The sequence below is a fragment of the Shewanella sp. 5_MG-2023 genome (genome assembly GCF_030547465.1).
GTDB lineage: Bacteria > Pseudomonadota > Gammaproteobacteria > Enterobacterales > Shewanellaceae > Shewanella.
In genome coordinates, this window is sequence record NZ_JAUORC010000006.1 from 115,343 (window position 1) to 170,508 (window position 55,166).

At 40.0% G+C, this 55,166-nt stretch carries 44 protein-coding genes, 1 tRNA gene and 1 other RNA gene (1 of these 46 cut by a window edge); 20 read left to right on the plus strand and 26 right to left on the minus strand.

Annotated elements, in window-relative coordinates:
- The 6 genes in view from dinG to Q4557_RS05045 are tightly spaced (at most 55 nt apart) and all read left to right on the plus strand, a layout consistent with a single transcriptional unit that may run on beyond the window.
- Window positions 1-810, plus strand: the 3' portion of a protein-coding gene (gene dinG / locus Q4557_RS05020) for an ATP-dependent DNA helicase DinG (RefSeq protein WP_102436084.1). 1,266 nt of this gene lie to the left of the window's left edge; only the last 810 of its 2,076 coding nucleotides appear in the window; its start codon lies beyond the left edge, outside the window; its stop codon occupies window positions 808-810.
- Window positions 811-818: 8 nt separating this feature from the next.
- The gene (locus Q4557_RS05025; RefSeq protein WP_102436086.1) at window positions 819-1,592 is read left to right on the plus strand and encodes a TSUP family transporter; all 774 of its coding nucleotides are present in this window, start codon (window positions 819-821) and stop codon (window positions 1,590-1,592) included.
- Window positions 1,589-2,254 carry a primosomal replication protein gene (locus Q4557_RS05030; protein ID WP_102436088.1) on the plus strand — a complete coding sequence of 222 codons (666 nt, stop codon included), beginning with the start codon at window positions 1,589-1,591 and terminating at the stop codon, window positions 2,252-2,254. Before Q4557_RS05025 ends, Q4557_RS05030 begins: the two co-directional genes overlap by 4 nt.
- Before the next feature lie 9 nt (window positions 2,255-2,263).
- Window positions 2,264-2,992, plus strand: a complete 729-nt coding sequence (locus tag Q4557_RS05035; protein WP_102476368.1) for a DUF2057 domain-containing protein — start codon at window positions 2,264-2,266, stop codon at window positions 2,990-2,992.
- Window positions 2,992-3,897 carry a histone deacetylase gene (locus Q4557_RS05040; RefSeq protein ID WP_102436092.1) on the plus strand — a complete coding sequence of 302 codons (906 nt, stop codon included), beginning with the start codon at window positions 2,992-2,994 and terminating at the stop codon, window positions 3,895-3,897. The genes Q4557_RS05035 and Q4557_RS05040 overlap by 1 nt, the downstream gene beginning before the upstream one ends.
- A 55-nt stretch (window positions 3,898-3,952) precedes the next feature.
- The gene (locus tag Q4557_RS05045; RefSeq protein WP_102436094.1) at window positions 3,953-4,276 is read left to right on the plus strand and encodes a late competence development ComFB family protein; all 324 of its coding nucleotides are present in this window, start codon (window positions 3,953-3,955) and stop codon (window positions 4,274-4,276) included.
- Between the two features lie 134 nt (window positions 4,277-4,410).
- On the opposite strand, the gene ffs is transcribed toward Q4557_RS05045, so the two are convergent.
- Window positions 4,411-4,507, minus strand: an RNA gene (gene ffs, locus Q4557_RS05050) — signal recognition particle sRNA small type.
- Between the two features lie 811 nt (window positions 4,508-5,318).
- Between ffs and Q4557_RS05055 the strand changes: the two genes are divergently transcribed.
- From Q4557_RS05055 to Q4557_RS05090, 8 genes are all read left to right on the plus strand, one after another.
- Window positions 5,319-7,622 (plus strand): hypothetical protein, encoded by a 2,304-nt coding sequence (locus tag Q4557_RS05055; RefSeq protein WP_303411074.1) that lies wholly within the window; start codon window positions 5,319-5,321, stop codon window positions 7,620-7,622.
- 369 nt (window positions 7,623-7,991) lie between these two features.
- The gene (locus Q4557_RS05060) at window positions 7,992-9,995 is read left to right on the plus strand and encodes an OmcA/MtrC family decaheme c-type cytochrome (RefSeq protein ID WP_303411076.1); all 2,004 of its coding nucleotides are present in this window, start codon (window positions 7,992-7,994) and stop codon (window positions 9,993-9,995) included.
- A gap of 82 nt (window positions 9,996-10,077) precedes the next feature.
- On the plus strand, window positions 10,078-11,067 hold the full coding sequence (locus Q4557_RS05065; RefSeq protein ID WP_102476372.1) for a DmsE family decaheme c-type cytochrome: 990 nt from the start codon (window positions 10,078-10,080) through the stop codon (window positions 11,065-11,067).
- Between the two features lie 12 nt (window positions 11,068-11,079).
- Window positions 11,080-13,167, plus strand: coding sequence for an MtrB/PioB family decaheme-associated outer membrane protein (locus tag Q4557_RS05070; RefSeq protein ID WP_303411077.1), 2,088 nt, complete (start codon window positions 11,080-11,082; stop codon window positions 13,165-13,167).
- A 205-nt stretch (window positions 13,168-13,372) separates the two neighbouring features.
- Entirely contained in the window at window positions 13,373-13,948 is a 576-nt protein-coding gene (locus Q4557_RS05075; RefSeq protein ID WP_303411078.1) for a hypothetical protein, read from the plus strand.
- Between the two features lie 273 nt (window positions 13,949-14,221).
- A complete protein-coding gene (locus Q4557_RS05080; protein ID WP_303411079.1) occupies window positions 14,222-15,382 on the plus strand; it encodes a glycerate kinase in 1,161 nt (386 codons plus the stop codon).
- 132 nt (window positions 15,383-15,514) lie between these two features.
- On the plus strand, window positions 15,515-17,164 hold the full coding sequence (panP, locus tag Q4557_RS05085) for a pyridoxal-dependent aspartate 1-decarboxylase PanP (RefSeq protein ID WP_303411080.1): 1,650 nt from the start codon (window positions 15,515-15,517) through the stop codon (window positions 17,162-17,164).
- Window positions 17,165-17,919: 755 nt separating this feature from the next.
- On the plus strand, window positions 17,920-18,561 hold the full coding sequence (locus tag Q4557_RS05090) for a LuxR C-terminal-related transcriptional regulator (RefSeq protein ID WP_303411081.1): 642 nt from the start codon (window positions 17,920-17,922) through the stop codon (window positions 18,559-18,561).
- A 175-nt stretch (window positions 18,562-18,736) separates the two neighbouring features.
- Here the strand turns inward: Q4557_RS05090 and Q4557_RS05095 are convergent, their stop codons facing one another.
- From Q4557_RS05095 to Q4557_RS05120, 6 genes are all read right to left on the minus strand, one after another.
- Window positions 18,737-19,681 (minus strand): hypothetical protein, encoded by a 945-nt coding sequence (locus Q4557_RS05095; protein ID WP_102531425.1) that lies wholly within the window; start codon window positions 19,679-19,681, stop codon window positions 18,737-18,739.
- 38 nt (window positions 19,682-19,719) lie between these two features.
- Entirely contained in the window at window positions 19,720-22,194 is a 2,475-nt protein-coding gene (locus tag Q4557_RS05100) for a fimbria/pilus outer membrane usher protein (protein WP_303411082.1), read from the minus strand.
- A gap of 5 nt (window positions 22,195-22,199) precedes the next feature.
- A complete protein-coding gene (locus Q4557_RS05105) occupies window positions 22,200-23,009 on the minus strand; it encodes a hypothetical protein (RefSeq protein WP_303411083.1) in 810 nt (269 codons plus the stop codon).
- Window positions 23,010-23,094: 85 nt separating this feature from the next.
- Window positions 23,095-23,823 (minus strand): molecular chaperone, encoded by a 729-nt coding sequence (locus Q4557_RS05110; protein WP_303411084.1) that lies wholly within the window; start codon window positions 23,821-23,823, stop codon window positions 23,095-23,097.
- Window positions 23,824-23,894: 71 nt separating this feature from the next.
- On the minus strand, window positions 23,895-24,389 hold the full coding sequence (locus tag Q4557_RS05115; protein WP_303411085.1) for a hypothetical protein: 495 nt from the start codon (window positions 24,387-24,389) through the stop codon (window positions 23,895-23,897).
- A 96-nt stretch (window positions 24,390-24,485) separates the two neighbouring features.
- A complete protein-coding gene (locus tag Q4557_RS05120) occupies window positions 24,486-25,010 on the minus strand; it encodes a hypothetical protein (protein WP_102531430.1) in 525 nt (174 codons plus the stop codon).
- Window positions 25,011-26,877: 1,867 nt separating this feature from the next.
- Between Q4557_RS05120 and lepB the strand changes: the two genes are divergently transcribed.
- The gene (lepB, locus tag Q4557_RS05125; RefSeq protein WP_303411088.1) at window positions 26,878-27,597 is read left to right on the plus strand and encodes a signal peptidase I; all 720 of its coding nucleotides are present in this window, start codon (window positions 26,878-26,880) and stop codon (window positions 27,595-27,597) included.
- A gap of 953 nt (window positions 27,598-28,550) precedes the next feature.
- On the opposite strand, the gene Q4557_RS05130 is transcribed toward lepB, so the two are convergent.
- The 8 genes from Q4557_RS05130 to Q4557_RS05165 all read right to left on the minus strand — a co-directional run bounded on the left by Q4557_RS05130 (window position 28,551) and on the right by Q4557_RS05165 (window position 39,617).
- Window positions 28,551-29,882 (minus strand): hypothetical protein, encoded by a 1,332-nt coding sequence (locus Q4557_RS05130; protein ID WP_303411090.1) that lies wholly within the window; start codon window positions 29,880-29,882, stop codon window positions 28,551-28,553.
- Window positions 29,883-29,902: 20 nt separating this feature from the next.
- Entirely contained in the window at window positions 29,903-31,030 is a 1,128-nt protein-coding gene (locus tag Q4557_RS05135; RefSeq protein ID WP_303411092.1) for a hypothetical protein, read from the minus strand.
- A gap of 96 nt (window positions 31,031-31,126) precedes the next feature.
- Window positions 31,127-34,966, minus strand: coding sequence for an AAA family ATPase (locus tag Q4557_RS05140; protein ID WP_303411093.1), 3,840 nt, complete (start codon window positions 34,964-34,966; stop codon window positions 31,127-31,129).
- A gap of 1,132 nt (window positions 34,967-36,098) precedes the next feature.
- The gene (locus Q4557_RS05145; protein ID WP_303411095.1) at window positions 36,099-37,232 is read right to left on the minus strand and encodes a serine/threonine-protein kinase; all 1,134 of its coding nucleotides are present in this window, start codon (window positions 37,230-37,232) and stop codon (window positions 36,099-36,101) included.
- On the minus strand, window positions 37,229-37,816 hold the full coding sequence (locus tag Q4557_RS05150; protein ID WP_303411098.1) for an ECF-type sigma factor: 588 nt from the start codon (window positions 37,814-37,816) through the stop codon (window positions 37,229-37,231). Before Q4557_RS05150 ends, Q4557_RS05145 begins: the two co-directional genes overlap by 4 nt.
- A 91-nt stretch (window positions 37,817-37,907) precedes the next feature.
- Window positions 37,908-38,582 carry a metallophosphoesterase gene (locus Q4557_RS05155; RefSeq protein ID WP_102530782.1) on the minus strand — a complete coding sequence of 225 codons (675 nt, stop codon included), beginning with the start codon at window positions 38,580-38,582 and terminating at the stop codon, window positions 37,908-37,910.
- Window positions 38,583-38,640: 58 nt separating this feature from the next.
- Window positions 38,641-39,234: a hypothetical protein gene (locus Q4557_RS05160; RefSeq protein ID WP_303411101.1), complete on the minus strand. Its 594-nt coding sequence runs from the start codon at window positions 39,232-39,234 to the stop codon at window positions 38,641-38,643.
- Between the two features lie 56 nt (window positions 39,235-39,290).
- Window positions 39,291-39,617, minus strand: a complete 327-nt coding sequence (locus Q4557_RS05165) for a hypothetical protein (protein WP_102530780.1) — start codon at window positions 39,615-39,617, stop codon at window positions 39,291-39,293.
- A gap of 1,667 nt (window positions 39,618-41,284) precedes the next feature.
- Here Q4557_RS05165 and Q4557_RS05170 point away from each other — a divergent pair.
- Window positions 41,285-41,416 carry a hypothetical protein gene (locus Q4557_RS05170; RefSeq protein WP_303411103.1) on the plus strand — a complete coding sequence of 44 codons (132 nt, stop codon included), beginning with the start codon at window positions 41,285-41,287 and terminating at the stop codon, window positions 41,414-41,416.
- Between the two features lie 427 nt (window positions 41,417-41,843).
- Here Q4557_RS05170 and Q4557_RS05175 read toward each other — a convergent pair whose 3' ends face one another.
- From Q4557_RS05175 to Q4557_RS05190, 4 genes are all read right to left on the minus strand, one after another.
- Window positions 41,844-42,956, minus strand: a complete 1,113-nt coding sequence (locus Q4557_RS05175) for a hypothetical protein (protein ID WP_303411105.1) — start codon at window positions 42,954-42,956, stop codon at window positions 41,844-41,846.
- Between the two features lie 52 nt (window positions 42,957-43,008).
- Window positions 43,009-43,521, minus strand: coding sequence for a hypothetical protein (locus Q4557_RS05180; protein WP_303411106.1), 513 nt, complete (start codon window positions 43,519-43,521; stop codon window positions 43,009-43,011).
- Window positions 43,522-43,589: 68 nt separating this feature from the next.
- Window positions 43,590-44,717, minus strand: a complete 1,128-nt coding sequence (locus Q4557_RS05185; protein WP_303411107.1) for a tyrosine-type recombinase/integrase — start codon at window positions 44,715-44,717, stop codon at window positions 43,590-43,592.
- A gap of 230 nt (window positions 44,718-44,947) precedes the next feature.
- Window positions 44,948-45,187, minus strand: a complete 240-nt coding sequence (locus Q4557_RS05190; RefSeq protein ID WP_303411108.1) for a helix-turn-helix domain-containing protein — start codon at window positions 45,185-45,187, stop codon at window positions 44,948-44,950.
- Window positions 45,188-45,344: 157 nt separating this feature from the next.
- Here Q4557_RS05190 and Q4557_RS05195 point away from each other — a divergent pair, with 157 nt between their 5' ends.
- Entirely contained in the window at window positions 45,345-45,857 is a 513-nt protein-coding gene (locus Q4557_RS05195) for a hypothetical protein (RefSeq protein ID WP_102519582.1), read from the plus strand.
- A gap of 593 nt (window positions 45,858-46,450) precedes the next feature.
- Here Q4557_RS05195 and Q4557_RS05200 read toward each other — a convergent pair.
- From Q4557_RS05200 to Q4557_RS05215, 4 genes are all read right to left on the minus strand, one after another.
- On the minus strand, window positions 46,451-47,392 hold the full coding sequence (locus Q4557_RS05200) for a zinc-binding dehydrogenase (RefSeq protein ID WP_303411111.1): 942 nt from the start codon (window positions 47,390-47,392) through the stop codon (window positions 46,451-46,453).
- A gap of 68 nt (window positions 47,393-47,460) precedes the next feature.
- On the minus strand, window positions 47,461-48,549 hold the full coding sequence (locus Q4557_RS05205; RefSeq protein WP_303411112.1) for an alkene reductase: 1,089 nt from the start codon (window positions 48,547-48,549) through the stop codon (window positions 47,461-47,463).
- Window positions 48,550-48,559: 10 nt separating this feature from the next.
- A complete protein-coding gene (locus Q4557_RS05210) occupies window positions 48,560-49,657 on the minus strand; it encodes an alkene reductase (protein WP_303411114.1) in 1,098 nt (365 codons plus the stop codon).
- Between the two features lie 115 nt (window positions 49,658-49,772).
- Window positions 49,773-50,654 carry a LysR substrate-binding domain-containing protein gene (locus tag Q4557_RS05215; protein WP_017062691.1) on the minus strand — a complete coding sequence of 294 codons (882 nt, stop codon included), beginning with the start codon at window positions 50,652-50,654 and terminating at the stop codon, window positions 49,773-49,775.
- 191 nt (window positions 50,655-50,845) lie between these two features.
- Here Q4557_RS05215 and Q4557_RS05220 point away from each other — a divergent pair, with 191 nt between their 5' ends.
- The 3 genes from Q4557_RS05220 (at window position 50,846) to Q4557_RS05230 (ending at window position 52,982) form a co-directional block, all read left to right on the plus strand.
- Entirely contained in the window at window positions 50,846-52,042 is a 1,197-nt protein-coding gene (locus Q4557_RS05220) for an MFS transporter (protein WP_303411117.1), read from the plus strand.
- An 83-nt stretch (window positions 52,043-52,125) separates the two neighbouring features.
- On the plus strand, window positions 52,126-52,818 hold the full coding sequence (locus Q4557_RS05225; protein WP_303411119.1) for an SDR family oxidoreductase: 693 nt from the start codon (window positions 52,126-52,128) through the stop codon (window positions 52,816-52,818).
- A gap of 41 nt (window positions 52,819-52,859) precedes the next feature.
- On the plus strand, window positions 52,860-52,982 hold the full coding sequence (locus Q4557_RS05230) for a hypothetical protein (RefSeq protein WP_303411121.1): 123 nt from the start codon (window positions 52,860-52,862) through the stop codon (window positions 52,980-52,982).
- Window positions 52,983-53,285: 303 nt separating this feature from the next.
- Here Q4557_RS05230 and Q4557_RS05235 read toward each other — a convergent pair whose 3' ends face one another.
- The 3 genes from Q4557_RS05235 to Q4557_RS05245 all read right to left on the minus strand — a co-directional run.
- Complete coding sequence (locus tag Q4557_RS05235; RefSeq protein WP_303411150.1) at window positions 53,286-54,605, minus strand: tyrosine-type recombinase/integrase; 1,320 nt, start codon at window positions 54,603-54,605, stop codon at window positions 53,286-53,288.
- Between the two features lie 87 nt (window positions 54,606-54,692).
- Window positions 54,693-54,783 (minus strand) — tRNA-Ser (locus Q4557_RS05240).
- Between the two features lie 132 nt (window positions 54,784-54,915).
- On the minus strand, window positions 54,916-55,166 hold a 251-nt coding region (locus Q4557_RS05245; protein WP_303411152.1), incomplete at its 5' end, for a hypothetical protein.

Here is a 55,166-nt window from a genome sequence, read left to right on the forward strand (position 1 = left end):
ATCACAGGTAAACAACAGGATTATTTATTTTGTGCTTCTCCTATTGAAGTGGGTTTCATGCTCGAATCTATGCTGTGGCAAAAAGCCGCAGGTGTTGTATTGTGCAGCGCAACACTGCGGGCGCTGAATAATTTTAATCATTTTGCCCATCAAGTCGGGTTATCATTAAATGATGGCAGCCGCTTTTTGGCGTTACTATCGCCATTTGATTATCAAAATAATGCCACATTATTTATTCCTCAAATGAAGAATGAGCCTACAGATGAAGCCTTTACCGATGAGCTTGCAGAGCAGATATTGGCATTAGTTGAAGATGAAATGGCAACATTGGTGCTGTTTGCCTCTTATTGGCAAATGGAAAAGGTGACAGATCAAATTATTGGTAAAATGCCTAAAGAGCAGTTATTTGTTCAAGGAACTATGCCAAGACAACAGGTGCTAACTCAACATAAAGCCCGTTGTGATGCCGGAAAAGCCAGTATTATCTTTGGCACAGGCAGTTTTTCAGAAGGATTAGATTTACCTGGGGATTACCTTACCAACCTGATTGTCACCAAACTGCCCTTTGCAGTGCCGACATCACCAGTTGAACAAGCACATGCGGAATATATAAAAAGCAAAGGTGGCAACCCTTTCCTACAATTAACCATTCCAGATGCGTCACGTAAATTAATCCAAAGTTGTGGTAGATTACTGCGCAAAGAAGACGATTATGGCCGAGTGACTATTTTAGACCGCCGCCTAATTACCAAGCGTTACGGTAAATCGTTACTCGATGCCCTACCGCCATTTCGTAAAGTTATTGAATAGGTATTTTTTTGGAATTTTTGTTAGACCCTAGTCATTGGGTCATTCTGGCGATAATTGGTGTTGTTGCAGGTTTTATAGATGCCGTTGTTGGCGGTGGCGGTTTGCTTTCTATCCCTGCACTGCTAACGATGGGCGTTCCACCCCATTTAGCATTGGGTACCAATAAGCTCGCAGCCTGTTTCGGCTCTATTACTGCAGGTTATACCTACTACAAACAACAACTCATTAAACCTTCCTTCTGGCGGGCTGCATTTTTGACGACCTTTATAGGTGCCATCATCGGCAGTTTTTTAGTTTATTTTATTGATGCTGCTTGGCTCGAAAAAATCTTACCGCTGATCATTATCGGGATTGCAATCTACACCCTTATAAGTCCCAAAGCGATGGGCGAAACTATCATCAATCAACCCACCGGGTTGCCATCTCAAAACAAACAAATAGTGCAAGGAATGACCTTAGGTGCTTATGATGGTTTTGCAGGCCCCGGTATTGGCGCATTTTGGACAGTATCCAGCATCAGGCTGCATAAGCTGCCATTATTAAACAGCTGCGCCTTAGCAAGGCTAATGACCTCAGTGAGTAATGTTACCGCATTAGTCATTTTTGCCTTATTAGGCGAAGTGGATTGGATATTAGGTTTGTGGATCGGTGTTTGTATGATGGCGGGATCATTTATTGGGGCTAAATCTGCTATAAGATTTGGTATTCCCTTTATCAAACCGCTATTTATCATTACTGTATTATCCATTGCAGCACATTTAGCTTGGACGGCTTGGCTATGAGAAACACCAACCAACTCATTTACCAATTAAAACAGCAGCTCAGTTCATTAGAACAAGATGCCTTACATCACGATCAGCAATTACCTGCGCAACAAAAGAAAATGCTGCAAGATATTGAACGATTTAATTCACAATTATTTATTCAACAAGGTGCCCAATTAAGCCCTTGTATTGCCCAATTAAAAAAAGACATTCAGCAATTAGAAAAGCAACTTTCTTTCAAACTTGATGTCAGAATCATTGAGCTTAGCTGCCAGCGCATTCAAGATCGCTTTACCGCATTAAGACGAGCCTTAGTGACCACCAACCTGAATGTGAATACTGAAAAGCAAAAACGTGACAATAGCCGTGCACGCTATGCAAAAAAACAACAGCAACAACATTCAGACAGTGGCTTTGGCTGGATTGCCAGTAACGTAATGAAAAACAGCCATCAAATTTATCAAGAGCTGAACAAACATTTGAATTGGGCTACAACCTTTGAACAAAAAATAGCAGAAATGGAATCTGCACTTGCAAACTGTCATAGTACTGACAAAATCAGATTACAAAATGAAATTCTCTCTCTACATCGACGCTTAGGAAAATGTCGTCAAGCAATTAGTTATATAGAGGAAAGAATCCAGATGTTTGAACGACCTAATAGAAATTTAAATCGTTAAGGAGCAACAATGAATTTTACCCGAACGCTAAGTGCCACTTTACTTGCTTTAGCTACATCAACATCAGCTTTAGCGGCAAATTTAACCATTCCAATGTCGTTTGAGTATTTAGCATTGGATGGCAAAGAAATTGATACCAATAAGTTTACCCATAAATCAGATCTAGACCTTAGTAATGGCTCCCATAAAATAGCCATCCGTTACCACGATATGATTGAAGATGACTTCAGCGATAGCCAAAGCTTTATAAAATCAGCGCCTTTTATTGTCACTATTATAGTCGATGGCGATCATGAGTATTTTCTTAAGCCCGCAGACGGAGAATTTGTAAAACGCCCTAAAAGCTTTGCTAAAGATCCCCAAGTGATTATCTCACGCCAAGATAATGGCAAAGTCGATTACACAATTACCCAAACCGATTTTGAAGAAGGTTCATTTTTAGGCGGGTTATTTGGCAGTAATAAAGGTGATGATATTGACGCATTAGCAGCTTCTGCAACCAGTAGCAATGTCGCTCCAGCCGCAGTAAACACTGCAACTGCCACAACAGCGGCCGTGACCTCGACCGCAGTAGTTGCTAGCACACCTGTGACTCAAACTGCGACAGCTTCCGCAACGACATCGGCTGTAACAGATAAAGCGGCAACTCATCCTGAGCAAATGCTGCAATATTGGTGGTTACAAGCTGATGAGCAAACACGCAAAGAGTTCATGAGTTGGGCTATTAAACAGCTTTAATGACTATTCCACTCGTTTATCACGCCAGCTACTCCAAGCTGGCGTTACCTAAAAAGCATCGGTTTCCTACCAGTAAATATCAACGTTTACAGCAATATTTACTTGAACAAGGTCTCGCTATCCCGCAAGATTTTCATCAGCCAAGCCCCATCGATATTAAAGTGTTAAAACAAACCCATCAAAGTGACTATGTTGATGGCTTTATCAATAACACCCTTACTAATAAAGTGCTGCGCCGTATCGGTTTTCCTTGGAGCGAATCACTGGTTAACCGCACCCTTCACGCGGTCAATGGCACAGTGCTAAGCGCTAATTTGGCAATTGACCATGGTATTGCCCTACATTTAAGTGGTGGCTATCATCATGCTCATTATGACTTTGGCAGTGGTTTCTGTGTCTTTAACGATTTAATGATTGCAGCCAAGCAAATGCTTATTAAGCAAAAAGCCACGAAAGTGCTTATTATCGATTGTGACGTACATCAAGGCGATGGCACTGCGGCATTGTCTCAAACCCAAGACAACATAATAACTTGCTCGCTTCATTGCCAAAAAAACTTCCCATTTAGAAAGCAACGCTCCCATCACGATATAGAATTTGATAAACACACTCTCGACGATGAATACTTATCGGTTATCAAACAAGTGATCCCATACCTTATAAGCATCCATCAGCCAGATCTTATCCTTTACGATGCCGGCGTTGATATTCACCAAGATGATGATTTAGGCTATTTAGACATATCAACCAAAGGCATATTGGCCCGAGATACATTTATTTTACAGCAAGCTAAGCAGGCAGAAATCCCGATTGCAGCGGTGATCGGAGGCGGTTACAGCCGCAACGAGCAAGCACTAACTCAAAGACATAGCCAACTTTTTATTGCAGCCAAGGCAATCTGGTAGCACACTAATGATAATCAGATAAACAAGTTAAATTTCATTCTATAGGGAGTCAAGGATGCAAGTTGATATTCGTAATTACTATGAAGTGCTTTTAATGGAAATATTAAGAGACGAAGGCTTACTCGAAGAGCTACCAGAGGAATATTTAGCTGATTTATGCTGCGTTACCTTAAATCAACTTCCAGTTCGCTACATAAGACACCTCGTTGATACTTATTTTTTTGAAGATTATGCAGAACTGCAACAGATGAAAAACGAGATCCATAGCGCACTTGAAAAGTCACGACAGTTTTTAAAAGCCAACCTTCATAAAAAGTTAGTGGAAGATGCAGAAAGCGCAGCTAAAGAGCCTGCTATCAAGAAAATGCCAAACATCTAATGCGCAAAAATTTTAAATGGCTAGGTTGGTTTACTAAAGAAACACTCAACATAAACGCTGATAAAAAACGTTATTTTAAGTAAAGTAAGGTGTTTAGAGAGTTTTTGAAAGAAATACTAGGAGTATTGGAGGTTCCCCTAGAGCCACACCCCGGCACACGAGTCACTTGCTGCGGTTGCTCCCTTCCAGGCCTGGCCGAGTTCACAAGTTATCATTGCGGGGGGACCCTAAGGTCACCATTGATTTCTAATTAAGTAAATATCTTTAAATATCTAATTATCTTAAACATCTAAAATTAGCCCTGCTTAACGAGAACAACAGGATTATCCACTAAGCACTGACCATGTTCAAGTTAAATTCGCTCACTTTTATCAACAAAGCGCTCGACTGCACAAGCTTTACTCGATCCCGGTTAAATTAGCTCATTATTTAACTGATTTAAGTATACAGCACCTGCAAAGTGCCAATTCAATTCGAGCTTACCAATACACAACACAATATACAGCAACTTGTCAGCTAAAATTAACTGCCAAAACCTCGCACTCAGCAAAATTATTTGACCAAGTGATAATGCACATCAACCACAATAAGATCACGATCACACTTTTAACCAAAATCAGTCTTTAATCATCAAAAAACACACAATTTGCTCAGGTTTTAACCCATCTTTCACATAAATCACTTATTATTAGTCATGGCAATTTTAGCAATCTATTTAGTAGTGAATAATACATTACCAAAATCATTGCAGACATTAGGGCTTACTGAAATTGGATACCAAACTGGGTTTTTGGCGTCAATCAACAAAAAACACCCACAGAGAGCAACTACTGATTATCGGCAGTTTAACAACTTAAAAACAACGAGTTGTAAATTGCAGAATTTAGAAGTACTCCTTTCGGAATAGTAAGATCTTAATCACGGTGGCGACGTAGACAAGTGGTTAAAATAGTAGAACTTATTTCGAATAAGTTTGGATAGTATCCATACGCTTGATTTTATGATGAAGGATCAAGTGAAAATAAATCTCTTGCAGGGAAAAATGATGAATAAATTTAATTTAAATACGACTGCTAAAGCGGTATTCAGTGCGGGGCTATTAGCTTTTGCATTGACTGGCTGTGGCAGTGACGGAAGTGATGGTAAAGACGGTGAAGATGGCGAAGTTGCAATCAACATCAATTCTGCATCAGCAATACAGACTGAAGTTGAACTTGCTAAATACGATGCCGAAGCAGCGTCTTTAACTGTTGAGTTCTTGCTCACTAACCCTAATGGCGTAGCCATTACTGGTTTAGATACTTTAGAAAGTCAGCCAATTAGCCTTAATTTCGGCCGAATGGGTACACGCGAAGAGGCTTTCCTTCCTTACGATACCGATTCTGGTACTGTAACAAGTCGTGGAGATGGCGACAGAGAAATCTGGCTTTCTTACATGAATAAAGAAAAAGGTGAGTATATTGCCGGCTCTAGCTCTTGGAGCCTTTCAAGCTGCCCAGAAGACACTGAGTGTCTAACGTATCTAGGCCAAGGTAAATACAGTTTAACTGTACCTGCCCCTATTAATACATTGACGCTTGATTACGGTTACGATGACACTAAAACACAAGGCATATTCTTGCGTGTGTCTAAAGCAGGTACAAACCAGCTTAATACTAATAGTAAATACTATTGGGAACCGGCCACTGAAGAAAGTGTTAGCGCTCCAAAATTAGTTACCAGCATGGAAACATGTACCAACTGTCATGTTGGCCAAGACAACATAAGACATTCAGATAGAGGTAATACCGCAGCCGAATGTGTTTTCTGCCACACTGATTACAACATCTATACTGGCACCGATACTGATGGCAATGAATTCACCTATGACGGTTCTATCAAAGGCCTAGTTCACGGAATTCATACTGGTGCGACTGAAACTGACCGCCGCTTACTGAATAAGTTTGCTGAATTAGCACCTAACACAACAACTGGTGTTATTGCCAATAAAGACCCATCAAAGAACCCTGCATTCTCATTCAAACATGATGGTGCGATTCTTGATTCTGAAGGTAACCCTAAAGGTCCGATCAACTTCCCAACATCAATGTCTAATTGTGATACCTGTCATGTTGATTACACCACTACAGAAGAAACACTTCCAGAAGGTGTAACTATCCATGCATTAGATTGGTTTGCCGATATGGATGCTGATAGCTGTCAAAACTGTCATGGTGACTACCATAACGGTGGTAGAACAGAAGAAACTGAAAGTGGCTTAAGTTATGTAGGTTGTGTAACTTGTCATAACTCTGACGATGCTCAAGGTTCACGTTCTGCAGGTGGTGCTTTCCGTCATATTGCAGGCCATGATGAACTAGGTAATCAAGCAGCAGCAGAAGCAGGCAAACTGGTAGAAGCAACATATTCTAACCTTGTTTGGACAGAGGGCACTTCTACCCTAACCTTCACCATGAACTTGATGAAAGGCGAAGAAGCTGTAACCAGTGAATTTGTTCCTAGTGTGACTGTTTATGTGAATGCGATTAATGCTGAAAGCCCTGATGCATATTTAGCTTCACGCACTGGCGGCGCTGTAACAGAAAATACTGATGGCTCTTACTTAGTAACTGTTGATGCGACTGCAGCAGATTATGTATTACCATCTTTAGCAGAGGCTATTACTTCAGGTGCTGATTTAGCAATCACCTCAAGCTTTAGCACTTGTTTTGCAAACAAGAGCTCTACACTTGCTCCATTAACTGACGATGGAACAGGCTCAATGAGCTGTGGTGCAGTTTCAAGTCCAAATGCAGCTAAAACAGCATTCTTGAAACTAGATGGCAGCGCAGGTGCGGAGCGCGCAAGTGCTGCTGCCTATGATAACTGTGCAAGCTGTCATAACAACGATATGGTTGCTCGCTCAAGTGGTTCTCATTACCGTAATGCTGACTTACATACTTGTGCACAGTGTCATGAAGCTGGTGATTACAACAGTATGGTAGTTCGTGTACATGGTACTTTCGGTAAGGCCCATGGTCGTGAAGATGTGCAAGACTTAGTAAGTAGTAATAATTGTACTGCTTGCCACAGTGACACTAACTATAGTCTAGAGAATGCTCGTTCTACTCCTATGCGTTGGAACAGAAGAGATGAAACCTTCTCTAGCTCTCAAGCTGGTGTATGTGCTTCATGTCACGTTTCTGACAGCTACGAAATTGGCGGTGGTTCTGCATCAGCAGAGGCTCACATCACTAATAATGGTGGTGTAGTTGCTGGTACTTATGAAGATGCACAAATGGCTCAAGAAAGCTGTGCAACCTGTCACAGTGCTAGTCAGATTGCTGAAGTACATGGCGTTAAATAAAAGTGATGTTAAGTAGATTTTTTATTGATTAACGATATCCCTCTGCTAATTTTTTTGGTAGGGGGATTTTTAGTTTTAAGTCAGTAAAATCAATATTAAAATTTTATTTGCAATGATTTAAATTGAGTAGGGATTTGTATATTGCCGTGAAATTAGCTTTCTCAGGGCACAAATAGCTACCTCTTTATAAATAGACTGATCTGCTTCACAGTCTCAGTCGACATATAAAGATTTTTCTCTTGTTGTGGATTAATCTTATATTGATGAATTTAAAATCCAAAAAAAGCTAAATTGACTCAATAGACTAAGTATCTAGGCAACACAAAAAAGCCAAGTCAAATTTAACAATGTCTTACTATGCAGGGACAAATGATGAACAAGAAAAATTCCAAATTAGCACTAATGCTCGTAGCAAGTGCAGTAAGCGTAGCCTTAACAGGCTGTGGTAGTGACGGAGATGATGGTAAAGATGGTATCCCAGGCCTTCCAGGCGGCGAACCAGCTGAAGCTATCCAACAACTTAAGCTTGAAGTCCTTTCAGTAACGTATGAAGGTGATAACCCAACGCTTAAGGTTTTTGCGACTAATGAAGATGATGAAGCAGTCGTCGGATTATCCGCTTTTGAAGTTAAAAAAGCCGTACAACTTGTTCCAGCTGGGGCAACTGGTGCGGGTAACAGTGCTGAGTGGCAGTTGATTGGCTCTCAAAACGAATTTACCGATAATAAAAACGGCACTTACAGCTTCACAATCGAAACTGAAGGTTTTAACCCTGAGCTGACTCAGCGTTATAACTTAATCGTAAGTGCGGGTACTTTATTAGATGGTACTACAACCGTTCCTCGTACTGAATTCACTCAAGATTTCGATGGTGAAGGCTACGATGCAAAATATACTAAAAATGTAGTGAGCACCGAAGCTTGTCAAGCATGTCATGCTGAAGGCGAAAGCATTTACCATAGTTACACTTCTCTTGATACCTGTACCTCTTGTCATACTGATGAGCTTGCTAGAACAAATGGTGTGCAAACAGGTTTCAACCACCTCATTCATAATGTCCATAACAACAACAAGATGTATGGTCGCAATATGGACAAGAGTGCAGAGACTGCAAACAACATAGTTCAAGATAATTGCCAAAACTGTCACGTTGAGTCTGAAGAGTTACCTGAATGGGGTAACTGGACACGTATTCCAACCATGGAAACTTGTTCGAGTTGTCACACTGGCATCGACTTCGAAGCTGGTCAAGGTCACCCACAACAGTCTGATAATTCAAACTGTATCGCATGTCACAATGCCAGCTGGACTGAAGAAATTCACACTAGCGGTTTGGCTGAGAAAAAAGCCTTCATCGACATGTACGGTATGAATTCAACCCTTACCGTTAATGAAGACAACTCAGCGACGCTTTCTGTATCTATTACTGATGCTTCTGGTGAAGCTATCGATGTAACAAGTTTAGTTAGTCAAATCCAACAGCTTGAAACTATCACCAATGTCGGTCCTAACTTCCCTGTAATGGGTTACAACCCAAACCCAGGTACTGGTTTAGAACACGTTGTTGAGGATTTAGTGAGCATTGGTGAGTTAGAAGATGGCGTAACAATTGTTGATGGCAACTTAGAATACACTATCCCCTCTTTACCATTTGGTGTTGATTCACCAGCGGGTATTCAAGACACTTATACAGCATTCAGCTTCATTGGTTTGAACATGTGTAACGATGGCACTTCTACAGTTGCTTGTGATAGCGAAGATGTTATGACTACAGTTATGAAAGCTGACATGACTTTTGGTACTTTCCCAGGTGAAGTTGAAAGCATGCGTCATATCAACTCAGTTTCATTTTCAACTTGTGAAAACTGTCACGGTGAAACTTTTGAAATTCACAATGGTAACGGTCACCCTGGTTTTATCATGACTGAACAATTAGGTCGCGAAATAGATGGTGAGATTGTAGTTGGCATCGATGGCTGTGTTACATGTCATACCCCTGATGGCACCTATTTATCTGGTGGAAACCAAGGCGCACTTGAAATGAAACTTCACAGTGTTCATGGCAAGCAAGGCATTATCAAAGATTGTACTCAGTGTCATAATGACTTCAATCTAGATGCTTTCAAGCTTAAAGGTGCATTGGCAACTGAAGTTGTTGATCCGTACACTCCAAGTCAAGTGAGCTTATACACCACCCCAATCACAGCTACTTGTGCTTCTTGTCATGGCTTTGAAGAAATCAAGCTTCATGCTGAAGGTCAAGGCGGCGTAGTGAATGGCTCTTATGAAGATGCCAATGCGTCTGCACAACTTGAGTTCTGTATGGGTTGTCACGCACCAACCATTTTCGATCACACTGCGATGAAGATGTAATTTACCCTTAAGGGAGAAGCTTGCTTCTCCCTTAGATTACATAAATCACATCAACATCATGGATAGATTGGGAAGCCTCACTATGAAAATCAAAATGAAATTAAACACTTTAATCCCGACATTGATGGCAGTTGTTTTGCTATCGCTTGGGATGTCTCACTCGGCTTATGCGTCGAAGTGGGATGCAAAAATGACACCTGACGAAGTTGAAGCCGTACTTGATAAAAAGTTCGAAGAAGGTAGTTATTCACCTAAAGGCGCTGACTCATGCTTAATGTGTCATAAGCGTTCAGAAAAAGTAATGGATATCTTTAAAGGTGTTCATGGCGCAATTGACTCATCAAAAAGCCCAATGGCTGGCCTTCAATGTGAAGCGTGTCATGGCCCAATGGGTAAGCATAACCGTGGTGGTAATGAGCCAATGATTGCTTTTGGCCCTAACTCAACCTTAGCACCTGAAAAGCAAAACAGTGTTTGTATGGGCTGTCACTTAGACGACAAGCGTATGTCTTGGAACACTAGCCATCATGATAATGCTGATGTTGCTTGTGCATCTTGTCATAATGTTCATACTGCAAATGACCCTATTTTGTCTAAAAAGACTGAAATGGAAGTCTGTACTAGTTGTCATGTTAAAGTTAAAACCGACATGAACAAACGCTCAAGTCATCCAATGAAGTTTGACCAAATGACCTGTAGTGATTGTCACAACCCACATGGCAGCATGGCTGATTCAGATCTTGTTAAACCAAGTGTCAATGAAACATGTTACTCATGTCATGCTGAAAAACGTGGTCCAAAACTTTGGGAACACGCACCAGTGACAGAAAACTGTGTAAGTTGTCATAACCCACATGGTTCAGTTAACGAAGGAATGCTAAAAACTCGTGCTCCTCAGCTATGTCAGCAATGTCATGCCAGCGATGGTCATGCTAGCAATGCTTACTTAGGCAACACAGGAATGGGTTCTAATGTTGGTGATAATGCCTTTACTGGTGGCCGCAGTTGTTTAAATTGTCATAGCCAAGTACATGGTTCAAACCACCCTTCTGGCAAATTACTTCAGCGTTAAGGATGTACGACTATGAAATTTAAACTGAACTTAATCACCTTAGCGCTAGTAGCCAATGCAGGCTTTGCAATGGCCGCTGATGGTTACGGTGTCGGTAATGCCAACACAGACAAAGTCAAATATGACAAGTGGGTTTGTAAAGGTTGTGCTGTAGAAACTGGCGTAACCGGTAATGTGGGTGTAGGCGTTGCGTATAACAGCGAAGATGATATTCACTCTGCCAATGCATTTGGCAGCAGCAACGAGTTTGCTCCCAAAGTTGATGCTGATATTAACTATATTGGTAAATCGGGCTACCGCGCTAAAGTTGAAGCCACCGATTTAGGGTTAGACAATGGCCGTTTAGATGTGAATGTTGGCAAATTAGGCCAATATAACTTCAACCTTAATTATCGCTCAATTGCTACTTATAGCTCTAATACCGTGATGTCTCCATACAGTGGTATTGGTGGTAACGATTTAACCTTGCCTGACGGCTGGGTGACAGCAGGTACGACTGACGGTATGACTGAGCTTGGTAACAGCTTAAACCCGTTTGAATTATCACTTAAACGTGAACGTGCAGGTTTAGGGTTTGAATATCAAACTGAGTCACTATTCACTACTTATGTGAATTATCAACGTGAAGAAAAAACCGGCACCAAAACGGCATCGGGTAGCTTTTTCAATCAATCTATGATGATTGCAGAGCCTGTTGATTACACCACTGATACCATCAATGCGGGTATTAAATTTAGAGGCGCTAACTGGTTCACTAGCCTTAACTATGACGGTTCTATCTTTAAAAATGATAATGCCCAGTTAAGCTATGACAATGCCTTTAACCCAACGTTTGGTGCTCAAACCCGTGGTTATATGTCATTAGACCCTGACAACGAATCACATATTGTGTCGTTATTAGGTCAATACAATGAAAATGGCGCAGCGCTTAGTGGCCGTTTGATGTTTGGTCAAATGACTCAAGATCAAGATTTAGTCACCTCAGGCTATGGTTACAGCGTACCAACGGAATCAATTGATGCCAAAGTTGATATCACCGGCTTAACGTTAAAAGCAGCTAAGCGTATCAACCGTGAAGTTCGTGTTACTGGTAGCTACGACTACTCAGATCGCGACAACAACACCAACATCGAAGAGTGGACTCAAATCAGCATCAATGATGTCAACGGTCAAGTGGCTTATAACACGCCATACGATCAAACGACTCATCGCGCTAAGATTGCTGCAGATTACCGCATTACTCGCGGAATGAAGCTTGATGCCGGTGTTGATTATAACCGTGATGAGCGTAGTTATTCAGAGCGTGAAGTCACTGAAGAAAGCACAGTTTGGGCCCGTTACCGTTTAAACAGTTTTGATAAATGGGACATGTGGATTAAAGGTAGCTTTGGCAGCCGTGATGGTTCTGATTACCAAGCGTCTGAGTGGACCTCTTCAGAAAATAACGACTTATTACGTAAGTACTACATTGCTGATCGTGACCGTAGTATGGTTGAAGCGCGAGTGAGCTATAGCCCTCTCGAAGCATTAGCCATCGATTTTGGCGCGCGTTACGCACTTGATGATTATACAGACACTGAAATTGGCCTAACTGAGTCGAAAGACACTAGTTACGATATCAATTTCAACTACATGTTTAATAAAGATGTGATCCTAAATGCATTTTATAATTATCAAATCATTGAGTCACAACAAGCGGGTAGTAGCACATTCTCAGGTCCAACTTGGGAAGCGGATATCGAAGATACTATCGATGTTGTCGGTGCAAATTTAAGTTACAACAACTTAATGGATAGCCGTTTACGTTTAGGTTTAGATTACACCTATTCAGAATCTGACAGTACGACTCAAGTTCGCCAAAATGTTACTGGCAACTACGGTGACTACTTTGCTAAAGTGCACAATGTCAATTTATATGGTCAATACCAAGCCACTGACAAAATGGCTGTCCGTTTAGACTACAAAATTGAAAAGTACTTAGATAATGATGCAGCCAATGATATCCAACCAGATACCATTTGGAATGTAATGAGTTTTGGCAGTAATAGCCATGACTACACAGCACATATGATTATGTTAAGTGTAAATTACAAATTATAAAACTAAGTAAAAAATACCAGCCTGCTATCGCAATATAGCAGGCTTTTTTTTGCCAGAAATTTAACGTTTTGTGCAGTAGCTATCAATAAACTACAAATAACCTGCAATTACTAAATTAACAAAAGCTATTACACTAATAGTCGATTAAAATTTACTGCTAGTGCCACTATCTTTGATTTTACACAGTAGAAATAGCCAAATTATTATGCAAAAAACATCAATTGTTCTGCTTAGCTCAATGGTTGCATTTCCGGCATTTGCCGCCAGTTCAACCGTTATGACCAATAACAGCATTCTTATCTTCATTGCTTTAATGGCCTTTACTTGCGTTAATGCTATCGCGCAAGCTAGCTGCTATTTTGCAGGCTTATACGTGCAAAAAAGTGTTAGCCAAAAGCATGTCACACTGAGCTTAGTGTTTCCGCTTATTGCGTTAATTGGCTTTATTGCCGAGTATCAATCCTTGGCACAATTTATTCTATATTTGGGCGCTGTGTTATTGGGCTTTGGTGCGGCGTTAGTGCCACTGTTGTTAACCAATAAAAAAGTACCATGCATGCAATCAGCGTTAATACTACTAACAGGGGCGATTATTATTTTGCCTTTGAGTATTATTATTGCGCCAATTAGCTTATTTTCTATTGTGTTGTGTCATTTAGCCCTAAAACAAACAGCCGTAGCACCTATTGCGAAGCTATCTATCATTTTGACGCTATTAACCAGTTACGGTTTATTCGCCTATTGGTTATTTCAAATATTTAACAAAATCACCCTAGCCTAACCTTCACCTACGCTTTGGTGGTTTTCAGCTGAATTACCTATTTATGGGCATTCATTATTCGATGAATGCCCATTTTCATTTTTACTCCTCCCCCAAATTCAGCCCCTATCAAACCCAGCTTTATGGCTGATAACCACTTATTCAAAAGCAATAATAAAATTTTTCAATATCGGCTTCGTTTTAAGCATTTATCAAACATGCATTTACTGCTAATTTATTCATAAGCTCACACAAACACTTCAATCAGTAAGTTACTACAGGGAAAGGATACTTATGAAAATTGTTATTGCGCCAGACTCCTTCAAAGAAAGCCTCAGCGCCTTAGGTGTTGCCAATGCAATTGAAGTCGGTTTTAAGCGAGTATTTCCTGATGCTCAGTATTGTAAAGTGCCCATGGCAGATGGTGGCGAAGGTACGGTGCAGGCTATGGTTGATGCTAGCCAAGGGGAAATTATCAGCTTGCAAGTCACAGGACCACAAGGCACTCCTGTAAACGCTCATTACGGCATCATTAATCAAGATGACCAAACTGCAACGGCTGTGATTGAGATGGCCGCAGCATCTGGCCTAGATTACGTGGAACGTGCTAACCGTAACCCTATGCTTATGACCAGTTACGGCACAGGGGAGCTAATAAAAGATGCCTTAGATCGCGGTATAAAACATATTATTTTAGGTTTAGGCGGCAGTGCGACTAACGATGCGGGTGCAGGTATGGCGCAGGCATTAGGTTTTAAATTGCTTACAGCACAAAATAACCCTATCAGTTATGGCGCCTTGGGGTTAACCGAACTTGCATCAATTGATAATGCATCGGCCCACCCGTTACTGGCGCGATGTAAAATTGAGGTGGCCTGTGATGTAGATAATCCGCTATGCGGCCCTAATGGCGCATCCGCTGTTTTTGGTCCTCAAAAAGGCGCTGATGAGCAGATGGTTACAGAACTTGATGCTGCATTAGCTCACTTTGCCAAGGTGGTTTGTGCAACTCATTCACTTACAACAACAACTGAGCTCGCTGAGTTTCCTGGCGCAGGCGCGGCCGGCGGTATGGGCTATGGGGTGATGACACTACTCAATGCCAAGCTAAAGCCGGGGGTCGATATCGTCATTGACACGGTGAAGCTTGCAGATGCTATCGCTGACGCCGATCTCGTCATCACAGGTGAAGGACGCATGGACAGCCAGACATTAGGCGGTAAAACCCCAATGGGTGTGCTGCAACAAGGTATACATCAAGACGTACCTGTCATTGGCATTGCTGGCTGCTTTGGTGATGGCGCCGAGCTAATTTTAGCTCAAGGCATGACAGCGATATTTCCTATTATTCCGTCATTAGCACCACTGGATGATATTCTGGCTAACGCCCATGACAACCTGGCGAATACTGCGCAGAATATCGCCGCAATTTATCAGTTGTCGCTGAGTAAATAGTCAGTTTGAGTTAAAAACTTGCTGCGAAATAATCCTTGCAGTAAAGTTAGCCCTCATAATGGCCATGAAAGCGCTTATATCAATATATTTAGCACATTATTGGCCCAAGAATAAAAATGATGGCACCAGTTAATGACCAAACACGACCGCATAGCACAAGCATCAGAGGCAAGTCTTCTGCGTATTTTTACCGTACCTGAAGATGCTGACTCAACCTTAAGCATTATCGAGCAGAAACTTTCTGAAGACTTAGCGGGCTTTTTAGGTAAGAGTATTGCTGCATTAGAAAAGCCATTATCACTTATTGAAACTGACTTTAAAGCGTTTCAAATTCCTGATTCGCCTCGTTTTGTATCTGATTATACTGACGAAATAATGCAAAATCTGGTAGCACACTCGGTGCATACCTCGGCGCCGAGCTTCATCGGTCATATGACATCAGCGCTGCCCTACTTTGTTTTACCCTTATCTAAAATGATGGTGGGCTTGAATCAGAACTTAGTCAAAATCGAAACATCTAAAGCATTCACTCCATTAGAGCGCCAAGTGCTGGGGATGATGCACCACTTAATTTACAGCCAAGACACTGACTTTTATGAGCAATGGATGCACAGCGCTAACTACTCCCTTGGCGCATTTTGCTCTGGTGGCACGGTGGCCAATATCACCGCATTATGGATAGCACGAAACCAGTTACTAAAAGCTGATGGTAATTTTAAAGGCATTAACCGTGAAGGATTACCTAAAGCACTGAAACACTATGGATATGACGATTTAGCCATCTTAGTGTCTGAGCGCGGCCATTACTCAATTGGTAAAACCGCTGACTTACTGGGTATTGGTCGAGACAACATCATCAGTATCCCCACTACTGCGGACAATAAAGTCGATGTAGCGGCCATGCGTCAAACCGCATTAAAGCTCGCCGATGACAATATTAAGGTAATGGCCATTGTCGGTGTTGCTGGCACCACCGAAACCGGTAATATCGACCCACTAGTTGAACTGTCAAAACTCGCCACTGAACTCCAATGCCACTTTCATGTTGATGCAGCTTGGGGCGGGGCCAGTTTACTGTCGAACAAATACCGCTATTTACTCGATGGCATTGAATTAGCCGACTCGGTCACTATTGATGCCCATAAACAAATGTACGTGCCTATGGGTGCGGGCATGGTGTTATTTAAAGACCCAGAGCTTGCACATGCCATTGCTCATCATGCCGAGTATATTTTGCGAGTAGGCTCTAAAGATTTAGGTAGTCAAACCCTCGAAGGCTCACGACCTGGCATGGCAATGCTAGTGCATGCTTGTTTACAGATCATCGGTGGTGACGGTTATGAGATTTTAATCAACAACGGTCTAGAAATGGCCCGTTATTTTGCCTCACACATTGCTGCAGATGAAAATTTTGAGCTCATCACAGAGCCTGAATTATGTATTTTAACCTACCGTTACGTGCCTAAGACTGTTCAACTAACAATTGATAAAGCATTAGCTAATGATGATATAAATACTGTAGAGCGCTGTAATTACCTGCTTGACCGCTTAACCCGCTTTATTCAAAAGCACCAACGTGAACAAGGTAAATCATTTGTCTCACGTACGAGAATAAAACCGGCTAAATACCACCGTAAAATCGTCACCGTATTTAGGGTCGTATTAGCGAATCCGCTTACTACCCATGAAATTTTACATGATGTATTAACCGAACAAGCCAAAATTGCCAAACTGGATAATGAATTTTTACCGCAGTTATTATCAATAGCTAAAGCTTATTGATTAATCTAGTTTAACTCTTCGACACTCAAAAATAAGCCCACTGTAAAGTGGGCATATTTATACAAGTTATTTATTCTCCAAAACACTTAACTGCTTGCACTACAGCCGTAGTGGCGCTGAATACCAATTCGGGTCATAGCGGTCACATCTAACTCAATATACCTTCTAGGTTTTATCCACTAATAGACTCTTGTGGTGTAATGGCTATCAAAATTAACATAAACAACTTCCACATTATCAAACTATCACCTCGCTGAGTACATCTTGCGCTCATGATTGACAGCTTCGGGCACCAAGCAACATTAAACTTAATGATAAAACAATCAGCTAACGTTTAATCACTAAAAATAACCGACTGCTCATGCTCATCCGCCGTCACTGAGTATGCACTCATAGACAGAAGCAAAAGCATCATTATTTTTAAGCTGCGAACCAACAAGATTAATATCCTTACTAATAAAGTGTGATTTATTGTAACGCTAAATGAACAGTTACACATTCACTATCAATTAAGACACGATAATTTCTCAAAACATTATTCAATAATAAGCAATAAAATCATAATGATACACTAGCATTGACAATTATTTAACTTGATAAGGTTTTTAAGAGTAGAAATTAACAACCTATCTATATCAGGTCATCATTTTTCAAAATATGGCAGAAATAGACCATGTGTGCTAATTTAAATGGTAGATTCGGAGTTAGATATGATCCTCTAATACACCACGGTGATTAAAAGGAAATGATTCATTATGTTTAAACAAACTCTATTTTTAGTCATGAAGTTGTCTATTCAGAGTCGAGCTATTTCTGATTTTCTAAAAACAAATTTAGGTTGTGAGACCCTATTCATTAGCAGTGAAAGAGAGCTATCTCACCTCGAAAACACATCAAATCCATTATTACTTGTTGATGTCGCTGACTTACCGAATATTGATGAAAGTTGTTGGGATAGTTTATTTAATGAAGATATTAACCAAGTGCATACCGTTTTACTGAATACTGCTCAAAACTTCAAAAAGCGAGATTTACTCGATTGGCCAAATTGTTGCGGTGTTTTCCCCAAATCATGCTCACTGGATTTATTGGAGCGTGGAATGCGAAAAATTCTCGCGGGTGAATGTTGGTTGCCAAGAACAATGATGAGCGAGTTACTGCAACACTACCGAAAGGATGAAACCCCTTCAGAACAACAAGCCGTCTCTCTCACTCGTCGTGAGCGTGATGTACTGAAATTACTCACCCCCTGCAACTCCAACATTGATATTGCTAATGCACTATTTGTGAGTGAGCACACGGTTAAATCTCACCTTTATAAGATATTCAAGAAAACTGAGGTTAAAAACCGTATCCAAGCGGTGAATTGGGCAAAGGTTCATATACATACAATATAAAAAATCCTCAAATGAAATAAAATTGTAGAAAGTAAGTTAAGCGTTAATTGTTTCAATTGAGTCATCTTCTTTTCTATTGCTTAAACCTGTATTAGCTGCTGATTAAACAGATTTTAAAAATAGTGACTTACTGATCTCCCCCGAAGAGCGATGTTATTTAATAAGCAGCTTTAGATTAAAAACCTCCAAGGCCTAATGCACTGATATCGATATGAATCTCATCTTCATACACACCACCAGGCCTATTTTCTGTTTCACCTATTTGAATCGTCATAGGAATTCTTTGACCGTTAGGGTTTTGCGGTGCATTAACAATTAGCTGATTACCTGCTTCCGAAAAATCAATCACACTGCCAGCAACACTGAATTCGTAGTCAACATCCCAGCGTTCATGCTTACTTTGGTGTCTTAACTTACCTTGATTATCTGAACGGAAACTAATTTCATAGCCTGTAGTACTACGAATATACAAGTTAGGATCGATGTTTACCTTTTTACCTGTTGTTAATCGCCCAAGGTCTAATGGATAAAGCCTTTGAGATAAGCCGTAAAAGCTAATGCTCGCAACAGGTGGAATACGAGATGAAATTAATTGGTTACGTTCATCTAGAACTATCGATGATTGTTCTGGGCTTGGGATGAGTTGAACGATTAATTGATTTGAATAATCCCCAGCAGCTCCAAATTGTTGTGACGGGAATCGTAATTGAAAACGAAAAGTAGATTGGTTCGGTGATACCTCTGCAAACCAGTGTCTATTTTGAATAAAACTGCCGGAAGTTTGAAGGTATGGCGTAAAAGATAATAAATTGCCACCTTGACCTGTAAGTTCATACCCTTGCTGGACAGTTGAAATCATTAAACTCAAGGAGCAATCTTCATTGAGGTCACTAAAATTTACTTTCACCTCATAAGACTGCACTAAACCAAAAGTACTTGTCGCAAACACATCATATTGATTTTGAACTCCTGAACTCATTAAATTGACACTTTGCACTCGAGCGTCACAAGCAGCAAAAGCGCTAATAGTAAATAAACTAGAACCGATAATTATAGCGATCAGACAGAAAACCTTCTTAAGTTTTGTCTTAATCAACTTGATAGAGTTAGTCTGAGTCATATGTCCTCCTAGGAGATGAGTGTGTTATACATCTCGTGTTAATCAACATAAATCTTACCTAAGCGAAGTAATGCACCACTTTCATCGCTAATAATAAGCTCGTATGTACCTACTGATTCGCTATTTAGCTTGAGTAAATAGGTGCCAGGTTTTAGGCCGCTAATCGCAAATCGTCCGCTGCGATTAGTAAAAAAGTCTAATGCTTCAAAGTTTCTATCTGTTTGAGATATCGCTTTACCCGCTAATAAACTAACAGGTTCACCCGTTTTGTTATCAAAAATTGACCCCATAGCCGTGATAATTGCATCAGAGCCCACTTGAAGTGAGTAACCTTGTCTATATCCAGGATTGAGCGCGAACACCCCTTCACCTAAATCGTAACCAGGAGGTAAATCTGTTACATCATAGGAAATTAATTGCTCATTATATGCGACAAGATCTGGAACGACCATTGCACCTACACCGTCACTATGCACTCTCGCCCCTTCATCTGACATATCCACATCAATACGATTATTTGCTAAGTTAGCGTGCGGTTGAATAATGGCAAAACTATCTCCGACAGGTCTACCTAAAGCAAATTGAGAACCCGAAAACACTAATGCTGATGAAAGTTCTGCTCGGCTAAAATGACTACTTTGCTTATTCGTAAAGTCGGTAAACCGGCTAGTATGTTGAAGGTTGGCTTGATACCGATTAGCAGAGTAATCAATACCCGCTTCTAGGTTAGCATCTGTATCACTGGTTCGCTGTGCACCGATAAACATATTGACCCCACCTGTTTTTCCGATGCCGTTAAGATAACTATATTCCGTTTTTAAATCTTCTAAGTCACTGCTATAACTACTCACCACGCGAGATGAACCAAACGGCCAACTTAGAGTAAGTAATGCATTAAATTCGTTACTTTCATCCTGATTATCTTTGTGTGTTAACCGAACACTCCAAGTGGCTGGGGTATCAAATAGATCACCAGAAAGTGCTGGGCTAATAGTCCAATAATCACCTTCCTTTTGATATACATCAATATAGTTAAGGGTTAGGCTAACTCGCAAAGCCTGAGTGATTGATCGGCTATAACGGCTGGTGAAAAAATGTTTGTTAATATTTAAAGAAGAAAGTAAATCTATAGGGTTAAAAACCGAATCATCAGATCTTTGAAACAAATCATCGACTCGAGTAAATGACTGAGAAAAATATTCATAAAAAAAACTGAGTTGAGAATTATCAGGGCCATCTTCGAAACTGACATCAAGCCCTAAACTGGCAGCCGCTCCTTCGCCAACTAAATCTTGGTTACTATAAGCAAGGTTTAAATCAAACACACCTAATCCTGTAGCAAACAAACTCCGTTGCCCCAGTTGGTAGATTTTAGGTGCCGCCTGCATGTTTACGCCTAATGTTAGTGATGGCGTGAGACCGTACTCCAACATACCATCGACAACAAATGCATCGCGATCGTATTTAAGCTTGTCTTCAACTAAATCACTCGTCACTCCTGAACTAAATGCATATTCAAATTCTCCAGGTTTTAGCAGATCCATACCCGTGGCAATACTAAAATTTATTCGTTCTTGACGTCCATTACGATCGGTTATCAATAACTCAACATCACTAACGCCTTCGGCTAAAGGAATATCCTCAAGATTATAAGAACCCGCACCAAGGCTGAGCCTTTTTACTACCACCCCATCGATTAAAACATCAACTTCAGAAGTTCGTTCTAAAGTGAATTGACGTGCAGCCGTTGGCCTAACATTTCTGGTTGGAATAAGTGAAAAGTCACGAGAAATCCCTAACCCAAGAAAATCAATACCAGACTGAAAACCACTGGGGCGACTATAAAAATCCCCCAAAACCATACGAGTACCCTGGCTAGGAAAGTCAATATTAAGACGCGTACCTTGGCGAGAGTACTCTCCAGATTGACCATCTAAATGATTGTAAACCGCCTCATACTCCAAAACGGCATTTCGGTAATTAAGCCCAGTTTCAAGAAGGTGGTTATAATCGAGAAAATTTTGGCTATCATCACTAATATTCGAAGTATTGGTAGCAGACAAGTGGAGATTTACATAACCATTCAATGATGACGCTTCTATATATCGACGGGTATTTTTGCTGGGAGCAAACGATAGGCCGCTAATTTTAAGCGCCTCAATCGGTGCTTGCATTATTAGCTCAAAAGTTGACATGTCGAATGTCAAACTAAGCCCAGCCTTAGAAAAATCAGCTTGGTTTAATACATCATCATGCTGAAATGTCGATAATAGCTCAAGCGTTTCCGGTACAAGGGTGTCAGCCAATAACGCCAAAGTGGATGTGGCTGGCAGTTCAATTTTTTGATCTGCTGTTATAGTTAATTCAACATCACCAATTGGACTGTCTTGTAATCGAAATAAACTTTGTAGATTAATATCCCGTCCAGTGGTGTTTAATATTACGTCCTCAGCCATGAGTGAAAAAGAGAGTAATAAGCACATTAGGAGCAATCGTTGAATTAATTTGCTCATAAAATTTACCGCACCACAGGGGTAATGGTTAAACTAAATCCTTCAGACAATACGCGACCAAGATTAATGGACACCTCACGTTTTGAATGTGGAGGAAAAAAGGTGTTAATTTGATCTGTTACAAGCGCCTCCTCTTCGATAGTAAATGTATTACCGTCGGCTTCTGTTATATTCAAATAATAATCATTAAGCGTAGCGTATTTATTACCTATATTATCAACCGTAAACTTTAACAATGACGAGGTATTTTGTTGTTTCTTTTGTAATGAATAATCAGTATCTATATTAATAATCTGATGTTGAATAGAGGATGTATTAATCACCAACTGAGGTTGCTGCTTGCTGGACGATACGTGAACTGCCGCATTAAAATGTACAAATATTTTAACCCCACTTTTACTTGCACTATCATCGACTAATTGAGGCTGGCTAAAACGAATAAAATAACTTTGGGAATTGGCTAAGGTATCTTGCCCCAGCCATTGAACACGAACGGAGTGAACGGCACCTGGAGCTAAAACGGTTGCTGGAGGAAATACTAATAAATCGGTGGAAGTTTCTGATATAACCTTATAGCTCGCACCACTTGCTAGGGGGTTAAACTCAATTTCATTAACATCAATTTCTACAGGTAAAGTTAAATTAGAATTATTTGTAATTAAAAATTGCTGATAATTAGGACGACTATCAATAGAGAGTGCGGTAACCATAGGTGAGATCTCTATTCCATACACTGGTTTTCCTAAGAACAGAGACATTAAAGAAATACCGCACCATCCAAGCACTGTTTGTAAGTTTATCGAGTTGATGTACATAAGCCTCCTTTTTATCTCAAAGGTTCGTTATCTAAAAGAAACTACAAATTTGACACAGCAGGTGCCTGATAAAAAGTCTAACTCACTATTTCATAATTTCAATTTTAATCTCAATTTTATCCATACTGAATGATTCAATAGGCTTCATCGTTAACGTTCGAGAAGAGTTGGGTAAAAATAAATTGCCATTCAGCAATTCAGAAAGTTGTTCTTTATTTAACTGCAGTGAGTTTTCGCCATCAGTAACTTGCCATTGGGTATGGCTTAAACGTACATATCGATTACCAGAATTGTTAATCGTTATTTTCCACTCTCCATCTATTAATTTTAAATCTTCAACTAGCAAATTTGCTTTAGTATTGGTCGGCACTACGTTAATCAAGGTATTAAAATTAACCGCCATATTCACTTGTGAACTATCACCGTTTTCCATGGTAATCGGTATTTGACGAAAACCAACACTATAAGCTTTTGACTCAGCGATATCAGGTTCACCTAAATAGCGCACCATAACAGCTTGAGAATGGCCAGGTTTTAAAATAGCCGTCACAGGAATAATTAATAAATCATCTTCAGCTGGAATATATTCAATTTCACCAGAATTATTAATAACCAACTGCAGTGGTATCATCTCAACAGTGAGGGATTCACTGTCATTATTTTCTATACGCAGATTTAACTGTGCTTTTTTACCTACAGGTGACATTTCTGCCACCATAGGCTGCACTTTATAAGCAAAAGCATTCGGTAAACTAAAAACGGTTATAAGACTGACCATTGCCACTAGACATGATGTAGTCATATTTTTAATCATAAAACACTCCATATTAATATAATTAAACATGAGGGAGTTATGTCCCTCATGTTTGTGCTGACTACGCTAAATTAATTAGCCGCATTAATTTGAACGGTTAACGTATCAGAATAACCACCAGACCAGCTTGCACCACCCGGTGTGCTAAATGACAATGTTGCTGATGCGCCACCTAGCAAGCCTCCTGCAGAATAATCTTGATTAACATTTGCACCATTAGTGCCCATACCACCAGGCACATTAAACACTAGGTCAGAACTATAACCAACTATGGCTAAAGTAGCCGTATAAGGCATAGATTCATCTTCATCATCATCAGATTCTAGGCCACCTTCTGCACTAATCATTTCAATGTTTGCACCATCGACATCATTACATTCAACACCAAAAACAATATCAGAAGCGGTATTAGCGCCTTGTAAGTTACCAAAATCATTTAATTGAGTATTTAGACCTGTCACCTCACATACCGCAGGAACAAAACCAACTAATTGAACGTCACCAGCGTTAGCTGTACTGGCGAATAGTGCTGTTAAAGATGCAGCAATTAAAGTAATCTTTCTCATTGTAAAACTCCTTTTAAAATTTCAGATTGGTTTTTTACTATGCCGACCGATATTCACCTATCGGTCGGCAACTTTCTCCATCTGGAGAAAACTTCATTAAATACCCTGCATGGTAAAATTAGGATAAACCTCAACATGCAGAATATCGGTGTATTTCCCGGCATATACCAATGCTTCAGGAAGGCTAATCTCTAAACTACCCGACGTCGCAAATGGAATTTTTTCGCCAGCATTAAATCGTTGCTCTTGTTGAATATCAAAACTATTCGCACTCATATTAAATTGAATCGATTCAATTTTTAAATCAATATCATAGGCTGCGATAATTCTATTATCATCCTGAGTTTGATTTAATTTAAGCCCACCGTACTCAGAGCGAAGTGCGACCAACATCGTTTGGTTACAATCAATAGACAGCGTTGTACTGTGTATTAACTGTTGGCTAAAATCAAAAGGCGAACTACTTGGAATAGTAATCTCACATTTATCTTCAATAACACCTGAGAGTGCCAAAGTGAGTGATTCGTTGGCATGACTAACTGCAAGTCCGAAGCAACAATGTAATACGAAGAATGCCACAGTATTTTTCACTGCATAAAGCCCTTTTCCGTTAACACTCATATCAATGTCCCTATAGATTGCCCAAACACGCTTTGCCAAAACAGGTGTATATGAAATCAATACATTGATGATAGCAATAAAGTTAATTTACAAAATATGAATTTAAGAATGAGTTTGTTATTAATCATTCATACTTGCAGTGTGCTTAATTCATACTTTTAAGATATTACAATAAACACAATTAAATTAAATATATAAAGCAATGACTTATTGAAAGGCTCGAGTCTGACATAGTTAATTAAGTATGAGATAGGTATTTAAGTATGACTCAGATATGACCTTTTTAACAAAACTGATAAACGAAAGGCTCATCATTGCTGATGAGCCTTTCGTCTTAAAAATGGCGAAATTATGGTGATTAGAACGCTAGATTGAGATGCTACATTTTGACTTGATCAAGCTTAACTATTGGCTTCTATTCTAATGTACGTTTTAAAAAAACGTGACTGCTGTAGTTCATTAGCTTTCACCACTAAAAAACTGCAACACAGCAGCTGGGATGATTTTAAACCCAACATTGAGGTGCTTTAAACCTGTTGTTCACATCAGTAAATTCTAGAAAGCAAAAAGCCCGCTACTTTTCAGTAACGGGCTTTTCTAAATATGGCGGAGAGATAGCCTACTTCTGAAATAGGAACCCTACATTGTGGTGCTATAAACCTGTTGTTCACATCAGTAAATTCTAGAAAGCAAAAAGCCCGTTACTTTCGTAACGGGCTTTTCTAAATATGGCGGAGAGATAGCGTATTGCTGAAATAGGAACCCTTGGGTTCAAACTCCCCTTATACGAAAAAAGGCTCATCATTTCTGATGAGCCTTTCGTCTTGAATATGGCGGAGAGATAGGGATTTGAACCCAAGGCTTCCGTATTAAATTCAAAATTAGTCGCTTAGTTTCAATTACTTGAAATTAAATAGTGTAAATAGAAGCTGCAATTGCTAACTAAGATTGACTATATTTCTGAATGGCAAAAAAGTCAACTTTCTTAATGATTAAACATGGTAATTCCATGCATAGAATTCTTAAAATTAGCTAAGCCACTAATTCATTTATGGACAATTCCGAGTTACGATGAACAAATGAAGCTAAACGTTCTGATAACTTATTCTATGCCAAACACACCTTTTGACTACAAAGTAGTGGCCAATTTTACTAAACCACTACAGTTCCCGTTAGTCATGCCTTAAGTACACAACTGGCAATGGAGTAGTAAAATGTTGCGTCTTCAATACTGACTAACGTGCTTCATGGTCTGCCAATAGCAAGCTCAATCAAGCAGTGACGAAATAGCACATTAATAACTCACCAGGGTTGTTGTAAACGATGAAGTAATGGCTCAGTCCAACCAATGTAAGCCAGAAAAGGCCAAGGATGAACTTAATCCGAATGGGTGTTTCACAATTAAGCGGCGCAGTTAGACTGTTAAGCCCGTATATCTGGCAGAACAACCGCTTTAAGCGGTACATCAGTGACATCAATAGCAACAGCAAGTGTGAATAGTTTAGCAGAAAACCAAGGTCAAAAGCCTTCGGTAGGCAGACTATTGTCTTGACTCACCGGGAGTGTCCATATATGGCTATGTTATTTTGCCAAAATAGCCACCAGAAATGGGTGGCTATGTTATTTTATGTTATTTTTGTAATAAGAGCTGCCAGTAACTCATCTAATACTTAGAGCTACTCAGCCATAAATCTTGTGATAACCATCCTGACATCGTATTTATATTTAAAAATGATGTACAACGCTAACTTTAAAATACGCTATTATAAATACGCCCAATGATAATAGGATTGCTGTGGAAGGGCTTTACCAAATGTATTAACTTACTTTTGAAATAGTGAAAAATAATTTTTACAGGAAATAACTAATGTGGAACTGTCGTAGGAACAAAGCCGACACAAGTAAAAAAAGATTTAAACCGTTAAGAAAGTTTTTACTGGTAGCTTTAGGTTTTATTTTTATTCGCACAATGTTTTTAAATTATAATCATGTACCAACTCAATCTATGAATCCTAATTTGCATGAAGGAGATGTTATTTTAGTTAACAAGGTTGCTTACAACTTTAAGCTTCCATTTGCTGAAACTGGGCTTTTAAATTTTGGTTCTCCAGAGCGAGGGGATATTGTTACATTTGATTATAATGGTGTTAACTATGTCAAGAGGATTATGGCTGTCGGTGGTGACACATTTAAAATGACAGATAATAGATTTTATATCAATGATAAAAAATTACCGTTAAACCACACCAGAAATGAATCTGTTGACCTTAATGAGTTTAAGACTCAAGAAGAGTATACATATAAAGCCTATAGAGAAGAAAACTTCTCAGGGCTACAGTATGATGTTATTTATGCAGAAGGCTTTAAGGAAGATTATATTAAAAAAATGATTGTAAGTAGCGAGGTTTATGTTGTTCCTGAAGATACGTATTTTATGATAGGCGACAATAGAAACATGAGTGGTGATAGTCGGTATATTGGAGCCATTCATATGGATAAAATCACAGGCAAAGTTGTTAAAATAGCATTTAACAATCAACAGATTTTTACTGATGTAAAGATGCGGTTTTGGGAAGACACTGAGTAGGTTGATTTTCGCAGATTTGGAAAGCAGAATGCCTGGTAATCTTATGCTATACCCACTGTTCTAGGGGGAACCTATCCCCTCCAACCATTTTTTCAACGGTATCGGTTCCCGTTAGTCATGCCTTAAGTACACAACTGCCAATGGAGTAGTAAAATGTTGCGTCTTCAATACTGACAAACGTGCTTCATGGTCTGCCAATAGCAACCTCAATCAAGCAGTGACGAAATAGCACATTAATAACTCACCAGGGTTGTTGTAAACGATGAAGTAATGGCTCAGTCCAATCAATGTAAGCCAGAAAAGGCCAAGGATGAACTTAAACCGAATGGGTGTTTCACCATTAAGCGGCGCAGTTAGACTGTTAAGCCCGTATATCTGGCAGAACAACCGCTTTAAGCGGTACATGAGTGACATCAATAACAACAGCAAGTGTGAATAGTTTAGCAGAAAACCAAGGTCAAAAGCCTTCGGTAGGCAGGCTATTGTCTTGACTCACCGGGAGCGTCCATCATATATAACTATGTTATTTTTAGGCATAAAAGGTACTTGTACTGCACTTATGTTGACGACAAAAAGCTGTGTTCGTCAAGCCACTAGCGAATTGCTGTTTTATCAAAGCAGTCCAATCTTCATGAGAACGTCTAGCCATATTAACTCCTGATGTATAGTCAGGAGTTAAAATAAGGGATCAGTGAAAGCAGTTGAAGATGTACTTATCCGGACGGTTACTAGCTTGCGATAAAAGAAGCCAGTAAAAAATGGACGATGCCCATTCGAAACTGGCGTTCAGCCATGAACCGATTTATTATTGAGTTCGAAGATAGGCTTGAAAAGCATATTAACTAAACTGCAGTTACACAGAATCTGTTACAACCTCGTAATAAAAACAAATAATGTATCAGTCTACATTAGCTTTCATTTTGCTTTGCTCTCGGTTTTCTTATTGGAGGTACCTAGTTGTTATACATATCTTTCCCCGAGCCTTCAGAAGAACGATTATGCTTTGTCTTATCTGTAGAAACATGCGTATCAGATATCTTTTCACCTCCTGAGTTACCGTGATTCTTTCCAGGAATTTGTAGCAGATGATATAAGTCATCGCTTGTACGCTTTAGAATTACTGATAACTCAACAAGAATTTTTGCAGCTTCACCTTGGTCTTGATCTTCTCCGTGAATAAAGAAAACAGAATCAGATATTTCCTTTGCAAGTTTTGTATCCATATTACTATCTGTCTTATCTACTCCTTTCTTGCCCAACTTATCCAAATAAGTGAAAAATAGGTCATCATCAATTTGTGACCCTAGCATTAATGCGATAAACAAGAACCCAGTGTTATTAGTCAGTGACTTTCCGACTTTGGTACCTGCTATCAAACTACCTAATAATAACCATGCAGCGTGTGAAGGTGTAAAGCCTTCTCCTGCCTCCTCGTTATCGTTGTTCTTAATTTCCAGCAATAATTTTGAAAGGTACTCTTTTCGGTCTAAAATTAATGTATGTGAGCGAATAAAGTGCAATCCATCGCCAAAATTATTTTGTGTATCCATATACTCTTTGAAAAAATCATAGCGTTCTGAATCTTTTATAATGATGTCATTAAGATTTTTGCAAATGTTTTTTCTTTTAGTCGAATCAGAAAGAAAATATTCGCCAATCATAGAGGTGGAAACTTTCTCACACTTAACTGGTGGGCAAGCAATGCTGACATAAGTTTTATCCATTGCAACTTCTTCAATTGATTTTATTAACTTTAGCAAATCTGACTCTAAACGATCATAAAACGCCACTAATAAGTCGTCAGCTTTATCAAATTTATATTCTTCGTGACCATTATATAACTTCAATTTTTCTTGGAATTTTTCTCTTTCTTTTTCACTTAATAATACTTTTTCATTTGACTGTAAAAAAGAAATAAAACTAGTACAGGTACGTTTTGCTTCTAGCACATTTATTGTCAACTCCGAGTTTAATGTAGAAACACGGTCGGCCTCTTTTTGATAGATCTCCTTAGTTTTTTTCCTACTATCTTCTTGTTGTAATGTGGTTGCAACTTTTGCAATTTTAATAGCGACCCAAGCCCCTGCAAACCCAATAGCAATGCTGCCTATTGCATCTATATAGGCTGATGCTTCCTGCTTAGTATCTTTTGGATTTGTTAATAATGATATTAATGATATTTCACCATTATGTATCCAAGCAAAAACAGCTACTAACGAAAAAATCAGAAATATCGTGATTATCAGTAACTCAAAAGCACTCTCATTATTTTTTATTAAAGACATAATGTTCTCCGGTTAATCCGTTAATCCGTTAATTCACTTTGCAACATCTTTTGAGTAATTGAAGCCACTTCTTTAGCTATTTCATCTAATTGCTTATCATTCAGCTTTTCCATATTGTCAGCATGAGCAGCAATTTTTTCAGTAAGCGCCTCTAAGACAATGTCCTTTTTGGCTTTTGGTACAAATAGATCTTGGGAAAAAGAGTCAACGCTTTTGCTATCATCCATGACACCATCAGTAAATTTTAAATGAAACTCATCTACAATCATTCTCAAAGCACGAACGCCACGTAACACTTGCTCTTTTGAAAAACTATTCTCACCATTTAAAAATTGACGAACTTCATACTGAATCTCGCCATCATTCTCGTCATAATACATGGTTGTAAATTTGCGCGTTGAGGTCATGTGTAAACTTAATAGTCCAAGCTTTGCTTGACGTAATATAACTTTCTTTTGATCTATTTCTTGTTTAAGATTATTAAGTAAGTTGTATAAAAATGGCGTGTAGAATGTTACTTCATTTCCGTCATGACTAATCACTAGAGCACAACCACCATCACCATCATCATCTTTATATTTATCAGTCTTAAAGCCAGTTTGCACTATTCTGCCAGGCTCAATCTCCTTGAAATTCCACTCCTGCTCCTTCAGTGTTGATTTAACAACCTCGATCACACTCTTGTCTTTAACATTGCTACTTTGATTTGGTGTACTCACGGCTAATGTTTTTTGAGGTTCGTCACTCTGCTCTAGTTTAAGTTTAACATCTTCAATAGCCACAACAACATCCTGCAAAATCTCGTCGCTTTTCTCCAAAACATTAACCATACTTTCTTCAATCTCAGTCTGATCAAGCAGCCAAGAAACATGTGCAAACTTGTCTATACCGATCGTAAAATCATCCTGTTTTAAAGGTAGAATTTTATTAAGTAGTGTCTTTAATTCATCATCAATTGCATAGACATCACCTTTGTCGTCACAGTATACAACCGTACACTCTAAGGCTTCATCTCTACCTAATATTATAAAATATTTGTGTCCTTGATATGAAAAATTTAAATGCCTCTCTTCACTCTCTTTAAACAAAGCCTCATTATCGGTATGTTTAAGCACAATGTTCTTTATATTACTTAAAATTTCATTCATGATTTTTCCTATTATAATTTTAGTTGACTTATGACTATGCCACTTAACGTCTAGTCCATTAAGTTTCGTTGTTGTTCTAATCGAACAATTATTTAACTAATTGCAAAATAATCTTTCTATCTCATTAGCCAAAAGAGACTCTTTATCAAGTAAGGCTTCAGCTACCAACGAAAGCTGTTGGTTATGCTCACTAAGCAATGTTTCAACTTGTTGCTCAGCTTGCTCTAACCATTGCTTTACCGCTAGCTGAGCATCAGACAATAATTCACTTTCTTCAAAACGGGTTATCAGGGCAACATTAACCGGGCCGATGGAAGGCTCGATCCCACCTTCATAGATTGCATGCATAGCTAACTGAGTCGCTTTTTCGATATCATTTGAAGCTCCGGTGCTGACTTCATCAATTGAGCCCGTACACAGCTTTTCAGCTACCCGCCCAGCCAGTAGCACTTGTAACTTATTCATCACGGTTCGTTTTGAATAACTTTCATATTCATCAGATGCCCGCGTTGAAACAAACCCTAACGATTGGTTTCTTGGCTCAATAGTCACAAAGTCAATACGTTGCTTTGGAAATAACACCTTATAGGCTAACAAATGTCCCGCCTCGTGATAGGCGGTGCGGCGTTTTTCTTCTTGGCTTAATACAATCTGTTCTGAAGGTGCTCCATACACTATTCGGATCATCGATTGCTTAATGTGCTCAGTTGTTAAGGCCTTATCATCACTAACAGCTTGGTAAATTGCTTCTCTTAGCACTTGCTCGATATCGGCCGAGGACATACCTTGGGCCGAAGAGACCAATTGCATAAGATCATTTTGCAACCAATCTATATGATGTTTTTCAGCAAACCTTTCAAAGAAGGTCTGTCGTGCTTTTTTATTGGGTAAATCGCAATATATCGTTTCATCAAAGCGGCCAGGTCGAGTAATTGCCTTGTCTAATATCTGAGGATGATTAGTCGCTGCCAATACAAAAATAGGCTCATCGTGTGGAGTAAAGCCATCCATTTCTGTTAGCAGCGCATTTACGGTAAGGTTTTTATCACGTGACAAGCTATCGCTGTTGGTGGTTCTTTGCGCCGCTAGCGCATCTATCTCATCGATGAATACTATTGCAGGAGCATATTTACGTGCGGTCGCGAATAGCTTTTTAATATTCGCAGTCGTCCCTCCAGCATAACGATCTGACAACTCCGAAGCCGTAATACTGAAAAATGGCAAGCCACACTCCCCCGCTAACGCTTTCGCTAACAAGGTCTTACCCGTGCCAGGAGGACCTGCAAACAAAAATCCACTGGGTAATTTCACCCCAAAATTCTTCAATTTGTCAGGCGACTTTAACCAACCAACGACCTCCGAAAGCCGCTGCTTAGCTCGGTCTAGACCAATAACATCTGCCAATGAATTATCTGGTACGCTATGTGTAAATAAGTCACTTTCTTTAAGATCGGCAGAATGAATGAGCTGAGTTCGATACGATTGATTGAAACATACCTTAAACACCCCCTCATTTGATGAAGTGGAGCAATGATATTCTAATTTTTCGTTTCGCCTCGACATGCTTCTTAAAGTTTGCTCCATAGCTATATAATAACTGACTCGCTCGAGCATTTTGTCGAGCTCATTTTCAATTGTTATACCAGATAGGGAAAAGTGTTCTCTAATATCATGATTCTTACTTAGTGTATGTTCTTGAGTGGGTTTGCCGTGATAAATTTGATAGCTAAACAATGGCAAGCTAGGGTTTATCTTATTGACGCTATTCGCAAAATCAGTAAGTGATATCCCAGAACTGCCTATGAAATCGATATCGATAAGTAAGGCATCAGGGCTGTGTTTCTCTAACGTAACCTGCATATCCTCAATTGAATTCGACAGTGAAATCGAATTGAGACTGACAACCTCATTTAAATTACCATAAACTCTTGAATCGTCATCAATAAGCAGAAGTTTTGCTTGTCTGTGGCCTATTTGATTAACGTCGTCTACTTCAATAACAAACTCTAATTGTGTTTGAGTACTGTCTATCAAGTCTGTTGCTTTACTTACAATTGATGATTTAAGCTTTGGCAAATAATGATTTATCCGCCTAGGATTCACTTCTGGTGACAGGTCTTGCAGAAAGAATGAAGCAAAGTTTGCCGGCCAACAAAACTTAAGCTGCTCTTCAAAATCGTGAGGCTTGGCCAACTCTCTCTCAGCTAAGCGGATCAAATGATTAGTTTTCAAGGGGGAAAATAGAACTGAGTAACCTTTGGCCAATCGGTTGATAAATTCGTAAGAAAGCTTAACCTTTGAATCAGGGTTTTCTGAGTTACGAAGCAGATCAAAAACATTAATTTGATGTGCTTGCGAGTTTTTCTCAACGATATCCTGCCCTAGGTTGGTAGTAAAAATAATAATACATTGTGTGAAATCAACAACCTCTTGACTTGTCTGGTCTTGACCTTTCCCTTTATCTAATACGCTTAGCAGTGATTGAATTATACTCGAATGCGCTTTTTCAATTTCATCGAACAGTAATACTTGTCTAGGTTGCGCTCTGACAGAACTCGTTAGTACACCTAGGCTCGCATCGGTGTATTGTATTCCTGAACCGAATAATCTTAATGAGTCCTTTTCATTTGAATATTGTTCCATGTTGAAGTTTGTAAAAACATAGCCTAATTGCTCATATTCATTCATTACCTTACAGAATGTAGATGCCAGATATGTCTTACCAACTCCCGATGGGCCTAAAAAAGTATAGATAGTTCTAGGGCCTTCACCTGGACTGATAGAAGATGCCAGATATCCTTGTGAAAGACTTTCAATTGCAGCACTTTGACCGATTACTTTATCATTTAAGCTAGCAGCGATGTTTTTAATACTAAGCGCTGTTTTTATAAACTGGTTGCTTTGCTTGTTAAGCGCTAACAACTCAATTATCACATCCGATTTTGTCTCTAGTAATGCTGCTATAAAATCTGCAAAAGAAAGTTCGCCGTGACTAAAGGCTGCATCCAGGCAAGCCTGTATAGTGTGTTCAAATTGAAGATCGCCTACATATGACTTAGCGACTTGATACCAATTTTTACTTGAATCATTATCAGCGGTAAAACTCCGTGTAACTGCGGTATTCTTTAATGTTTGGCGACATTGATACACTACACGCGGCATAATCAACTGATGGGGGTGACACTTAAGTTGCATGGCCAGAGCTTGTAAAACACTGGGTATGGCAAAAATTGCAGCAAGTAATGCTGTATAGCCAACCGAAGGAAGATTCGCTGTTTTAATGCTTTGAACGGCAGATTTTGGGTTAGATGATATATATAATGCCGATGTCAGCACCGATACCTCTTCCATCAATTGTTGCGCGTCAGGTTCTAATTCAAAAAAATGTTGTTTCACTTTAAAAGACTGATCGGTATGCCCCAATTTAACATCCTCGGTAAGATTCAAATAGTTTTCGTCATTCATTATTTTCAACTCGGACTGAACAAAGCTTTTATCAAGCTCAACAGAGAACAGCCCAGAAACGGCCTTATACAAATCCGAATTAACTTGAATGACTTTACCCTCTTCAAGCTCTTGTAAAAAATGACGAAGTTGCTCAACCAACTTTTCGATTTGAATTGTGTCAGCAACACAAGAGAACTGATTTACAGCTCGGTACCCACCAAGTTCTTTGATGATATTTAACGCACATCTCTCATCTTTTAGATCAATGTTTTCAGCTGACAAAAAGCACAGTGATTGCGTTTGTTTTACTAAATCAAAACTAACCACTAAGCTTTCCAACTCAGTATCTCTAATTGCTAATTTAATCAACAGCAAAACAAATGGAAGTGCTACATCCGATTGTTCTAGCAAGTACATGTCCACTTCCATGTCAGAACACATCACTGTTCGGTATTCAAAAAAATTTTCAACTAATGCATTTGAAATCATAAAGCCTCAAAGGAAAATTGCTTGATAATTGGTTGAGTTATAGTTTCACTACCTTTAAGACCAGATGGAGCATCCCTAATATCAGCAAGATAATGGGTGTAAAAAAACCGACTAATTTAGCGTGTATATCACTCAAAAGAGCAAGGACGATTTAAATCGACGATCTCAGTGCTCTTTAGGGTAGGCACTCAAAATGTTTTTTGGTTGGCTGGGCTTACATCTCCTGATGGATTAACCAAATCTGTTATTTGTGTCGAACATACTCCCTGAAAAGAGAGCGCCAACGAGCCGAATAAAAGCATTTCCTTATACATTTAAACCTCTTTACAATAAATATAAATAAAACCATATAAAAACAATAGATTACACACTTTCTTTAATATCGAAAAGAACCAATGTTAAGAAGTTGCAAAATTTAAGTTACAAACCATTACTACTTAGAGAAGGTTCAACAAATAGTATTGCCTGTAAATTATGGTGTACTGCCATAAAAATAAAATACAATCAAATAAAATCAAACCATTACAACGTGCTGTAATAATCTTAGTTATTACCATATCGATTATATTTACACCAGAAGATAATAGAGATAATTAAGGAGGCCAAAAAGCTAACTGGAATATATAAAAGCCATAGAATTACACCGATAAGTTGCCAGTTTTCGACAAAATGGTTCAGGCTAAATCCAGTTTTAGTAGTCAGGTGAAGTGTCAGGCCGAATTTAATGATAAAGACGGCCATAAAGTAAGCGATAACAAAGGTGAGTAAAGTCATTCCTAGCCTTTTCATCTTATTCCTTTAAGTTGTTTTATTGAGTCCATTCATACCTTCTAGAAAAAGGTTTATATCATCCAATGAACTATATTTATGGAGAAATATAAAACAAAGTCAACATTTAAATTGGACAGCCCCAGATCTTTTGGACTAATTTAACCTAAGTAGGGATCCCAAAAAAACTAGGGAGATTTACATAATCATAACTTGGCCGTTTTTACATATTTAGCATTATTGGAGCAATATGACAGACTAAGGGATGAGTGGTAGCGATTAACTCTAGATAATGATATAGCGACGGCTAATGAGATTGCAGTGACTGATACACTCTGAGGTTACGCAATATATATGGAATGTTTTAACGAAATACTATCCATAAGGTTGTTGCAATAGAGTAAACCAGTAACCCGCAAGCAAGAGAGGTAAAAGGCTTTCGTCTTAACAGTTTTTTCAAATGGTAAGGCGCACTTTGGGAGTATTCCTGAACAGGTAAACCTTGCCGAAAAAAATGGATAGTCTGCCTAAATGATTCTGCATCGAGATAACGCTGCTGTGGTGCGTTTTCTAAGGCTTTATTGATTATCGAATTAAGCTCAGGATTTTTTAGTTTATTCACCGCATCGGTTATCGCAACCTTACCCGTGATCATATAGTGAAGTATGACTCCAAGTGAAAATACGTCTGATTGTGAGGTACAAACCTGCCCTGCCACCTGCTCAGGCGCGCTCCAGTGGCGTGTAAACGCCTGAACTGTTTGATGATAGCCATCGTTGCTATCACTGACTTCTTGTTTATATTTTTTTGCGAGTCCTAGGTCAATCAGTACTAAGTGTCCTTGATCATTTATAATGATATTTTGCGGCTTTAAGTCACCATGATAAAGATGTTGGCCATGTAGATAACTCACAGCTCGCAGTAATTGTTCAAACACATTCAGTTTTTGTTTTAGATTGAGTTTATTATTAGCTAGCCATACATCCAGCCCTTGACCGTCAATGAAATCCATGACGATACAGGCGCTGCCTAACACCTCTGACACCCCGTATATACTGCAAACATTAGGGTGGTCTAGTGTCATTAAAATAGAGGCTTCGTTGTGAAATATCTCCCTTTGCTGCTGGGAGTTAAACTTATTCGTACGTAGAATTTTAATAGCCGCTTTATGTACTCTTACACGCCCATTATCATGGTTCATTAAGCGTTGTTCGCCTTGAAAAACCAGCCCCATCCCACCAGACTCTGAAACTAACTGGGTAATAGTAAACCCCATGACTTCCTCACCAATCAATGCATCATAAGAAACAGAGGACTGATTAGAGAGTTGCTGCGATATTAACTGACTACTGGATAACGATATATCATCTATCGTCAGCATTTTTTCAAGCGCTAACACTTGTTTTGGGAATTTTTTCTTTAAGGGCAATAAGCGTTGTTGTTGATCTGTTTTACTTAAATTCGCCAACTCACTATATAGAGAAACAATATCTATCATTCAGTTAACTTTGCTCTAAGCCAAACCGTGGCAAATTTTAAGTCGTTATCGACTGTTCTTGGCGACAACCCCAGCATATCAGCCACCTGTTGATGTGACACCATGGCAAAGTTTTTAAGTTCAAACACGTCAGCTTGCCTTGGGTGGAATTGTTGAAGCAGCTCTAAAGCAGAAGATAATGAAAGGTTTTCGGTCCAATTAGGCAGTAACACCTCAGAGTCCATTAATTGTGAATGCAAGTATTCTTGTTTCGCTTTGTGTTGATTCACTAGTGATTGATGGGGCTTACCAAACAACAAATGCCACACTGATACGCGCACATAATCAAAAAAGTCTTGCCGGTTTTCAAAGGGCTGTTCATCGTTACGCCAGCGGTGTAATTTCACCACAGACTCATTGGCTAACTCAGTAATGGAGGCATCATGAAAAATGGTTTCATTAGGGCGGTGTTGAGAAAGGTATTTTTCAACAATTAACCGAATATCTTGATAAGCATAAGTAAGGAACTCTTTACTTTGATGCTTGTCTCTATTTTGCCAACCCACCAATAACTCAGTGGCATTGCTTAGCTCTCTTATTGACACAACAATCCCTTTGTTCAACATTCATCACAATTGAATTATCAACTACTTCAGCCTCAATTACTAGAAATTACAAAACATTAAGCTGACATTATTATAAATCATTGAGATTGATTATGGACAGTTCTTGCTTCAAGCTGAAGGTATCAATCCAATAACGGTTCCCATGACAAGTTACCCTGTCTACGGGGCTATGCCCATGTACTACATAGTCAACCTCATCAATCCCTGCGCAAGAGTGAGCATTCTGTAAAGGACGACTCCATAACACATGCCAAATATCATCATCTGACAAAGTACCATTTTGCAGTCTTTTCCAACTAGATGTGGAGGACGCATGGCTAATACCAATCGTTTTGCCATTAACATCAATAGTACGCGCTAATGGCATCGTAATATCAATTAAGGTTTTCCAGCGTATTAACAAATCAAAACGGTGCATATGCTGTGATAGCCACTCACCTTCTTTTTGTCTCAAAAAGTCCCAATAACCAGGGCTCTGAAAACCTAATAGAAACAGCTGTTCATGGTTTCCCATCACCGAAAAAAACCACTTCTTTGTGAGTAAATTAATGCAATCAATACTCTCGTTACCTCTACTGATAAGATCTCCAGTACAAAAAAGGCGATCAGTTTGAAAGTTAAATTCCAGCGTAAATAATTGATCATAAAGCCGTTGTATTTGGCCATGTATATCGCCGACGATATAGTCTTTACCCACTAAATTTGCAGTATTAAAAATATGCTGCTTGCGAGGTTTTAGTTGCATATCATCTAAGCCTTAAAAAAATAGCCAGTCATAGACTGGCTACTTCAAAAATGACGAGCTACTTTTGAATTAATTGAGCCCACAATGCATGGTTAGTTTTGTAACCAGGTTTAATCGTTGCAATTACCACCAACACAAGGCTCGCTAAAAACAGATAAAAACCAACACCTGCATATTTCAATCCTTCCGCTACCCCCCTCATAATGTCTTTTGTGCTTACACCTCCAAACATTTTTGCAGCTTGAAACATATCTGCTATTTGTTGATACACGGTGTAAGAAATCGACAGTAGCAGTAATAATAAAAGCCCACGTGAAATTGACTGTTTGACCCCAAACAAGTGACTACACAAGGCTAAAATGGCAACAATAAATAACCAAACTGGAGTCATCTCACTCAGCGGTATACTGCTTCCCATCACCTTCATTACCGGGAAATAAGTGCTTAAAAGCATAAAAGCCAAACTAAATACCGCAAAAAAGTTCATCAATTTAATACTGGCAGGGTCTACTGCTAGCGCCCGTTCTTTAGTATTGGAAAGCGATGATTTAGCTTGCTCAAATGTTTGCGATTGTTGTAAATTATGAGTTAACTGCTCAGCAGTATTTTTTACTTCGTTGACTAAATCTAAGTTTTTTTCTTTTAATGACATATATATTCCTTTTTGATCTCTTTTGCCAAACTACCAGCGTGATGACGTATTAAATCTTATAATTGCAGCGTGTTAGCCGCTAAAAGCTCTCTATCCAAGTTAATGCCATCTTTTTCAGCCAATTCGATGACGTAATCAAGCTCACACTGATTCACTATTTGATTTTGTGCGTCTGTCATTTCCATAGTCATACTTTTCACTCCCGCTTCTTTAAAGCAGGTATTTAGCATTTTCATTTTTGCCTCAACATTAAGCGAGTTGTTCCAATTCTGAATCCAAACCAGTTGATCTTCTTCTGAAGAACTGCCACAACCCACTAACACCATCGCACTTAACCCAAAAATCACGCTCGCTTTTATATTGTTTTTAAAATTCGATTTCATCACTTCTTCCTTTTCTTATGTATACATATTCAATCAATATGCGAATAGAGTCAGCTTAAAGGAATGTTCAAAATTGATGAGTGACGTAAAATAAAATTATTTACGCAAAAAGGTGAATTAAAAAGAGAACATAAATGGATCTACAAAGGAAACCGTTAATAGCCTAACACTGGGGGACATCACTTTCCTTATGTACTTAACTATCGTGGTCAAGTAAAACTGGCCACTATAGTTGACGAGCATTGGCTATGTATTTACTGTCACAGATTGTCCTTTGTAATATAAATAAACCTGTGCGGAATAAGCAATACTATTATCTTGGGTAAGTAATTAATTAAAGTAATATTAAATGTGATTTTTTGTTGACCAGTGAGGATGTTTGGATTAATTGAACTTAGAGTTTAGAGCTACTTAAACACATTCAAATCAATGCTAGGTACACGCTGCGCGCGTGATTTAAAGTTATACAAACAAACTTATGCTTTGCCTGTCAGAAAATGAAAAGCGACCTTATGGTCGTTTTTTTATTTCTAGCTAGTAAGACCCTACATTCTGTTGTTTTGGGTGAACAAGATAAGCAGAAATTCTATACCAAGATATCAAATGATTATTCTGGTTGAACTCCATGACTGTGGCCACTACAGTATGGCAAACGTAGTTAGCTACAGTCTACCCAGCTTTATGAGCTAGCACGAAATGGGGCAGAAATGAGCTACACACGACCCTATCACTTTCGAATAAACACACCCGGTCATCAAATGTTATATTCAAGTTGCTCAATGTATTTGAGTAATGTTCTAGCCTGAGCATCCTTGCCAAAGCGGCCGTAGGTGATGTTTGGGTTTGCGTGACCGACTAGTTCTTCACATGCTTTTGCTTGTTGCTTGTGGCTTTTGGGGTTAAGGGGTACCCCTTGCCCGAGCTTGTATCCGACCTTTTTGGAACAAAAAGTGGGATACAAGCGTACCGGGTTACTATGTTGTCCCACTTTTTAAGTGGGCTAATCTTTTTCGCAGTCTAGACTGCGATGGCCTGCGTTTTTCGCACTCGCTGAGTGCTGTTTTACAAGCAATTGAGCCATGCCTCTAGCGCCTAGAGTTTCGAATTCTGCGTTATGGTATTAACAATCTCAAATACAGCCCTATAAACACTTCAAAACGACCACATACCGCTCTTGAGCTTATCTAGTTGCCAATAAATTAAAAATATTGCTTTCACTTAGAGTAAGAGCAAATGAATTTCGAAAACAGTTACTCTCACTGAGAGCGAGTGCAAATACATTTAAAAAACTTTTGCTCTCGCTGAGAGCAAGAGCAAACGAGTTTCAAAACTGGTTGCTCTCTGCTGTAGCGAAATGTTGACAGTTGTTCGTACCTCATTCGTTGTATTTACCGCTTTTTGTTGAAATGACATGTAGAAATAGTTTTTTAACCAAATCCAGCCTTGCAGGTGAAATGCCCCAAGAAATCGGTCTTTCTCATTGCGATATTTTTGTCTTTTTTGGCTCAAAGGGATCGATAAAAGGCTTGTGAGAAAGTCGAGATTTGACACTGCAGCGCCATCTCTCAGAGCGTTTTATAGGAATAATATCGCATTAATACGACAGGAAATGAGTCCCAAATTCAGCGATATTTCTTCTTAACCTCATTGTCTGATATTGATTACCTATGTTTCGCGTCCATTGCAGTCTTCATGGCATCCGTACTGCCACATTTGACACTATCACTGCCAGTTGTGACAGTAGCATTGCCATCACTGGCAGTAACACCCCCTCACCTAACTATGGTGACACCATATAATTCGAGAATTGATTGCAACAGGTTGTGACCGCTTGAAAGGTTTAATGATCTGCGTATATGCCAAAAGTAGTCACAAGCACTTGAGGGCCCGTAATGCCGCCATTCATCAAAGGGAGGTAAATCTTCATGCTCGAGCGCGTCAAGCTATCAGCACCCTCGTAATGGCTGCAAGGTTAATGCTCAACATCGAGACATGTGGTTTTACCAAGTTTGGGGAAATAATGAGTGGGTTGAATGCAAAAGGCTTATAGGCACCCATGTGCGCTATAAGCCTCTTTTGAGAAATGGTTGATCTATTATGTTTTTACTTAAGCCTGTAGCCTGCCTTAAAGGCTGCTACAGGGTTGATTAAGGCCATATAGGTAATCATTAACGTCACATGCGTTTTAGTCGCATAGGTCCATTTAGCTTATGAGCTATGCTTTACCTACAAACCACTGTCAGACTCGTTTTCAGCCAGTTTTTGGTTTTTTCGTTTTAATGCCGATTCGAGATAGTTGTCTTGAGTCTGTTTGGCAATATCTATCGAGATGTCTCGAATTAAAGGTGAAAGCTTGTCGTTAAATGCTTCCAAAACCATGTTGAAATAATATTTACCTTTGCTGCTGTCCGCAGTCTGGAAGCGCATATAGATTTTCGATATCATTTGCTCTAACGGCTGAAGAGCCTGCGCGGTTATCTCTTTTAGACGCGCTAATAACGCCTGTTTTTTGCTAATATCATCATCGAGCTTAATGACCTGCTTATGCTTGGCTGTAGCCGCTTGATTTAGCTTATTCACTTCAGCATGTTTGTTTTCGACGTCAACACCTAATTGCTCACTTATAGACGCCTGCTCGTGAATAAACTCCTGCCCTTTCTCAATGTCAGTACAGATATCGTCGCGTTTAACGAGCAATTGTTTGTACTCCTTGTGTAATCCAGATGTTTTTTGTTGCCAATCAAGATTTTGTTTTTGTATCTCACTGTTTTCAGTCTGCAATTTCGCGAGGGTTTGCTCGCCAATTGAGATGTTATAAGTTATCGACTGGTACTGCTTATTCAGCACGCTTATCTGTTGCTGTAGCCATTGTATTTTGCGCGTGTAGAAATTAAATGGGCGCTGATATTTTGGTAATTTAGCCTCTTTATTCATCGCTTTTCGCTTTGCAGACTGACGCTCAGATTCTGGTGAGAATTCAGCATTGAGGTCTTTTTCGTTAAACAGGTTTTCATTGATAAATTCATAAAACATCTGCTGCAGATAACTATAAACCTCACTGCTCTCGATATAATACAGTCGTCCAGACTCTGCGAGGCAATCTGCGCCATCACCGCGTTTTATCAAAAACTCATTGACACGTTTAATTTGAGACAGACGTAAATCATGCTCGCCTGTTAAACTGTTTTGACCAGAAATAAACACGTGAACATGACCGCCAGTGTTTTCCGTGGGTAGACGCTCATCATGGTGCAATGTCATGAGTTTAATGGGGTATTCAGGGAAGTAGGTTTGCAGGTATAACTTCATCGATTCCATCATGCTTCTATGACTAATCACATCCGCGCCAACGCCATGTTTGATAGGAATTTTAAAGAGTATCTCTTGGAAATTAGTCGAGTTTAGGGTTTTGGGTTTTGGGTTTATCAATGAGCGCATTATGTGAATTGATATATTTGATAAGTTGTTTGAGTTTTTGATTTTTTCTCGGCAGTTCAAACTGATTAAATTCAGCGCTAATCTCATTGACGTTGATAAAGACGGTGGACTCGATGCAGCTCGTCACTAATTTAGCAACTTGTTGAGGAAGTTTGTCATCTGCAATCCACGACTTCAATTTGGATTTTGCTTTCGATTTGGCTTTGCCTTTTTGCGCATAAGAAGCCGCACTCTGAGTGGTTTCACCCATGACATCAAATAAAATAGCTTCACGCTGTTCTGGCGAAATAGAATTAAGAGGAATAATACCATCTGGTGTATCTATCAGATTTGAATCCGATAGTGACTCATCCCATTCGACTTGAATTTCCTCTTTCGTGCGCAGGTATTTTTGCATTTTTCCTAAATGGGTTAACCCGGCGACACTGGGGCAAGTAAGACGCAGTGAATGTATCAGCGATGCCATGCCTGTGCGCCGACCTTTTTTGTTATAAGCAAAATTTATACATGAATAAAAGGCTCTAATAATACGCATTACGCCCCCTCCACATCAGTCTGTCCGAATAGCTGACCAATGCACTGCATTAGCAATTCAGGATGCTGGTGTAGCAGGCTTTTTAACTGCTCAGAAGTTAGCGAAATATCATTGTCTGGTGCGGAAGGTGGCGATTGAATCTGTTTGTTTTGAGGGTTAAACCGACCAAAGATGCTAGAGAATTGCTTTGATACCTGCGCGACATTGTTCGGTGCATCTTGTGACATCCAGCGACCATAGTGAATATCTATCATCGCCGTCGAGGTATGCCCCATTTGCCTTGCAATCCACTCTTTTGATATGCCTGCGGTTAATGCTTGGCTCGCAAACGTGTGGCGTAACTGCCCCGCTCCACGATGGCTGATACCTGCAGCTTTCAGTAATGGTGCAAAATAGGTTTTGTTGAATTGTTTGGCGTGAATAAACGGCTTGTGGGTTTTGCTATTGTAAAAAACAGGTGAAAGCCGTTCAATTTTTTTGGTTTTATTATCTGCTTGCAAGACCGTTAAGTTAACGGTTTTTTTATGACCGGTTATAAAGTGTTGCTGTTGTAATATCTCAACCGCTGAATCGCATAATTCAACTATTCGGACTGAACCAGCGGTCTTTGGGGTCTTATAAATGTTATCAACCAGCGCGATTTTTACATGCAGCTGCGCTTTGTCTACATCCACGACCTCCCAGGTTAACGCCAGCAACTCACAAATGCGCAGCCCAGTTAACACCCCAAGCTGAAACAGGTTTTTACCGCTTTCACACTCAACGGCCACCTGGTTCATCAAGCTTAACTCATTGAGCGTAAAAGGCTCAGGCTCGCTGTGAATGACCTTTAAATTGGCAATCCCTGCCATAGGGTTATGAGCAATCGCACCATCACGTTCTGCATAATTAAATACAGCACGCAAAATGATTAAGAACTCATTGATGGTTTTGTTCGCGTAATGTGTATCGAGCGTCTGGATGAGCTGCAGAACGTCACTGTGACTAACGGAGCAAATTGAACGATGACCAATCAACCTAGATAGTTTAGTGGCTTTACTGCGTTCAGAGCGCAATGTAGAAGGCGCTGCTTTGATTTTTCTAAATGCGAGGTATTTTTCTATAAATTGATTAACTGTTTGAGTCATTATCCCCAATTCTGCTGCTTTGATTTAGCCAGCTTTATTCTTGAGAACAATAATACACTTTACAGTTATATAATCAACCCTTATTTAAATATAAGTATATGATTTTAAATAAGTATATTGCTAACTTTTGATTTTAACAAGTTTATAGAAATCTTATCTGTATCGTTAAAGTGAGTTAAGCCTAATGCAAAATATATCGCTACCTCATTAAGTCACCTTATGCTTTAAGCTTATTCAGTATCGATAGCTAATGCTTTCTCATCAGGCATTAAATCATGCACCGAGCACGATAGAACCCTGGCAATAATAAATACTTTTTCAAGGCTAATGCTCTTCTCTCCGCGCTCTACGATACCGATGTAATTAAGGCTAAATCCACACTGTTGAGACAGGTCTTTTTGAAGTAGTCCCTTTTCTTTTCTTTTTTCTGCTAGTTTTTTTCCAAACTCAGTCGCAATCTTTTTTTTCATTCTTATCTTGAAGACCAGAACAAAACACACTATAGTGTGTTTTGTGATAATTATTCACTTAGCTAATATCAGTTTGCCGCTGCCTTATTAGCTAAACTCCCGCCCACTGGTGCTTGCATCAGTGGGTTAACTTAATCACAACTCGAATCTATCACCGATGAAACAAGCTGAATTTATTAGAATACTTAACAGATATTGTTCCGATATCTTTCAAACAGAACAGTTATTAAAAGCACTTAAGTGGGACTCTAACTCATCTGAGAGTGTCGCCGTTCTGCGAAAATGCATGCATAACCACTTATACCGATTAGAACAAAAACAGCTTATAAAGCGGCTTTCTCCAAAAGGCAGCCCTAATGGCCAATTTGAAAAGCTTTTCAGTCAAGAAAGCACAACTAAAGTGCTCACCAAAAGACCTGAAGGTACTTCAAATAAGCACATAAACAACACGAGTACGCTCACAAGTCACTATAATGCACTACAGAAACATATCAAGCAGTTAAAGCATCAATTCGATGCATTTAAATCGCTTAGTGATAAGTTTGAGTCATGTCGCGCAATCATTAATCCCAAGCTCAAGAAGTTAGATGCCGAACTGTATAAAAAAAGCATTGAACTCAATGCGGTGAATGAGTTGATTAATGAAGTCAAAAAAAGGCAACTGATTTAGAAGTCATTATGTCGTTGAATTCTATTTTAGTGACCAATGAACACAGGCCACAGCATTGACTTGTCTAGCGACTTTTGGACAGAGAGTTCAAAAATAATTTTGTGAGAATTGTCATAAACATTAATCAGGCACTATAGTTTTAGAACAATTAACAAGGAGTGTTAAGAGGCAGCATGGAGCATATAGACTTGGGTTTGATTTTGGCAAGTATTGGATTATTGTGTGTTTTGTTTTCCATATTGTATTATTTATCATCAAACGATTAGCCTAACAAACTTGTCAGAACTGAGTATTTAATAGAAAACCTAACACTAGGGTGTCATCAAGCGAGCAACTTGTTCGCGTTTATGAGATTTTTTGAGTTAATAATATCAACAGTTAACACAAGCAAGGAAAAACGGCTTAACTGCCCTGGACATAAACGTGTCAGTAGTCCCCCTCTGACACGTACCTGGACAGAAATCATTTAGCGCATGATTTAAAAAAATGTCGTAAAGATAAGATTTACTCATCATCAGTTATGTGAACCACTATCCAAGCTAAGCGTAGGGATCCAGTTATGTGACTCTGCCCAAAAAGTTACATAGTGCAATCTAACTCAATGTAATTACAGTTTTTAATTTTGTAAATTCACTGTGCTCCAATGCTTCAGGCATCTGCCCAAATTTAAAAGTGATTGGAACACTAATATCAATATGACCTTTAGCAACTCGTTCAAGTAATCCTTCGCCGTTTCGCATCAGGGCATTCCAGTCATTTATATCGCCAAAATCATGTAATGCTCCAAGCGCTATTTCGTGATAAGAAATAGTGCGGGTAAATGCTGGGTCAATGGGCGCAGGTATGCGATCTTGTATGCAAACCATGTGTCCATTTGCGCTTAACAGTGGCACTAAATGAGCGGCATTTTCGCCACTCACGGCATCAAAAATGGCGAAGTATTGCATGTCGATTTGAGATTGTTCTCGATAAACTTGGCGAATACCTAGCTTTTGGGCTCGCTCTTCGCTCAGACTCGCTGAGACAACATCAACGATATAACCCGCATCGAGAAGGAACTGGGATAATAAATTATTCACCGCGCCAAAACCAACGACAAGCACTTCTCTTTGTCGGGTTAATGGAATTTTTTCAAATGCTTGCCATGCGGTAAGCATCGGGCAAGGTAGCGCTGCTGCAAGTTCAAATGATAGGCTCTCAGGCAGCGTCATCACTCGCTCAGCATTCAAAACGGTATATTCAGCATAGCTACCATGGCGATTTAGTGAGCCATGATAGGCCACTCGACGCCCAATGAGACTGGTGTCAACTTTAGAGCCTACGTGTACGATGACGCCTGCACCATCAACACCAGGAACATGACCATTCGGCCAATTTAGAGGATTGGCTTTAATAAATTTCCAATCGACAGGGTTTATACCAATCGCTTTGTTTTGTACTAAGATTTCATTGTCATCTAAAGCTGGTATTTCAGCCTTACCTAAAATAACACTGTGTGTCTCTGTTTGATATTGCCAAATTTGATAGGGTTCCATCGCATTCTCGTTTGCTTAAAGAAAGGAGAAGGCACCAAGGAGTGGTTAGTCCTTGATGCCTAGTTTTGCTATGCCTGATAAGTAGGATAATCGATGTAGCCTTCGGCTCCGCCACCATACAAGGTGAGTCTTGCGTCAGCATCAAACTCGGCCAGTGGGTTATCATTGGCCAAACGGGCGACTAAATCTGGGTTCGTTACAAAAGGGGTACCAAAGGCAACGAAATCAGCATACTGCTTGTCGATTAACTGTTGCGCTGATTGCTTGGTCAGCTTTCCAGCAACCATGATTGGGTTTGAGTATATTCGGCGAACTTGTTGGCGAAACTCTTCAGGTACCTCTACATAGCGTGATATGTTTTCTGAAAAATGCACATACGCAAGGTTCATCGGTTGTAGTTTTTCCAGCAATGCTAACGTTAGCGGAACAATTTCAACATCATCCCCAGCAAAACCCTCTCCGATATGAGGAGACAGACGAACCGCAACTCTTTCCCCACCAATTTCGTCAGTAAGTGCTTGTAAGGTATCAACCAGAAAGCGCATACGATTCTCTTGGCTGCCACCATATTGATCACTTCTTTGGTTGCTTTCTAAGCGTAAAAAGGTATCAAACAAGTAACCATGCGCAGCATGAATTTCCACGCCATCAAAACCAGCTTCAATGGCGTTTTTGCCCGCTTGTACAAAATCCGCAATCGTGCTCTTAATGTCTTGCAGCGTCATCTCCCGTGGCGTTTCAGTTTCAATCATCCCAAAGCCACCTTCAGCTAGTGGGCCAAATACTTGATCTGGGATTTTAATCGCTGATGGGGCTAACGGCTTAGTACCTGAAATATCAGAATGACTGCGTCGCCCCACATGCCAAAGTTGAGTAAATATTTTCCCGCCTTCTTGATGCACAGCTTGGGTGGTTTTTTTCCAGCCTTCGATGTTCTCTGGGGTATAAATGCCCGGAGTCATCGAATAACCTCGTGCAGCCGCTGAGATCGGGGTGCCCTCTGATACAATGAGTCCAGCACTGGCACGCTGACGGTAGTAGGTTGCCATCATCTCGTTTGGTACATCACCAGGTTGAGACGTGCGTGAACGAGTCATCGGCGCCATCGCGATACGGTTTCTAGTCTCAAGTCCGTGACCTTTAAATACCTTAAACATACTTACCCCCTTAAGCTTTATACGTTGGATAATCAATCAGACCTTTCTCACCACCACCAAACAAGGTGTTTGGATCATGCTCTGCTAATGGGTAGCCGTGAAGTAGACGTTCAGGAAGATCGGGATTCGCCACAAAAGGTCGACCAAAGCCGATCATATCAGCCAGTCCGTCATCAATAGCTTGCTTTGCTTTTTCCGCATTATAACGACCTGCGTAGATCAGCACGCCTTGAAAAGCATTGCGCATTGCACGTTTGAATGAGACGGGTGTATCTGGTGCATCATCCCAATCGACTTCAGCAATATGTAGGTACACGATATGATGTTTATTGAGTAACGCTGCGGCAGCGGTATAAGTCTCAATAGGGTTAGCATCAACAGTACCATTGAGGGTTGTTAAAGGTGCCAAGCGCACACCAACGCGATCAGCGCCAATGGCATCGACCATTGCAGTAACAACTTCATCAAGAAAACGAAGACGGTTTTCAAGACATCCACCGTACTCATCAGTGCGATCATTCGCCTCTGAATCAATAAATTGGTTAATTAAATAACCATTAGCGGCATGCAGTTCAATGCCATCAAAGCCTGCCTCAATGGCATTCAATGCGGCTTGACGGTAATCTTCGATCACTTGCTGAATATCGGCTTTTGTCATCGCTCTAGGCTGAACGACGTCAACAAAACCAGGTTCATCACTGCCATTATCAACGAATACTTTGACGTTTTCCGCTTTTAATGCGGAGGAAGAAATCGGTTGCTTACCACCGATGTTATCTGGGTGAGTGACTCTTCCCACATGCCAAAGCTGCGCGAAAATAGCGCCTTGTTTGGCATGCACAGCGTCTGTCACTTTACGCCAACCAGCAATCTGCTCAGGTGTGTAAATACCTGGGGTCCATGCATAGCCTTTTGCCGTCGCTGAAATTTGCGTACCTTCAGACACAATCAATCCTGCACTGGCACGCTGAGCGTAATAGGTTGCCATCATGTCATTTACGACATCACCAGGCTGACTGGCTCTTGAACGCGTCATCGGTGGCATGACAATGCGGTTTTTGAGTGTGAGTCCACCCAATGTGAATGGTTTAAATAGTGATAGTGACATAGTTGAGCCCTCTTCATTTGATAGGGGCATACTAGCAAATGAGTCACCAATCATTTATAGCAATAAAGGCAAATAATATTTGTATAAATTGCAACAATCAGCTTGTTTAAGCGGGTTACAGGGTTAGCTTTGGCTTAATAAAATCAATAAAAGCGGAGATCCGCTTGGCCACAGAAGAAGTCTTATAATACACAGCGTTGACTTGTTCTCTTCTTGGATGACTGATTTTTTCGCTCTCCAACAGCGAGATTAAACGTCCTTCGGCAATATCTTTATTCACCATAAACCCTGATAGACATGCAATGCCATTTCCTGCCAACACAATTTGTCGAATGGTTTCGCCATTACTTGATGACATCAAAGCGTCTAGTTGGGTAAAACCTTTTAAAGGCCAGTCATTCAAAATTTTGGGGGCGACAAATCCAATGAGATTATGCTGAGCAAGATCGCTGCTTTTAGTGGGGAGCCCGCGTTTTGAGATATATTCTGGTGAAGCCACAATATACAAGGGGCTTCGACCCAGCGACCGAGCATGTAGCGTTGAATCGCTCAAGGTACCAATCCGAATTGCTAAATCGGTTTTCTTTTCTAGTAAATCCACAATGCCTTCATTGGAGGTTATTTCTAGCTCAATATCGGGATAGGCTTGATTAAATGACTGCACCAATGGCACCAGTTGATGAAACACAAACGGACTAGCCGCGTCGACACGTAAACGGCCTTTGGGCAATTCCCCACGGGAAATAATATCTTCTTCCGCCTGCTGTAATTGCATTAATCCCACCCGCACAGAGTCAATGAACTGGCGTCCTTCATCGGTTAATTCAATACGTCTAGTGGTTCGGTTTAGAATAGTGACCCCAAGTTGACTCTCCACTTTACTGACCGCTCTGGATACTCGCGCGACTTGGATATCTAGGCTCTCTGCTGCCGCTGAAAAACCTCCGGTATCGACTACAGCTAGTAAAATGGCTAAATCATCAGATTTTGTTCGCATGCTATTTCCCTCAACTTTATCCAATCGCTCACCAGCTTTATTGCATTTATAACAAATATCATTTGTAAAAACCTCTGTTTTTCACAAAACATCTTTAATGCAAAATGCCCCCATCAATTAACAACGCGACGGCATAGCGACCAATACATCGGCTATTGCTGGTCATTTTCAAACAACAGAGAGTAAATATTATGCCTTTAGCACTTCTTGCATTGACGCTCAGCGCCTTTGCTATTGGAACAACGGAGTTTGTGATCGTGGGGCTACTCCCGACCATGGCCTCCGACCTAAATATATCACTGCCTTCAGCAGGCTTGCTGGTTAGCCTTTATGCACTTGGTGTTGCCATTGGCGCCCCGGTTTTAACGGCTTTAACAGGAAAGTGGAATCGTAAACACGTATTGATTACCGTCATGTCACTGTTTGTTGTCGGTAACTTAGTTGCATGGCAAGCACCTGGATATAACACCCTGATTATCGCTCGTATTTTGACAGGTTTAGCCCATGGTGTATTTTTCTCCATTGGTTCAACCATTGCTACCGGTCTGGTACCAAAAGAAAAAGCCGCCAGCGCCATTGCGATTATGTTCACTGGTTTAACCGTGGCGTTAGTCACAGGCGTGCCGCTTGGGACATACATAGGTCAAACCTTTGGCTGGCAATCAACCTTCTTAGTTGTTGCGCTATTAGGTTTAATCGCATTAATTGGTAGTGCTTTCTTAGTACCAAATAACTTAAAACAACCTGCTGCAGCTAAGCTTTCATCGCAGCTTAAGGTATTAACTCAACCTAGATTATTACTGGTTTATGCGATTACTGCACTGGGTTATGGCGGCACTTTTACAGCATTCACTTTCCTTGCTCCTATTTTGCAGCAAGAAACTGGCTTTAGTGCGAATGCAATTAGTTTAATTATGTTGGTTTATGGAGTCTCAGTTGCGATTGGTAATATTTGGGGCGGAAAAATGGCCGATAAAATGGGCCCAATAAAAGCCCTTAGCATTATTTTTACTGGTCTTGCAGCTGTGCTTATCGTGTTCAATTTTACCGCCGTTAACCCTATTGCCGCGGTAGCCACGATTTTAGTTTGGGGGGCATTTGCATTCGGTAATGTTCCAGGTTTACAAGTATATGTAGTGAAACTTGCTGAAAAATATACACCAGATGCAGTGGATGTTGCTTCCGGTTTAAACATTGCCGCCTTTAACGTTGGTATTGCACTTGGTTCATGGGGCGGCGGGATGGTTGTCGCTGAAGCAGGCTTAATGCATACACCTTGGGTAGGTGCAGTAGTTGTACTGATAGCGCTTGCTCTCACTCGTATCAGTGGCAGACTTGATAACCGTACAGCAAGTCAGCAACCAAAAGAAAGTGTGCTTGTGAAGTAACAAATCACAACGAACGTTAGGAAAGGGTCAATATAGAACATTGGCCCTTTCATTCTTGCTTAGAATCATTTAGGGACCAAACAATGAAAACTGTTTTTATCACTGGAGCCAATCGAGGCTTAGGATTGGAGCTAACCAAACAATACGCTCAGGGTGGATGGTATGTAATTGCCTGCTGTCGTGATAGTAACAACGCTCAGAAGTTAACGCTCTTGGCACAAACTTATCCAACAATTTGCATTCATACGCTGGACGTTAGCAATGAATCTCATATTCTCGCGTTAACGGAAAAATTTGCAGACATCGCCATTGATGTGCTTATTCACAACGCTGGTGTAAGCGGAGATGAATGTGAAAGCTTAGGCAATATGGGGCAAAAAGAATGGATAAATGTTTTGAAGGTCAACACCATTGCGCCCATGTTAATCACGCAAGCTCTAGTGAATAACATTCTTGCTGGCGAAGATAAAACGATTATTGGGATGACCTCGATACTCGCTAGTATCGGTGATAACCGCTCTGGTGGTCGATACAGCTATCGCGCATCAAAAGCCGCTTTCAACCAAATCATTAAATCTTTGGCTTGTGAATTATCCGAAGTAGGTGTGAAGAGTATGGCGATTCATCCAGGTTGGGTACAAACCGATATGGGCGGAAAGGATGGTAAGGTAACAGTAGAAGAGAGTGTTAAAGGCATGCTTAATGTTATCGACAATTTAAAACTTAAGCATTCAGGTTCGTTTTTTGTCTACGATGGTACTCAATTGCCATGGTAAGCCCAGTAGTTACGTCACATGCAAGCTAATAAGGGTATGATATGCTTTTAACATTTCTAGTTTTCATCTTTTCTATTGTCGCTTTACTCGTATGGTATTTACACAAAGTCTCCCGTGATATTTCCCAAATTGACTGGGGTTATGATGACGATGAGATCCTATAAATTGATATTGCCTACATCTATAGCTGATCAAATTACATATTCTACTTAAAACTGCAAGTTTGCTCTAATACTGAGTAAATACTTTAATGCGAAATGAGGCAAAAATGCGTCGATTTATTCCCAAGGCGCTTTTCGTTTAAACAGTTTTTTGAGAGCTCCTACCTTGGCTGGCTCGGTCCCTGAATTCAGATATGTATAGCGAAAACAGGTTCCCGCGTCTTTACTTCTCATCACTACAACACGAAACGGGGCAGAAATGAGCTACACACTCCTCTATCACTTTCGAATAAACACACCCGATCATCAAATATTATATTCAAGTCGCTCAATGTATTTGAGTAATGCCCTAGCCTGAATATCCTTCCCATAGCGGCCGTAGGTGATGTTTGGGTTTGCGTGGCCGACTATCTGCGCCACAATATGCTCGCTGATATCCAAACGCTTAAACTCATCGATAAAAGTGTGTCGTAGACTATAAGCCGTTGGTCGTTGACTCGCTTTCATGCCAATGCAGGTTTGTAATATCGATAGGTGCTTACAATAGGTTTTTGACCAATCTTCCACTAATCCCACTGGTTTGTAATTAAACAGCTGGGGATGTTTTTTACGCTTATCTACGAATTCAATAAAGCCCTGCTCTATCAGGGTTTGGTGGATTGGAATACTGCGTCTTGCATTGGCATTCTTAATACGTTGCCCTTTGCCGCCGTCATCAACGTTAATGCAATGAACGCCTTCGATTACGACGATATCACGGGGCGTTAACTGACACGCCTCTGATGGCCTTAGACCGCCATAAAGCATCAATCGGGTGACCCACTTAAAGTCAGCTGTTGAATCTTTAAATTCGGCTGAATGTATTAGCCTTTTTAAATCACTCGTATCCCAACGGTCTCTTTCTTGGTTGGCTTTAACTTTGGGCTTTTGCCCTACTGTCACATTTTCAAAAGGATTGTGGCTGCAGTAGTTCATTAACTTACACCACTTAAAAAACTGAAATACGGCCGCTAAGTATTCTTTATTGCTTTTATAGCTTCTGCCCTGCGTAAGCAGTTCATCACGGTACTTCATCGCATCAGCCGAGGTAATATCGTTAGTGCAAATAGCTTGAGTGCTTTTTGGTGACCGGTTACCGATTATTGGCAGTAACTTAATGAAGTGAAAGGTTCGCTGTTCAAGTTGTTTAATAGAGAGTGGTCTAATACCTGACTTCTCTTTTGAAGCTACAAAATCAGCAAGTGCATCGTGTAACGTAACCACGGGCATTGCTTGGGCGACAGCCGTGCTTTCACGGTGTTGTGACAGCTTAGTGTCTCTGATGGGGATTCTATAACTTGCTGGCTTTGTACTGATGGCCAACTTGTTTTTCTCAAATTCACTGCGAAGACTGTTAATCACTTCATCAACATAACGAATAAAGTCATTAATACAGGTTTGATGGTCGATGTTATTGATGATTTTTTTCAGTGTGCCAGCGACATCGATATTACGAATAACCGCTTGTGCTCTGTCACGAGTCAACAAAGAAACTTTAATATCAAAAGGAAAGCCTTTATCGCGTAACGATTTGGCTAAACAGATACGTGTGAAGTACACACTATTGGGAGCTCTATAAAGGTACATTGTCTGAGTCAATCCTCTCAGAAAGCCCCTCAAACGCCAGAAACAAAAAAAGCCGTTGATAATCAACGGCTTTTCTCGTATTTAATATGGCGGAGAGATAGGGATTTGAACCCTAGATGGGCTACAAACCCATGCCGGTTTTCAAGACCGGTGCATTCGACCACTCTGCCATCTCTCCGAACGAGCGAGATAATAGCTATCTCACTGTCTGGTGTAAAGCATAAATTGTCATTATCTTTCTGTTTGACTATTTCGGCAGCAATTTTGTGGTTTGTGCTGCCATTTCGTACTCACTATTTGCGATCTGATACTAGTTATCCATTTTTACTGGGGTTAGGCCTTTAGCTCGATCTTCTATGGCATCTTCTAATTCAAACCCTGACTGCTTCCATGTACCCGCTTCTTCTGGATTAAATTTCTCTTTTGACCATTCAGCTGCTGACTCAACATTAAAGCTCGCTTCGCTCCATTGCTGTGATTGTTCAGCATTAAAGCCGCTCTTACTCCATTTTTGAGCTTTAGCTGCATCAAAGCCTATCGCTTTCCAATCTGCAATATCTC

Bases quoted from the DNA above. Each gene is read 5' to 3' on its own strand.
- Q4557_RS05030 (WP_102436088.1), top strand. From the start codon at position 1,589: ATGAGAAACACCAACCAACTCATTTACCAATTAAAACAGCAGCTCAGT.
- Q4557_RS05035 (WP_102476368.1), top strand. From the start codon at position 2,264: ATGAATTTTACCCGAACGCTAAGTGCCACTTTACTTGCTTTAGCTACA.
- Q4557_RS05040 (WP_102436092.1), top strand. From the start codon at position 2,992: ATGACTATTCCACTCGTTTATCACGCCAGCTACTCCAAGCTGGCGTTA.
- Q4557_RS05045 (WP_102436094.1), top strand. From the start codon at position 3,953: ATGCAAGTTGATATTCGTAATTACTATGAAGTGCTTTTAATGGAAATA.
- Q4557_RS05055 (WP_303411074.1), top strand. From the start codon at position 5,319: ATGATGAATAAATTTAATTTAAATACGACTGCTAAAGCGGTATTCAGT.
- Q4557_RS05060 (WP_303411076.1), top strand. From the start codon at position 7,992: ATGATGAACAAGAAAAATTCCAAATTAGCACTAATGCTCGTAGCAAGT.
- Q4557_RS05065 (WP_102476372.1), top strand. From the start codon at position 10,078: ATGAAAATCAAAATGAAATTAAACACTTTAATCCCGACATTGATGGCA.
- Q4557_RS05070 (WP_303411077.1), top strand. From the start codon at position 11,080: ATGAAATTTAAACTGAACTTAATCACCTTAGCGCTAGTAGCCAATGCA.
- Q4557_RS05075 (WP_303411078.1), top strand. From the start codon at position 13,373: ATGCAAAAAACATCAATTGTTCTGCTTAGCTCAATGGTTGCATTTCCG.
- Q4557_RS05080 (WP_303411079.1), top strand. From the start codon at position 14,222: ATGAAAATTGTTATTGCGCCAGACTCCTTCAAAGAAAGCCTCAGCGCC.
- panP (WP_303411080.1), top strand. From the start codon at position 15,515: ATGACCAAACACGACCGCATAGCACAAGCATCAGAGGCAAGTCTTCTG.
- Q4557_RS05090 (WP_303411081.1), top strand. From the start codon at position 17,920: ATGTTTAAACAAACTCTATTTTTAGTCATGAAGTTGTCTATTCAGAGT.
- Q4557_RS05095 (WP_102531425.1), bottom strand. From the start codon at position 19,681: ATGACTCAGACTAACTCTATCAAGTTGATTAAGACAAAACTTAAGAAG.
- Q4557_RS05100 (WP_303411082.1), bottom strand. From the start codon at position 22,194: ATGAGCAAATTAATTCAACGATTGCTCCTAATGTGCTTATTACTCTCT.
- Q4557_RS05105 (WP_303411083.1), bottom strand. From the start codon at position 23,009: ATGTACATCAACTCGATAAACTTACAAACAGTGCTTGGATGGTGCGGT.
- Q4557_RS05110 (WP_303411084.1), bottom strand. From the start codon at position 23,823: ATGATTAAAAATATGACTACATCATGTCTAGTGGCAATGGTCAGTCTT.
- Q4557_RS05115 (WP_303411085.1), bottom strand. From the start codon at position 24,389: ATGAGAAAGATTACTTTAATTGCTGCATCTTTAACAGCACTATTCGCC.
- Q4557_RS05120 (WP_102531430.1), bottom strand. From the start codon at position 25,010: ATGAGTGTTAACGGAAAAGGGCTTTATGCAGTGAAAAATACTGTGGCA.
- lepB (WP_303411088.1), top strand. From the start codon at position 26,878: ATGTGGAACTGTCGTAGGAACAAAGCCGACACAAGTAAAAAAAGATTT.
- Q4557_RS05130 (WP_303411090.1), bottom strand. From the start codon at position 29,882: ATGTCTTTAATAAAAAATAATGAGAGTGCTTTTGAGTTACTGATAATC.
- Q4557_RS05135 (WP_303411092.1), bottom strand. From the start codon at position 31,030: ATGAATGAAATTTTAAGTAATATAAAGAACATTGTGCTTAAACATACC.
- Q4557_RS05140 (WP_303411093.1), bottom strand. From the start codon at position 34,966: ATGATTTCAAATGCATTAGTTGAAAATTTTTTTGAATACCGAACAGTG.
- Q4557_RS05145 (WP_303411095.1), bottom strand. From the start codon at position 37,232: ATGATAGATATTGTTTCTCTATATAGTGAGTTGGCGAATTTAAGTAAA.
- Q4557_RS05155 (WP_102530782.1), bottom strand. From the start codon at position 38,582: ATGCAACTAAAACCTCGCAAGCAGCATATTTTTAATACTGCAAATTTA.
- Q4557_RS05160 (WP_303411101.1), bottom strand. From the start codon at position 39,234: ATGTCATTAAAAGAAAAAAACTTAGATTTAGTCAACGAAGTAAAAAAT.
- Q4557_RS05165 (WP_102530780.1), bottom strand. From the start codon at position 39,617: ATGAAATCGAATTTTAAAAACAATATAAAAGCGAGCGTGATTTTTGGG.
- Q4557_RS05170 (WP_303411103.1), top strand. From the start codon at position 41,285: ATGTTTCGCGTCCATTGCAGTCTTCATGGCATCCGTACTGCCACATTT.
- Q4557_RS05180 (WP_303411106.1), bottom strand. From the start codon at position 43,521: ATGGCATCGCTGATACATTCACTGCGTCTTACTTGCCCCAGTGTCGCC.
- Q4557_RS05185 (WP_303411107.1), bottom strand. From the start codon at position 44,717: ATGACTCAAACAGTTAATCAATTTATAGAAAAATACCTCGCATTTAGA.
- Q4557_RS05190 (WP_303411108.1), bottom strand. From the start codon at position 45,187: ATGAAAAAAAAGATTGCGACTGAGTTTGGAAAAAAACTAGCAGAAAAA.
- Q4557_RS05195 (WP_102519582.1), top strand. From the start codon at position 45,345: ATGAAACAAGCTGAATTTATTAGAATACTTAACAGATATTGTTCCGAT.
- Q4557_RS05200 (WP_303411111.1), bottom strand. From the start codon at position 47,392: ATGGAACCCTATCAAATTTGGCAATATCAAACAGAGACACACAGTGTT.
- Q4557_RS05205 (WP_303411112.1), bottom strand. From the start codon at position 48,549: ATGTTTAAGGTATTTAAAGGTCACGGACTTGAGACTAGAAACCGTATC.
- Q4557_RS05210 (WP_303411114.1), bottom strand. From the start codon at position 49,657: ATGTCACTATCACTATTTAAACCATTCACATTGGGTGGACTCACACTC.
- Q4557_RS05215 (WP_017062691.1), bottom strand. From the start codon at position 50,654: ATGCGAACAAAATCTGATGATTTAGCCATTTTACTAGCTGTAGTCGAT.
- Q4557_RS05220 (WP_303411117.1), top strand. From the start codon at position 50,846: ATGCCTTTAGCACTTCTTGCATTGACGCTCAGCGCCTTTGCTATTGGA.
- Q4557_RS05225 (WP_303411119.1), top strand. From the start codon at position 52,126: ATGAAAACTGTTTTTATCACTGGAGCCAATCGAGGCTTAGGATTGGAG.
- Q4557_RS05230 (WP_303411121.1), top strand. From the start codon at position 52,860: ATGCTTTTAACATTTCTAGTTTTCATCTTTTCTATTGTCGCTTTACTC.
- Q4557_RS05235 (WP_303411150.1), bottom strand. From the start codon at position 54,605: ATGTACCTTTATAGAGCTCCCAATAGTGTGTACTTCACACGTATCTGT.